General features: G+C 69.1%; 34 protein-coding genes. 25 read left to right on the forward strand and 9 right to left on the reverse strand.

Annotated elements, in window-relative coordinates; translation table 11 throughout:
• On the forward strand, positions 1-707 hold a 707-nt coding region (locus VGS97_RS20820; RefSeq protein ID WP_326855282.1), incomplete at its 5' end, for a hypothetical protein.
• 73 nt (positions 708-780) lie between these two features.
• On the opposite strand, the gene VGS97_RS20825 is transcribed toward VGS97_RS20820, so the two are convergent.
• The 3 genes from VGS97_RS20825 to hutH all read right to left on the reverse strand — a co-directional run bounded on the left by VGS97_RS20825 (position 781) and on the right by hutH (position 4,326).
• Positions 781-1,425: a hypothetical protein gene (locus VGS97_RS20825; protein WP_326855283.1), complete on the reverse strand. Its 645-nt coding sequence runs from the start codon at positions 1,423-1,425 to the stop codon at positions 781-783.
• Between the two features lie 182 nt (positions 1,426-1,607).
• Positions 1,608-2,456 carry a MurR/RpiR family transcriptional regulator gene (locus VGS97_RS20830; protein WP_326855284.1) on the reverse strand — a complete coding sequence of 283 codons (849 nt, stop codon included), beginning with the start codon at positions 2,454-2,456 and terminating at the stop codon, positions 1,608-1,610.
• A 280-nt stretch (positions 2,457-2,736) separates the two neighbouring features.
• Complete coding sequence (gene hutH / locus VGS97_RS20835) at positions 2,737-4,326, reverse strand: histidine ammonia-lyase (protein ID WP_326855285.1); 1,590 nt, start codon at positions 4,324-4,326, stop codon at positions 2,737-2,739.
• A gap of 187 nt (positions 4,327-4,513) precedes the next feature.
• Between hutH and hutU the strand changes: the two genes are divergently transcribed.
• From hutU to VGS97_RS20885, 10 genes are all read left to right on the forward strand, one after another.
• On the forward strand, positions 4,514-6,205 hold the full coding sequence (hutU, locus tag VGS97_RS20840; RefSeq protein WP_326855286.1) for a urocanate hydratase: 1,692 nt from the start codon (positions 4,514-4,516) through the stop codon (positions 6,203-6,205).
• Between the two features lie 17 nt (positions 6,206-6,222).
• Positions 6,223-7,485, forward strand: coding sequence for an allantoate amidohydrolase (locus VGS97_RS20845; RefSeq protein ID WP_326855287.1), 1,263 nt, complete (start codon positions 6,223-6,225; stop codon positions 7,483-7,485).
• A 10-nt stretch (positions 7,486-7,495) separates the two neighbouring features.
• Positions 7,496-8,890, forward strand: coding sequence for a formimidoylglutamate deiminase (locus VGS97_RS20850; RefSeq protein WP_326855288.1), 1,395 nt, complete (start codon positions 7,496-7,498; stop codon positions 8,888-8,890).
• The gene (hutI, locus tag VGS97_RS20855; RefSeq protein ID WP_349262201.1) at positions 8,883-10,127 is read left to right on the forward strand and encodes an imidazolonepropionase; all 1,245 of its coding nucleotides are present in this window, start codon (positions 8,883-8,885) and stop codon (positions 10,125-10,127) included. Before VGS97_RS20850 ends, hutI begins: the two co-directional genes overlap by 8 nt.
• 95 nt (positions 10,128-10,222) lie before the next feature.
• Positions 10,223-12,079 (forward strand): molecular chaperone DnaK, encoded by a 1,857-nt coding sequence (dnaK, locus tag VGS97_RS20860; RefSeq protein ID WP_326855290.1) that lies wholly within the window; start codon positions 10,223-10,225, stop codon positions 12,077-12,079.
• Positions 12,080-12,197: 118 nt separating this feature from the next.
• Entirely contained in the window at positions 12,198-12,848 is a 651-nt protein-coding gene (gene grpE / locus VGS97_RS20865) for a nucleotide exchange factor GrpE (RefSeq protein WP_326855291.1), read from the forward strand.
• 125 nt (positions 12,849-12,973) lie between these two features.
• On the forward strand, positions 12,974-14,125 hold the full coding sequence (dnaJ, locus tag VGS97_RS20870; protein ID WP_326855292.1) for a molecular chaperone DnaJ: 1,152 nt from the start codon (positions 12,974-12,976) through the stop codon (positions 14,123-14,125).
• 1 nt (position 14,126) lies between these two features.
• Entirely contained in the window at positions 14,127-14,612 is a 486-nt protein-coding gene (locus tag VGS97_RS20875; protein WP_326855293.1) for a heat shock protein transcriptional repressor HspR, read from the forward strand.
• A 114-nt stretch (positions 14,613-14,726) separates the two neighbouring features.
• Positions 14,727-17,312 carry an ATP-dependent chaperone ClpB gene (gene clpB / locus VGS97_RS20880; RefSeq protein ID WP_326855294.1) on the forward strand — a complete coding sequence of 862 codons (2,586 nt, stop codon included), beginning with the start codon at positions 14,727-14,729 and terminating at the stop codon, positions 17,310-17,312.
• Between the two features lie 83 nt (positions 17,313-17,395).
• The gene (locus tag VGS97_RS20885) at positions 17,396-17,698 is read left to right on the forward strand and encodes a hypothetical protein (protein WP_326855295.1); all 303 of its coding nucleotides are present in this window, start codon (positions 17,396-17,398) and stop codon (positions 17,696-17,698) included.
• Between the two features lie 19 nt (positions 17,699-17,717).
• Here the strand turns inward: VGS97_RS20885 and VGS97_RS20890 are convergent, their stop codons facing one another.
• Positions 17,718-18,890, reverse strand: coding sequence for a pyridoxal phosphate-dependent aminotransferase (locus tag VGS97_RS20890; RefSeq protein ID WP_326855296.1), 1,173 nt, complete (start codon positions 18,888-18,890; stop codon positions 17,718-17,720).
• Positions 18,891-19,074: 184 nt separating this feature from the next.
• Between VGS97_RS20890 and VGS97_RS20895 the strand changes: the two genes are divergently transcribed.
• The 9 genes from VGS97_RS20895 (at position 19,075) to VGS97_RS20935 (ending at position 29,232) form a co-directional block, all read left to right on the forward strand.
• A complete protein-coding gene (locus VGS97_RS20895) occupies positions 19,075-19,578 on the forward strand; it encodes a DUF2617 family protein (protein WP_326855297.1) in 504 nt (167 codons plus the stop codon).
• A gap of 153 nt (positions 19,579-19,731) precedes the next feature.
• Positions 19,732-20,685 carry a hypothetical protein gene (locus VGS97_RS20900; protein WP_326855298.1) on the forward strand — a complete coding sequence of 318 codons (954 nt, stop codon included), beginning with the start codon at positions 19,732-19,734 and terminating at the stop codon, positions 20,683-20,685.
• A 123-nt stretch (positions 20,686-20,808) separates the two neighbouring features.
• Positions 20,809-21,702, forward strand: a complete 894-nt coding sequence (locus VGS97_RS20905; protein WP_326855299.1) for a FadR/GntR family transcriptional regulator — start codon at positions 20,809-20,811, stop codon at positions 21,700-21,702.
• A gap of 145 nt (positions 21,703-21,847) precedes the next feature.
• Positions 21,848-22,423: an orotate phosphoribosyltransferase gene (gene pyrE / locus VGS97_RS20910; protein ID WP_326855300.1), complete on the forward strand. Its 576-nt coding sequence runs from the start codon at positions 21,848-21,850 to the stop codon at positions 22,421-22,423.
• Positions 22,424-22,486: 63 nt separating this feature from the next.
• Positions 22,487-23,218, forward strand: a complete 732-nt coding sequence (locus VGS97_RS20915) for a DedA family protein (RefSeq protein WP_326855301.1) — start codon at positions 22,487-22,489, stop codon at positions 23,216-23,218.
• Positions 23,219-23,518: 300 nt separating this feature from the next.
• Entirely contained in the window at positions 23,519-24,541 is a 1,023-nt protein-coding gene (fbaA, locus tag VGS97_RS20920; RefSeq protein ID WP_326855302.1) for a class II fructose-bisphosphate aldolase, read from the forward strand.
• A 170-nt stretch (positions 24,542-24,711) separates the two neighbouring features.
• The gene (locus VGS97_RS20925; RefSeq protein WP_326855303.1) at positions 24,712-25,995 is read left to right on the forward strand and encodes an adenylosuccinate synthase; all 1,284 of its coding nucleotides are present in this window, start codon (positions 24,712-24,714) and stop codon (positions 25,993-25,995) included.
• A gap of 245 nt (positions 25,996-26,240) precedes the next feature.
• Positions 26,241-27,635 carry an aspartate aminotransferase family protein gene (locus VGS97_RS20930; protein WP_326855304.1) on the forward strand — a complete coding sequence of 465 codons (1,395 nt, stop codon included), beginning with the start codon at positions 26,241-26,243 and terminating at the stop codon, positions 27,633-27,635.
• Between the two features lie 136 nt (positions 27,636-27,771).
• Positions 27,772-29,232, forward strand: a complete 1,461-nt coding sequence (locus VGS97_RS20935; RefSeq protein ID WP_326855305.1) for an MFS transporter — start codon at positions 27,772-27,774, stop codon at positions 29,230-29,232.
• On the opposite strand, the gene VGS97_RS20940 is transcribed toward VGS97_RS20935, so the two are convergent.
• Positions 29,174-30,667, reverse strand: a complete 1,494-nt coding sequence (locus VGS97_RS20940) for a CCA tRNA nucleotidyltransferase (protein WP_326855306.1) — start codon at positions 30,665-30,667, stop codon at positions 29,174-29,176. The two genes, VGS97_RS20935 and VGS97_RS20940, sit on opposite strands and share 59 nt — an antisense overlap.
• Before the next feature lie 74 nt (positions 30,668-30,741).
• Between VGS97_RS20940 and VGS97_RS20945 the strand changes: the two genes are divergently transcribed.
• From VGS97_RS20945 to VGS97_RS20965, 5 genes are all read left to right on the forward strand, one after another.
• Positions 30,742-32,919 carry a DUF6049 family protein gene (locus VGS97_RS20945; protein WP_326855307.1) on the forward strand — a complete coding sequence of 726 codons (2,178 nt, stop codon included), beginning with the start codon at positions 30,742-30,744 and terminating at the stop codon, positions 32,917-32,919.
• Between the two features lie 127 nt (positions 32,920-33,046).
• On the forward strand, positions 33,047-35,008 hold the full coding sequence (gene murJ, locus VGS97_RS20950; protein ID WP_326855308.1) for a murein biosynthesis integral membrane protein MurJ: 1,962 nt from the start codon (positions 33,047-33,049) through the stop codon (positions 35,006-35,008).
• Between the two features lie 276 nt (positions 35,009-35,284).
• Entirely contained in the window at positions 35,285-36,922 is a 1,638-nt protein-coding gene (locus tag VGS97_RS20955) for a protein kinase family protein (RefSeq protein ID WP_326855309.1), read from the forward strand.
• Between the two features lie 93 nt (positions 36,923-37,015).
• On the forward strand, positions 37,016-37,702 hold the full coding sequence (gene sigM / locus VGS97_RS20960; RefSeq protein WP_326855310.1) for an RNA polymerase sigma factor SigM: 687 nt from the start codon (positions 37,016-37,018) through the stop codon (positions 37,700-37,702).
• Positions 37,699-38,550 (forward strand): hypothetical protein, encoded by an 852-nt coding sequence (locus VGS97_RS20965; RefSeq protein ID WP_326855311.1) that lies wholly within the window; start codon positions 37,699-37,701, stop codon positions 38,548-38,550. Before sigM ends, VGS97_RS20965 begins: the two co-directional genes overlap by 4 nt.
• 110 nt (positions 38,551-38,660) lie before the next feature.
• Here VGS97_RS20965 and trxA read toward each other — a convergent pair whose 3' ends face one another.
• The 4 genes from trxA to VGS97_RS20985 form a co-directional block, all read right to left on the reverse strand.
• Positions 38,661-38,990: a thioredoxin gene (gene trxA, locus VGS97_RS20970; protein WP_326855312.1), complete on the reverse strand. Its 330-nt coding sequence runs from the start codon at positions 38,988-38,990 to the stop codon at positions 38,661-38,663.
• A 191-nt stretch (positions 38,991-39,181) separates the two neighbouring features.
• Complete coding sequence (trxB, locus tag VGS97_RS20975; RefSeq protein ID WP_326855313.1) at positions 39,182-40,174, reverse strand: thioredoxin-disulfide reductase; 993 nt, start codon at positions 40,172-40,174, stop codon at positions 39,182-39,184.
• 355 nt (positions 40,175-40,529) lie between these two features.
• Positions 40,530-41,609, reverse strand: coding sequence for a ParB/RepB/Spo0J family partition protein (locus VGS97_RS20980; protein WP_326855314.1), 1,080 nt, complete (start codon positions 41,607-41,609; stop codon positions 40,530-40,532).
• Entirely contained in the window at positions 41,606-42,631 is a 1,026-nt protein-coding gene (locus tag VGS97_RS20985; RefSeq protein ID WP_414641771.1) for a ParA family protein, read from the reverse strand. Before VGS97_RS20985 ends, VGS97_RS20980 begins: the two co-directional genes overlap by 4 nt.
• Between the last annotated feature and the right edge of the window lie 569 nt (positions 42,632-43,200).

Below are 43,200 nucleotides of genomic sequence, written 5' to 3' on the forward strand. Positions count from 1 at the left end.
GGTGGAATCCGATGCCGACCAGGGACGAACAGGACGTGCTGCACGTCGCGGACGGGGTGCGCTGGCACGGTCCGTTTCATCTCGACCCGAGCCTGACCGCGCAGACCGAGTTGCCGACTGGTTGGTCCGCCGGGTACGTGGCCGAGGCACCGCGGCGGCGGGTGCGGATCCCGGGCGGCCGCCACGCGGCTCACCGCCAGCGGCGGTATTCGCATGATGTTCCGACCGGACCGGAAGCGCTGGCGTGGTCGCTGGTGACGGGACTGGCCCGGCTGCTCGGCGGTGCTGCGCGGCTACCAGGTTGCCCACCGTACGTCGCAGAACCCGAGGACACCGTGTACTGCGTGTACGGGAACGAAGCACTGCCATGGCCGGTGCTGCGTTCGGTGCTCGGGTTGGCGATCCCAGACCTGGCCAGAAACGGGGCGTTGGCTGCGAACGACTACTGCCTGGACCGAACGGGTCAGCTGGAAATCAGAGTGCAGCCGTTCGGCGACGACGAGTTCATGCCGTACGCGTTGCGGGGGCGGGCCGACGACAGTTGGCCGCACACCGTCTATCGGTTCAGCTGCGACAGGCAGGCGGCACGAACGGAGACGGCCGCTTTGGTCGACCGGATGCGTAAGGCGGCTGTGCTGCTCGCGGAGGTCGTGGGCGGCGTGCTGCTTGATGCGGATGGGTTTCCGGTTGGTGAGGTGAGGGCTTAGCCCGGGGGGGATGGTTCAGCTCAGGCGATCGGTTAAGGGGCTGTCAGCTTGGGGGCTATCAGCTCGGAGGTAGTCAGCTCAGGGATGGTCCGGCTGGGACCTGGACTATGCAGACTGCCGGTACGCCGCAGTCGAGCGAGCCCGCGACCATGCCGGTCACCAGCGAAGTTGAGTTTGCGATGGTGACTTTGGCAGGCCATGCGGACAGATTGACCGGCCCACTCAGGTTCTTGACGGTGACGGTGGCGTCGTCCAGTCGCAATGCGTTACCGACGCGTATGTTGATGTTGGCGTCCGGGGATACGGAAAGGGCGAGACTCGCTGTGCAGAGCGAGTCGGGGCAACGCACCGCAACGAACAAGGTGCCGCCGATCACGCTGACAGCACGCTGCGGGTTGCCGAAGATGGTCGCGTTGTCGGATTCGTCGAGAGTGACCCGGTGATCAGTGCTCGGCGTGCCGGTGACAGCCACTGAACCGTCGCCGTCGACGATGACTTCAACCTGGTATATGTGCGGGTACGTCGCGGTCGAATGGCTTGTACGCGTGGTGCGATGCAGCGCAACGTCGCCCGCGTAGCCGAGCGCCACGAGAATCGCCAGCGTCAGCAGGATGATGAACAGCGCACGGATGAGGGCAGCGAACCACAGGCGCGCACCGTTCAGCCCAATGGCCGCTTCGGGCGCCGCGGTTTCAGGCGCTTGCGACTCGACCGACATTTGCCAGAACCTCCACGCGCGCCGGGGACTCTCAGGGCTTGAACTTGAAGCGTTTGGAGCCTAGCGAATCTGACGCGGTGTGACAGCGAGACGGGGGCGTTGATGCGTTGTGCGCGCCGCTGAGGCGTGAGACTTCTGTTTGCGCAGGCGTGCAGGGTGATCAAGCGGTTACTGCGAGGTGGTCAGGAGCGGTAGTAGCCCCTTGTCTCGCTGAGCGACTCGTGCGCTTCGAGCCGGGCCTGAGTGCGCTCGGGCGCCGCGTCGGCGATGGCCTGGATGAGTAGGGACGCGAGCACGATCGGCGCAGCGTGCGAGTCGAAGACCAGGCGGGAGCCCACGCCGGCCGGCAGCAGCACGTCCGCTGAACCGGCGAAGGGCACCAGCGGATTGTCCGTGATCAGCGCCACTTTGAAGCCGAGATCGCGCGCGTGCTCGATCGCGGTGAGCGCCTCCTCGGCGTAGCGCGGCATCAGGAAGGCGACCATCCACCGCGCCCCGGCTTGGCGGGCTTGCAGCAGCACGTCGTCCGCGGCCGACCCGCCGGTCGCGACGAGCCGCACGTCGGGGTGGATCCGCTGCGCGCTGTAGGCGAAGTAATGCGCGGCAGCGGCCGAAAGCCGCAGGCCGAGCACGACGAGCGGGACCGAGCCGGCCAGCAGCCTGCCCGTCTCGACCAGCCGGTCCGGCGTGGCGACGAGACGCTGCAAGGCTTCGAGGTTGGCCTGCTCGGCGGCGATGGCGGCCTGGAACTCGTTGCGGCGCACCTCCTCCGGAGATTCGCCGACCGAGCCGAGGACGATGCCCTTGAGCGCGTCGCGCAGCGCGGGGTAGCCGGAGAAACCTAGCGCGGTGGCGAAGCGGGTCACCGAGGGCTGGCTGACGCCGACCCGCTCGGCCAGGTCCACGCTGGACATGAAGACCACCTCGGCCAGGTGCTCGATCAGGAACTGGCCGATCCGGCGCTGTGCGGGTGAGAGGCGGCGGCCGTCGAGCAGGCTGAGCAGCTGCTCGGTGGAGCTGACTGAGACCATTGGTTCGGCATGCACGGTTGGTTCTGCGGGCACTGTTGGTTCGGCATGCACTGGGTCGGCATGCACGGTGTCGGTGTGCGCGGGGTCGGCATGCACAGGGGCGGCATGTACCGGATCGGACTTCATCGGCTCAGACGGCACGGGGTCGGCCCGTGCGTCGGCGAACCCGGTCGGATCTGGCATCACCGCCGCCACGTCCGTCACCTCCGTTCTGGGCTGCGTCGGCCAAAAGAGCTGGTCGATCAGGATAGGTCAAGACCACTCATGCAGACCTCCCGTTTTATCGCAGAGCACCGACAGCTTCTTCGACGGCCGCGAGGACCGATCCGTCGCGTACCGCGTCCTCGGCCGCACGCAGCTCGACCGACAGGTAGCGGTCCGGGCCGGGGCCGCCGACCGCACGTCGGCGCAGCGCCGCGACGGCGGCGGCCGTGCCCGGGGCGGGTTGCAGCGGGGCGCGCAGGTCAAGGGCTCGGGCCGCGGTCACCAGCTCGACGGTGAGGATGCGGGCGAGGTTGCCGAGCGAGGCGCGTAGCTTGCGCGCTGCGGACCAGCCCATCGAGACGTGATCCTCCTGCATCGCCGAGGAGGGGATCGAGTCCACGCTGGCCGGGTTCGCCAGGCGCTTGTTCTCGGACACCAGGGCGGCTTGGGTGTACTGAGCGATCATCAGACCGGAGTCCACACCGGGATCATCGGCCAGGAAGGGCGGCAGGCCGTGCGAGCGGGTCACGTCGAGCATCCGGTCGGTGCGGCGCTCCGCGATCGAGCCGACCTCGGCGGCGGCGATGGCCAGGAAGTCCAGCGCGAAGGCGACCGGCGCGCCGTGAAAGTTGCCGTTCGACTCGACCCTGTCCTCGCCGAGCAGCACGACCGGATTGTCGATGATCGAGTCGAGTTCACGCCTCGCGATGGTGGCGGCGTGTTCGAGCGTGTCACGGGCAGCGCCGGCGACCTGAGGCGCGCACCGCAGTGAATAGGCGTCCTGCACGCGGTTACACTCTGTTGGACTCCCTTGGGGTCCACGGTGCGAAGCCACGACGCCGGAGTCCTTGAGCAGTGCGAGCAGGTTCGCGGCGGATGCGGCCTGGCCCGGGTGCGGGCGGATGGCGTGCAGTTCGGGCAGGAAGACCCGGTCGGTACCGAGTTGCGCCTCGACGCTCATCGCGGCGGTCAGGTCGGCCACCTTGAGCAGCCGGCTGAAGTCGAGCAGCGCGAGGATCAGCATGCCGAGCATGCCGTCGGTGCCGTTGATCAGCGCGAGGCCCTCCTTCGGCTCAAGCACCAGCGGCGAGATGCCCTGCTCGATCAGGACGGCGGCGGTCTCGGTCGGCTTGCCATCCGCGCCGATGACCTCGCCTTCACCCATAAGCACCAGCGCCACGTGCGCGAGCGGGGCCAGATCACCCGAGCAGCCGAGCGAGCCGTACTCGCGCACGGCCGGGGTGATGCCGCTGTTGAGCAGCGCAGCCATGGTCTCGGCGACGATCGGGCGCACGCCGGTGTGCCCCGACGCGAGAGTCTTGAGCCGCAGCAGCATCAGCGCCCGGATCACCTCGGTCTCGACCAGCGGACCCATCCCGGCGGCGTGCGAGCGGATCAGCGAACGCTGGAGCGCCGCGCGCAGTTCGGGGTCGATGTGCCGGGTGGCCAGGGCGCCGAAGCCGGTTGAGATCCCGTAGGCGGGGGTCGGCGCGGCGGCGAGCCTGTCGACGGTCGCGCGGCCCCGGCCGAGCGCGGCCAGGGCGGCGGGCGTCAGCTCGACCCGGGCACCGTGCCGGGCGACCGCCTCGACCTCGGCGAAGGTCAGATCGTTATGACCGATCACACCCGGACCGAGCTGAACCGTCGTCGTGGTGACTGCGGTCATGGGCTGCTCCTTGTGGGGATTGTGCTGGGTGGCCAAGGTGAATGAAATCATGCGGTTGACCGGAGGGCTGAATGATTGCTTAACATACCTCGGGGTTCGGGGCCTTCCGCTCCGGGCACGACCACTGGGTGACACGCTTCGGGCGGCGTCCAGTCCGACGGATTTCTCCAGGAAGCGAGCAACGCGCATGAGCGGTCCGCGTATGGTGAGCGCCCCGCGCGGCACCAGCCTGAACACCCTCGGCTGGCCGCAGGAGGCGGCCTATCGGATGCTCCAGAACAACCTCGATCCCGAGGTGGCCGAGCACCCGGAGGAACTCGTCGTCTACGGCGGCACCGGAAAGGCGGCGCGCAACTGGGCCGCGTTCGACGCGCTGCTGCACACGCTGCGCACACTGCGCGGTGACGAGACGATGCTGGTGCAGTCGGGAAAGCCGGTCGGCGTGATGCGCACGCACGAGTGGGCGCCGCGGGTGATCCTGGCGAACTCGAACCTGGTCGGCGACTGGGCGAACTGGGAGGAGTTCCGCCGCCTCGACGCGCTCGGCCTGATCATGTACGGCCAGATGACCGCGGGCTCGTGGATCTACATCGGTACGCAGGGCATCTTGCAGGGAACGTATGAGACTTTCGCCGCGGTGGCCGCGAGCCGCTTCGGTGGATCGCTGGCCGGGACGATCACGCTCACCGCCGGCCTCGGCGGGATGGGCGGCGCGCAGCCGCTGGCCGTGACGATGAACGACGGCGTCGTGATCTGCATCGACTGCGACCCACGCGCGATCTCCCGGCGGATCGAGCACCGCTACCTGGACGTGCAGGCCGACTCACTCGACCACGCGCTCCAACTCGCCATCGATGCCCGTGACGCGCGCCGTCCGCTCTCGATCGGCGTGCTCGGCAACGCCGCCGAGTTGGTACCGGAACTGTTGGCGCGTAACGCACCGATCGACATCGTCACCGACCAGACCTCCGCGCACGACCCGCTCTCCTACCTGCCGCTGGGCGTCGACTTCTCGGACATGAAGAGTTTCGCCGCCAGCAAGCCGGAGGAGTTCACGACACGGGCCCGCGAGTCGATGGCCAGGCACGTCGAGGCGATGGTCGGCTTCCAGGACGCGGGCGCCGAGGTCTTCGACTACGGCAACTCGATCCGCGGCGAGGCGCGGCTGGCCGGATACGAGCGGGCCTTCGGCTTCGGCGGTTTCGTGCCGAAGTACATCCGGCCGCTGTTCTGCGAGGGCAAAGGCCCGTTCCGCTGGGCCGCGCTCTCCGGCGATCCGGCGGACATCGCGGCGACCGACCGCGCCGTGCTCGAACTGTTCCCGCAGAACGAGTCGCTGGCCCGCTGGATCAGGCTGGCCGGCGAGCGGGTGCGCTTCCAGGGCCTGCCGGCGCGCATCTGCTGGCTGGGCTACGGCGAGCGGAACCTGGCCGGCGTCCGGTTCAACGACATGGTCGCCTCGGGCGAGCTACGCGCCCCGATCGTGATCGGCCGCGACCACCTGGACACCGGCTCGGTGGCCTCGCCCTACCGGGAGACCGAGGCGATGCTGGACGGCTCGGACGCGATCGCCGACTGGCCGCTGCTCAACGCGATGGTCAACGTGGCCTCCGGCGCGTCGTGGGTGTCGATCCACCACGGCGGCGGGGTCGGCATGGGACGCTCCATCCACGCCGGGCAGGTCTCGGTCGCGGACGGCACGCCGCTGGCCGCCGAGAAACTGGAGCGGGTGCTGACGAACGATCCGGGCATGGGCGTCATCCGCCACGCGGACGCCGGCTACGACCGCGCCGTGGAGGTGGCCGAGCAGCACGGCGTGCACGTTCCCATGTTGAAGCACGGTCCGCTGCCGGAGCCCCAGATGCCGAAGTCGCCGTGACGGTTCCGGGAGTCGCAGTGAGCGAGGTCGCGGACGCGACCGGCTTCGCAGAGCTCTGGTCCTCGTTGGAGGGCATCGGGCGTGACGGGCGACGCGGCGGGTACCAGCGCTTCGCCTGGACGAGCGCCGATCTGGCGTGCCGGGACTGGTTCACGTCGCAGGCCGCTGATCGAGGCCTGACCGTGGAGACGGACCGCAACGGGAATCAGTGGGCTTGGTGGCTGCCGCGGGGCGGCGACCGGTCGGGCGCGCTGGCGGTCGGTTCGCACCTCGATTCGGTGCCGTGCGGCGGTGCGTACGACGGTCCGCTCGGCGTGATCAGCGCGCTTGCCGCCGTGGATCTGCTGCGCGCACGCGGTCTGCGGCCGTCGCGCCCCGTCGCGATCGCGAACTTCGCCGATGAGGAAGGCGCCCGGTTCGGAATCGCGTGTACTGGCTCCCGGCTGATGACGGGGCAGCTCGGCGCGGCGGCGGCGCGAGAACTGCGGGACGGCGACGGCGTACGGCTCGCCGACGCGATGGAAGCCGCGGGTCAGGACCCGGAATCGCTCGGGCCCGACGACGAGCGGCTGAGCGGCATCGCGCAGTTCGTCGAGCTGCACATAGAACAGGGCAGGTGGCTGGTCGACCACGATGCGCCGGTCGGCGTGGCGTCGTCGATCTGGCCGCACGGCCGCTGGCGCTTCGACTTCACCGGCGAGGCCAACCACGCGGGCACCACGGCGCTGAACGACCGGCGTGATCCGATGCTGACTTACGCGCACACCGTGCTGTCCGCCCGCAAGAAGGCTCGGCTCGGCGGCGCGCTCGCGACGTTCGGCAGGATTCGAGTGGAGCCGAACGGCACGAACGCGATTCCGTCGCGCGTGCAGGCTTGGCTCGACGGCAGGGCGCCGGACGAGGCGACGCTCAGCGCGGTCGTCGGGCAGATCATCGCCGCGGCGGACGAACGCGGCGAACGTGACGGAACACGCGTGGAGGTTGTCAACGAGTCCCGCACGGCTATCGTCGAGTTCGACGACGGTCTGCGCGACCGGATCTCGGAGACTTTGGCCGGGACCTTCGGGCGCGTTCCACAGCTGCCGACCGGAGCGGGGCACGACGCCGGCATTCTCGCGGCGCGGGTTCCGGCGGCGATGCTGTTCGTGCGCAATCCGAGCGGCCTTTCGCACGCGCCCGCCGAACACGCGGACACGGCGGACTGTCTCGCGGGTGTCGCGGCGCTGGCCGAGGTGATGGCGGATCTCGCGGGTGCCGGGCCGGAGGGGACCGGCGGATGAGGGGGCTGAGATGATGGCGGATACGGGGACGAAGACGGGGCTCTGGCATGCCGAGGCCGCGTACGTGGCCGGGATGGTGGAGACGGACGTTCTCATCGAGACGGCGGGCGACCGGATCAGGTCCGTGACGCCCGGCGTGCCGGCGCCTGCGGGAGCCGTGCGGCTGGCGGGGCTGACCCTACCGGGCCTGGCCAACGCGCACTCGCATGCGTTCCACCGCGCGCTGCGCGGACGTACGCAGGTCGGCGAGGGCACCTTCTGGACCTGGCGCGAGCAGATGTACGAGGCGATGGCCGGGCTGAATCCGGACTCGTACTTCGAGCTGGCGGTCGGGGTCTTCGCCGAGATGGCGCTGGCCGGCATCACCACGGTGGGCGAGTTCCACTACGCGCACCACGACAAGGGCGGAGCCCGCTACGCGGACCCGAACGCGATGGGGCACGCGCTGGTCCGGGCGGCGCGCACCGCGGGAATCAGGATCACGCTGCTCGACACCTGCTACCTGACCGGCGGCATCGATGCGGTCGCCAAGCGGTCGCGGCTCAACAGCACCCAGAGACGTTTCTCGGACGGCGACGCGGACGCGTGGGCCGAGCGTGTCGAGAACCTGCGCGGCGCGTATGCGGACGAATCAGACGTCATCATCGGCACAGCCATCCACTCGGTGCGTGCGGTGCCGAAGGAGCAGTTGGGTACCGTCGCCGCGGCCGCCGCGAAGTTCGAAGCGCCGCTGCACGTGCACCTGTCCGAGCAGCGCGCCGAGAACGACGCCTGCCTGGCCCGGTACCGGCTGACCCCGGCGCAACTGCTCGACGCGGCGGGGGCGCTCGGCCCGAAGACCACCGCCGTGCACGCCACCCACCTGTCGCAGGCCGACATCGACCTGCTCGGCGACTCGGGCACCTGCGTCTGCATGTGCCCGACCACGGAACGCGACCTGGCCGACGGGATCGGCGCGGCGCGCACCCTCTTTGAGTCCGGTTCGCCGATCTCGCTCGGCTCGGACAGTCAGGCGGTGATCGACCTGTTCGAGGAGGCGCGCGCGATGGAGTTGGACGAGCGGCTGCGCACCGAGCGGCGCGGCCACTGGCGCAGCACCGATCTGCTCGACGCCGCGACCCTGGCCGGGCAGCAGGCGCTCGGCCGGCCGGGCGCCGGGCGGCTGCACGCGGGCGCGCTCGCCGACTTCGTCACCGTCGGCCTCGACTCGATCCGGCTGACCGGCACGACCCTCGACGTGGCCGCCGAATCGGTGATCTACGCGGCGACCGCTGCGGACGTCCGGCACGTCGTGGTCGGCGGAGACACGATCGTACGCGACGGTATCCACAGGCTTGTGGACGAGCCCGCGCGGCGGTTGGGCGCGGCCATCAGTGCTCTGTACCGGAGAAATGTGCATGTCTGATTCAGTCCTTGTCACAGGAGTCGACGAATTAGCCACAGGTTCTCCACAGCCTGTGGAAAACGGTTCCGTGGACGAGGATGGTCTGTGTATCCTGCGCGGCGCGGCGCTGGTGGTGCAGGACGGGCGAGTCGCCTGGCTCGGCCCGGCGGACCGCGCACCGGCCGCCGACCGGTGCATTGACCTCGGCGGACGCGCGGTGGTCCCCGGGTTCGTGGACAGCCACGCGCATCTGGTGTTCGCCGGAGACCGCGCCGCAGAGTTCGAAGCCCGGATGACGGGCACGCCGTACGGCGCGGGCGGGATCCGCACGACGGTCGCGGCGACGCGCGCGGCGGACGACGAACTGTTACGTGGCAACGTCCGCAGACTCGTCGGCGAGATGGCACGTCAGGGCACGACGACCATCGAGTGCAAGACGGGGTACGGGCTCACCGTCGGCGACGAAGCGCGTGCGATCCGTATCGCGCATGAAGAGTGCGACGCAGCAACCTTCCTCGGCGCGCACGTGGTGCCCGCTGAATACGCCGACCGGCGCGACGCGTACGTGGATCTGGTACGCGGACCGATGCTAGCGGCCTGCGCGCCGTACGCGGACTACGTGGACGTGTTCTGTGAACACGGCGCGTTCGACGAGGATGAGACGCGCCTGATCCTCGACGCCGCAAAGGGACACGGCTTGGCCGTACGCCTGCACGCCAACCAGCTTGGGCACGGACCCGGCGTGCAACTCGCCGTCGAGTACGGTGCCGCTTCCGCCGATCACTGTACTTACCTGAGCGACGAGGACATCGCGGCGCTGGCTGGGGCGACCTCAGCTGGATCGACCACGGTGGCGACGCTGCTGCCCGGCGTCGAGTTCTCGACCCGCTCGCCTTACCCGGACGCGCGCCGCCTGATCGAAGCGGGCGCGACCGTGGCGATCGCGACTGACTGCAACCCCGGCTCCTGTTACACCTCCTCGATGCCCTTCTGCATCGCGCTCGCCGTCCGCGAGATGCGGATGTCCCCGGCGCAAGCACTGCTCGCCGCCACGCTCGGCGGTGCCCGCGCGCTCAGGCGTACCGACGTCGGCCACCTGACGGTCGGTGCGCGCGCCGACTTCGCCGTGCTGGACGCGCCGTCGTATCTGCACTTGGCCTATCGACCTGGCGTACCGCTGGTGACCAGCACGTTCAAGGCGGGAACAAAGGTGGGCAACGATGAAGTTGAGTCCAATGGCCTCAACCCCTATCGTTGAGCCGACTGGACTCAACCGGAGTGCCGGCGGGCGACCGCGCGGCCCCGAGCCCAGCAAAGGCAGAAGCAGCGACGAGCTAACTTAAGGAAGCCACGATGGCACGTCCGGTCGGCATCGACCTTGGAACGACCAACTCGGTCGTCTCCGTCCTCGAAGGTGGCGAGCCCACCGTCATCACCAACGCCGAGGGCGCCCGGACCACCCCGTCGGTGGTCGCGTTCGCCCGCAACGCCGAGGTGCTGGTCGGCGAGGTGGCCAAGCGGCAGGCGGTGACCAACGTCGACCGCACCATCCGCTCCGTCAAGCGGCACATGGGCACCGACTGGAAGATCCGGATCGACGACAAGCCCTTCACGGCCCAGCAGATCAGCGCCTTCATCCTGCAGAAGCTCAAGCGGGACGCCGAGTCCTACCTCGGCGAGAAGGTGACCGACGCGGTGATCACCGTCCCGGCCTACTTCTCCGACGCCGAGCGCCAGGCCACCAAGGAGGCCGGCGAGATCGCCGGCTTCAACGTGCTGCGCATCATCAACGAGCCCACCTCCGCCGCGCTGGCCTACGGCCTGGACAAGGGCGAGGGCGACCAGATGATCCTGGTTTTCGACCTCGGCGGCGGCACCTTCGACGTGTCCCTGCTTGAGGTCGGCAAGGACGAGGACGGCTTCTCCACCATCGAGGTGAAGGCCACCAACGGCGACAACCACCTCGGCGGCGACGACTGGGACCAGTCCGTGGTCAGCTTCCTGGTCAACCAGTTCAAGAACGCGCACGGGGTGGACCTGTCCAAGGACAAGATGGCCATGCAGCGGCTGCGCGAGGCCGCTGAGAAGGCCAAGATCGAGCTGTCCTCCTCCACCGAGACCAACGTCAACCTGCCCTACATCACCGCCTCCGCGGAGGGCCCGTTGCACCTGGACGAGCGCATCACCCGCGCCCAGTTCCAGCAGCTGACCGCGGACCTGCTGGAGCGCTGCAAGGCGCCGTTCCACAACGTGATCAAGGACGCGGGCATCTCGGTGCGCGACATCGACCACGTGGTGCTGGTCGGCGGCTCGACCCGGATGCCGGCGGTGGCCGACCTGGTGCGCGAGCTGACCGGCGGCAAGGAGCCGAACAAGGGCGTCAACCCGGACGAGGTCGTCGCGATCGGCGCCTCGTTGCAGGCCGGCGTGCTCAAGGGCGAGGTCAAGGACGTCCTGCTGCTCGACGTCACCCCGCTGTCCCTCGGCATCGAGACCAAGGGCGGCATCATGACCAAGCTGATCGAGCGCAACACCACGATCCCGACCAAGCGCTCGGAGATCTTCACCACCGCCGAGGACAACCAGCCCTCCGTGCAGATCCAGGTCTACCAGGGCGAGCGGGAGATCGCGGCGTACAACAAGCGGCTCGGCATGTTCGAGCTGACCGGCCTGCCACCGGCCCCGCGCGGCCTGCCGCAGATCGAGGTCACCTTCGACATCGACGCCAACGGCATCGTGAACGTTTCGGCGAAGGACCTGGGCACCGGCAAGGAGCAGTCGATGGTCATCACCGGCGGCTCGGCGCTGCCCAAGGACGACATCGACCGGATGATGCGCGAGGCGGAGCAGTACGCGGCCGAGGATCACCGCCGCCGCGAGGAGGCCGAGACCCGCAACCAGGCCGAGGGGCTGGTGTACCAGACCGAGAAGTTCATGCGGGACAACGCGGACAAGGTGCCGGCCGACGTCAAGAGCGACGTCGAGGCCGCGATCGCGGACACCAAGGCGGCGCTGGGCGGCTCCGACGTCGAGGCGATCAAGGCCTCCGCGGAGAAGCTGGCCACCACCAGCCAGAAGCTGGGCACCGCGCTCTACGAGCAGGCGCAGGCCTCGCAGGCCGGCGCCGGCGCGGGCGAGCCGCAGGACGCGGCGCCGCCGGAGGACGACGTGGTGGACGCCGAGATCGTCGACGAGGGCAAGAACGGCTGACCTGGCCGGTGCGCCGGGCCGGGGCGGCCGAACGTCCCCCGGTCCGGCGTGGTTCGACCAGCCCGATCCGACCCGAGCCCGCCCCCGATCGACTGACTCCAGGAGAAGAGAAGAAGACGTGAGCGACGACCTCTACCACCCCGGCCGCGAAGCCGACGATGAGGCCCGTCAGTACGGCGCCGACGACGGTTTCGACGCCGACCAGGAGGACGGCGACGAGGAGTTCGCCGAGCGGGTGAACGAGGCGATCGGCGGCGGCGAGCACGGCGACCCGGCCGCGAACCTCGCGGTCGCCGAACTGCTGGCGAAGCTGGCCGAGCGGACCAACGAGTTGCAGAGCGCGCAGGCGGAGCTCGGGGAGCGCACCGCCGACCTACAGCGGCTCCAGGCCGAGTACGTGAACTACCGGCGCCGGGTCGAGCGGGACCGGATCGCGGTGGCCGAGATGGCGCTCGGCAAGGTGCTCACCGGGCTGCTGCCGGTGCTCGACGACATCGGCCGGGCCCGTGACCACGGCGAGTTGGAGGGCGGGTTCCGCCGGGTGGCCGAGTCGCTGGAGAGCCAGATGGCCAAGCTCGGCCTCGAACAGTTCGGCACCGCCGGCGAGCTGTTCGACCCGAACGTGCACGAGGCGCTGATGCACACGGTCTCCCCGGACGTCGCGGAGGACACCTGCGTGGAGATCCTCCAGCCCGGGTACCGCCTCGGTGACAGGATCCTGCGGGTGGCCCGGGTGACCGTGGCCCAGCCCGGAGAACCCGACAAGTAGCCGCCGCGCCGGATGCCCGGCGACGGCGGCCCCGACGGCACGACCCGGCGCGGCCCGTGTCCGGCAGCACAGAGTTCTTCGAGCAGCGTCCTTCGAGCACCGCTAGGAGCAGAGGCGAACCTGAGATGAGCACCAAGGACTACGTGGAGAAGGACTACTACAAGGTGCTCGGCGTGCCCAAGGACGCTGCGGCGGCCGACATCAAGAAGGCCTACCGGAAGCTGGCCAGGCAGTACCACCCGGACGCCAACAAGGGGGACCCCGCCGCCGAGGAGAAGTTCAAGGAGATCTCCGAGGCCTACGACGTGCTGTCCGACGAGAAGCGGCGCAAGGAGTACGACGAGGCCCGCTCGCTCTTCGGCGGCGGGCTGCGCACCGGCGCGGGCGGCGGCTTCCCGTTCGACCTCGGCGACCTGCTGGGCAACAACACCGGCGGCGGAGCCGGCGGGATCGGCGACATCCTCGGCGGCATCTTCAACCGCGGCGGCCGGACCACGGCGCAGACCCCGGGCCGCCGCGGCACGGACGTGGAGACCGAGGCGACCATCACGTTCATGCAGTCGATAGACGGCGTGACCATCCCGCTGCGGATGACCAGCGAGCAGCCGTGCCGGACCTGTGCGGGGACCGGGGCGAAGGCGGGCACCACCCCGAGGGTGTGCCCGAACTGCTCCGGCACCGGGCAGGTGAGCCGGAACCAGGGCGGCTTCGCCTTCTCCGAGCCCTGCCGCGAGTGCAAGGGCCGCGGCCTGGTGGTCGACGAGCCGTGCGCCGTCTGCAACGGCTCCGGCCGCGCCGCCTCGACCCGCACGCTCCAGGCGCGCATCCCCTCGGGTGTGCGCGACGGCATGCGGATCAGACTCAAGGGCAAGGGGGCTCCAGGTGAACGCGGCGGACCGCCCGGCGATTTGTACGTGGTGGTTCACGTGAAACCACATCAGGTGTTCGGCCGGGACGCGGACAACCTGACCGTGACCGTGCCGGTGACCTACCCCGAGGCGGTGCTCGGCGCGGAGATCGCGGTGCCGGTGCTCGGCGGCATGCCGGTGACCGTGAAGCTGCCCGCGGGCAGCGCGAACGGCCGGACGCTGCGGGTGCGCGGCAAGGGCGCGCCGCGCAAGGACGGCACCCGGGGCGACCTGCTGGTCACCTTCGAGGTGGCGGTGCCCACCAGACTGAGCGAGGCCGCCAGCGCGGCCCTGGAGAAGTACCGCGAAGCGACCGCGGACCACGACGTGCGCGCCGACCTGCTGGCCGCAGCGAAGGGAGAGTCCTGAAATGTTGCCGAACGACGGGAACCGCGGCAAGCGCAAGCCGAACAGCGACGCCGCGACGTACGTGATCTCCGTGGCGGCGCAGCTGTCCGGACTTCATCCGCAGACCCTGCGCCAGTACGACCGGCTCGGCCTGGTCAGCCCCGGCCGCGCCCCCGGCCGCGGGCGGCGCTACTCGGCGCGGGACATCGAGCTGCTGCGCGAGGTGCAGCGGCTCTCCCAGGACGAGGGCGTGAACCTGGCCGGGATCAAGCGCATCCGGGAGCTCCAGGACGAGGTCGAGGCGCTGCGCGCGCGGGTGGCCGAACTGGAGGACGGCCTGGCGGTCGCCAGGGCCACCACCATCCCGATCGCCGTCCCGGCACAGCCCCGCGCCGAACTGCCCGAGCCGCCGATGAACCCGCTGTACCGGCCGGACCTGCTTCCGGCGATCCCGGCCTTCGGCACCTCCACGGCGCTGGTCGTGTGGAAGCCGCAGCAGCGCCACTGAGTCAGCCTCTGGCTCGGCGGCGGCGCTGAACCGGCCTTCGAACCGGCTGGCAGCGCTGAATCAACCGAATGCGAACTGAACAGCGGCGGGGGCACACGGGATGAGGAGCATGCGATGGAGCCGAGCAAGCTGACGACGCGTTCGCAGGAGGCGTTGTCGGTCGCGATCCGGTCGGCGGCGTCCGCGGGCAATCCACAGGTCGACACCGTGCATCTGCTCCTGGCCCTGCTCGCGCAGGCGGACGGCACCGCCCGGCCGTTGCTGGACGCGGTCGGCGCCGACCGGGTGCGGCTCGCCGCGGATGCCGAGCGCCTGGTCAAGGCGCTTCCCACGGCCTCCGGTTCGACGATCGGCGCGCCGGAGCTGGCCCGCGCCACACTCACCGCGCTGAACAAGGCGGGTGAGGAGGCGCGGCGGCTTGACGACGAGTATGTCTCGACCGAGCACATCCTCGTCGGCCTCGCGTCGGGCGACGACAAGACTGCGAACCTGTTGCGCAGCGCCGGGGCCACCCAGCAGGCGCTGCGCGCGGCGTTCACCAAGGTGCGCGGCAGCGCGCGGGTGACCTCGCCGGATCCCGAGGCCACCTTCCAGGCGCTGGAGAAGTACAGCGTCGATCTGACTTCGCTGGCCCGCGAGGGCCGGCTCGACCCGGTGATCGGCCGGGACACCGAGATCCGCCGGGTCGTGCAGGTGCTCTCCCGGCGGACGAAGAACAACCCGGTGCTGATCGGCGAGCCCGGGGTGGGCAAGACCGCCGTGGTCGAGGGCCTGGCGCAGCGGATCGTGGCCGGCGACGTGCCAGAGTCGCTGCGCGGCAAGCGGCTGGTCTCGCTGGACCTCAGCGCGATGGTGGCCGGGGCGAAGTACCGCGGCGAGTTCGAGGAGCGCCTGAAGGCGGTGCTCGGCGAGATCCGCGAGTCCGGCGGCCAGGTCGTCACCTTCATCGACGAGTTGCACACCGTGGTCGGCGCCGGCGCGACCGGCGAGTCGGCCATGGACGCCGGCAACATGCTCAAGCCCATGCTGGCCCGCGGCGAACTGCGGATGGTCGGCGCGACGACGCTGGATGAGTACCGCGAGCACATTGAGAAGGACGCGGCGCTGGAGCGGCGCTTCCAGCAGGTGCTGGTCGGCGAGCCATCGGCTGAGGACACAGTGGCGATCCTGCGCGGGCTCAAGGGCCGTTACGAGGCGCACCACAAGGTGCAGATCTCGGACGCCGCGCTGGTGGCCGCCGCCACCCTCTCGGACCGCTACATCACCGCGCGCTTCCTGCCGGACAAGGCGATCGACCTGGTCGACGAGGCGGCTTCACGGCTGCGCATGGAGATCGACTCGCGTCCGGTGGAGATCGACGAGCTTCAGCGCGCCGTCGACCGGCTCCGGATGGAGGAACTGGCGCTCGCTAAGGAGTCCGATGCAGCGTCGAAGGAACGCCTTGAGCGTATCCGCCACGAGTTGGCGGACCGTCAGGAACAGCTCAACGCGCTCAACGCTCGCTGGGACCGGGAGAAGTCGGGTCTGAACCGGGTCGGCGAGCTCAAGAAGCGGCTCGACGACCTGCACGGCCAGACCGATCGGGCACAGCGCGACGGCGACTTCGAGGCCGCCTCGCGGCTGATGTACGCGGACATCCCGGCCGCCGAGCGGGAGCTGGCTGATGCGTCGCAGGCCGCGAACACGCAGGAGAGCATGGTCAAGGAGGAGGTCGGCCCGGACGACGTGGCCGAGGTGGTGGCCGCGTGGACCGGCATCCCGGCCGGCCGGCTGCTTGAAGGCGAAACGGCAAAGCTGCTGCGGATGGAGGAGGAACTCGGCAAGCGCCTCGTCGGCCAGGTCGATGCGGTACGCGCGGTCTCCGACGCGGTACGCCGTGCTCGCGCCGGTATCTCCGACCCGGATCGGCCCACCGGCTCGTTCCTGTTCCTCGGCCCGACCGGTGTCGGCAAGACCGAGTTGGCCAAGTCGCTGGCGGACTTCCTGTTCGACGACGAACGCGCGATGGTCCGCATCGACATGTCCGAGTACGGCGAGAAGCACTCGGTGGCCCGGTTGGTCGGCGCTCCCCCGGGATACGTCGGCTACGAGGAGGGCGGCCAGCTGACCGAGGCGGTGCGTCGGCGCCCTTACACCGTCGTACTGCTGGACGAGGTGGAGAAGGCGCACCCTGAGGTCTTCGACCTCCTGCTCCAAGTGCTGGACGACGGGCGGCTCACCGACGGCCAGGGCCGCACGGTGGACTTCCGCAACACGATCCTGATTCTCACCTCGAACCTGGGCTCGCAGTTCCTGGTGGATCCCTCGCTCGAAGAGGACAAGAAGCGCGCCCTGGTGATGAACCTGGTGCGGGCGACCTTCAAGCCGGAGTTCCTCAACCGGCTCGACGACATCGTGCTCTTCGACGCCCTCGGCACCGCGGAACTCGGCCTGATCGTCGAGCAGCAGGTGGACCGGCTCCAGCGACGCCTGACCGACCGGCGGCTGACCCTCGACGTCACCGCCGCGGCGCGTGACTGGCTGGTACTGACCGGCTACGACCCGGCGTACGGCGCGCGTCCGCTGCGCCGCCTGGTCCAGTCGGCGATCGGCGACCAGTTGGCCAAGGCGATTCTGGCCGGTGAGGTGCGCGACGGGACGACGGTGCGCGTCGACGTTTCGGACACCGACGACGGTCTGTCTGTCACTGCGGCCAGGTAGGTGACGATTTCCTCGCGGCCCGGCTTCCGGCGGGGGATAGTTGCGGTATGGCCAAAGATGTCAAGTCGCGCGAGGGAGACGGTATGAAGCCCCGCGCGCTCGTCCTCACCGCGGTCGTCGCCGTTCTCGCGTTGGGAACTCTCGTCCAGCGGCGCAGGGGCTACAAGTTGGGCGGCAACACCATCGTGCGCTGCCGCGCCGGTCACCTGTTCACGACGATCTGGATTCCCGGGGGATCGCTCAAGGCGGTACGCCTGGGCATGGTCCGCTGGCAGCGCTGCCCTGTGGGCAAGCACTGGACGCTCGTCACCCCGGTACGTGAGGACGAGTTGACCGACGTGGATCGGCAACTCGCCGAGCAGTACCACGACGTGCGCATCCCCTGACGCGAAACGCACTGCGATCTCACGCGGGTTTTACCAGCACCGCGAGACGATCCAGCGCCTCGGAGAGCACCTCAGGCTTCTTGCAGAAGGTGAAGCGCACGAACGGCGCGCCGGCCTGCTTGTCGTCATAGAAGACTGCGTTTGGGATGGCCACCACGCCGCAACGCTCAGGCAGCGCACGGCAGAACGCGAGTCCGTCGTCCTCGCCGAGCGGCCGGATGTCGGTCGTGATGAAGTACGTGCCCTCAGTCGCTGAGACGCCGAAGCCGATGTCGGCCAAGCCAGCTGCCAGCAGGTCGCGGCGGGCGCGCAGGCTCTCGCGCAGATCGGCATAGTAGTCGCGGGGCAGCTTCAACGCATCGGCGACGGCGTACTGGAACGGTCCACCGCTGACATACGTGAGGAACTGCTTCGCGGTACGCACTGCCGAGACGAGTTCCGTCGGCGCGGTGACCCAACCGATCTTCCAGCCGGTGAAGCTGAACGTCTTGCCGGACGAGGAGATCGTCACCGTCCGGTCACGCATGCCCGGCAGCGTCGCGATCGGGATGTGCGAACCTTCGAAGACGAGGTGTTCGTAGACCTCGTCGGTGATCACGACGAGGTCGTTGCGCACGGCGAGATCGGCGAGCCGGTGCAGTTCGGCCTCGTCGAGGACCATGCCGGTCGGATTGTGCGGCGAGTTGAGCAGCAGCACGCGCGTGCGGTCCGTGATCGACGCTTCGAGGATGTCGAGATCGGGATGCCAGCGCGGCTGCTCAGGCGTCGGCGGACGCAGCGTCGCCGGGACGCGTATGCCGCCGGCCATGGCGATGCAGGCTGCGTACGAGTCGTAGTAGGGCTCGAACGCGATCACCTCATCCCCCGGATTGACCAGGGCCAGCAGCGCGGCGGCGATCGCCTCGGTCGCGCCCGCCGTGATCAGCACTTCGGTGTCCGGATCGAAGCGCAGGCCGTACCACGCGGCTTGGTGGCCCGCGACGGCGTGACGCAGTTCAGGGATGCCCGGTCCCGGCGGGTACTGGTTGCCCCGGCCCTCAAGGATCGCGCGCGCAGCCGCCGCGGCGACAGCGGCAGGACCGTCGCTGTCCGGGAATCCCTGGCCGAGGTTGATCGAGCCGGTGGCGGTGGCCAGCGCGGACATCTCGGCGAAGATCGTCGTGCCAAGGCCGTGCAGCCGGGTCGCCAACACCGGGCGGGGGCTTCCGGCGCGACTCGTACCGATCTCGTTGATCGGTAACGCTTTCGGGTGATCTGCCTCAGGCACGGCGTGATGACCCACGCGTCCTCCAGTCGTTGACCATGGCGGGCTGGTTGACAGACGAACACCTGCCAGCACCCGGTGGAAGCCTACGGCCTGGGAACGGTAGCGATCGATGCTCGTCGAATTGACCGCGGGGTACTACGAGACCAGCGCCGCGCAGCTCGGCTGGTCGATACGGCTCGGACCGTTGCGCGCACTGGCGAGCCGACGGCTGGAGCTGCCGCCGTTCCAGGCCGAGCTGCGGCTGCTCGGCGCGTCGCACCAGATCGCCGTCTGGCTCGCCAGCGCCGACCAGCCGGTGTGTCTCGAAACGGTCGCCTGCCTGCCCGAGCAAACCGCCCCGCTGCCCCAAGCGGCCGAGTGCGAGTTACGCGGCTGGCGGTACACGATCGAGTCCGACGTACGGACCTGCTCGGCCGCGGAGTTCGGCCAGCGGGTCGCCGCGATCGAGCGGTGCGCGGCGCAGGGGCTGGCCGGCCGTTACCCCGGGATACCGGGAGCGCTCACGGGTATCGTCATCCAGCCGTGGCGCGCGGGCCTGTGGTGGAGCACCTGGCACACCTATCCACAGGATCACCAGATCGCGACCACGCTGAGCTTCCTACGTGTGGACTGACTGTCTCTTGTTTGACCAGAGCACAGCTTTGACCGGAGCACAGCGCGGACGGAACGCGAGCGCGTCGCCGGGGAAAACCCTCGTGTGCGCCCTGCGCGATGCCCAGCGTGACGCGGCGGCGTACGCTGGCCGCGAGCACGGCGGTCAGTCGCCGTGGCGCAGCAGTCCGCAGCGAGGGTGTCGATGCCGTACGAGGCCACGGTCCCGGTCCACCGACGACTGCTGTGGCCCGCTGTCACCGACCCCGAACGGCTGCTCGGCGCGCTGCCGAACGTCTCGATCGACGCCTCCGGGGCGCAGGGCGTGGCGGGCAGGCTCCGGGTGCGCACCCGGGAGCAGGCCGTCACTTTCCGCGGGGTCGCCCGCATCGTCGAGGTGGTGCCCACCGCGCTGCGGGTCTCGATCGAGGTCGAAGCGGTCTTCGGCCGGGCCGGCGGCTCGGTCGAGGGGCTGGTCGAGATCGTGCTGCGCAAGTCCGGCTCGGGCACGCGCGTGGTCGTCGACGGACAGTTGGACGTCACACCCGGTGCCGCGCCACTGCCCGCCAAGTCCATGGACGCGGCGTTCAAGCGCGTGGTGCACCGCTGGTTCACCGTCCTGGCCGAGACTTCGCCGGCCGCGCGCCCGGAACGCACTGATGACCAACCAGCCGCGGAACCGCCGCGTGCTCCGGAACGAGCTTCATTGGCCGTCGTGCGCGACGTTGCGCGGGATGTGCCGGGCAGCTCCAGCACGGTGAGCACCGCGTCCGCACCGACGACGCAGCCCCCGGATCCGCAAGCAGAGGCCGATCCCTATACAGCCGTCGAGCCCGAAATCTCCGCGCCGACGCCGTTGCGCCTCGTGACACCGGAGCCGGACGAGCCGCCGGAAGAACCGGACGACGACGATGACGAGCTCGAACCGGAGCCCGGCGGCCTGGACAAGCCCGGGCCGGAGCCGGACGACATCTGGAGCCGGCTGCGCGACCGCAGCCTGCCGCCCTGGATCCCGTTCCTGATAGGGGCAGCGACCGCGACGCTCGCGGCGGTGGCCGTCCTGTTCGCGGCGCTGCGCCGGCTCCGGCACCGTGATTTCTCCAGAGAGCGCGATTTCTCCGGAGAGTGAGTCTTGTCATCGGATCGAGTGGTTGTCGGTTGAATCGGCGGCATCGTCCCGGGTCTGCTCCTACTGTGTGCATCACGTTCTGTGCGCAATCGGACGCGCACTGCAAGTCAGGAGCCGAAGCGTATGTACGTCGAAGGGTGGAACGTCCACCGGGTCGTCCGGCCCAGCCGCCTGGCCAACGCGGTGATCGAGCGGCTGCTGCTGCGGATACTGGACGGTGAGTTCCAGCCCGGCGGGGACCTGCCGCCCGAGGCCGCGCTGGCGCAGGAGTTCGCGGTCAGCCGGACGATCCTGCGCGAGGCGCTCAAGGCGCTGGAGGAGAAGCGGGTGCTGCGCATCCGGCACGGCCGCGGCACCACGGTGCGGCCGAAGCCGGACTGGAACATCCTCGACCCGCTGGTGCTCTCGGTGCTGCTGGAGTACGGCGGTTCGGCCACCCTCGCCGTCGAGCTCGACGAGGTGCGCACGGCGCTGCACCTGCTGATGGCAGACCTGGCCGCGCAGCGGATCGAGCCCGAGCAGCGCGACCGGCTCGACGTCGCGATGGGCCGCATGCGCGCGGCGCTGCCGAGCGACACCGCCGCAGGCGACGCGTCCGCCTACCGCGAAGCGGCGCACCAGTTCGGCAAGATCCTCGCCGAGGCCTCGGGTAACGAGGTTGCGCGCTGTGTGGTGGAGACGATCGACGTCCCAGCGCCTGATGCACTGGCGGACGAGGAGTTGGCCGCCATGACCAAGACCCAGGAGTTCGCCGAGCGGCTTTACGCACGCATCGTGCGCGGTAACGAGTCGGGCAACGGTATCGAGAGCCCGTCGGCACAGCAGAGTACGGATGCCATGCCGGCCAATTCGGGGTCAGCCGATTCAGCAGCAATCGATCCCCTGCCAGGCGATCCCGTACCGACCGTGCTGCCGAGCCAGGCGTCGTTACGCACGACCGCTCTGCGGCGCCATCCCGGTGTCGAAACCCGGCCGCCAATGGTCGGCGTCGGCAACGGTACGCGCTCGCTGCTTTGACCCACGCTTCTCTTACGACACAGCCCTCTACTGCACAGCCTTCGGGTTGGGGCGGGGCACGCCGCGGTCGACATGCACTGTGATCCCGTAATGCACGGTGATCCGTATCCTGTGTGCGACGCCCCGACCGGAAGGACGTTTTCCGATGCCTATCACCTTCGCCCCACAGAGCCCGGAGCGCGCCGAGTTGCTCGGCCAGATCAAGGCGAAAGCCGTGGTGCACGGCAGGGTGGTGCTCAGCTCGGGGCGTGAGGCGGACTTCTACATCGACCTGCGCCGGGTCGCGCTGGACGGCGCGGCAGCCCCGCTGGTCGGCCGGGTCATGCTCGAACTGGTGCGCGGCCTGGACTTCGACGCGGTCGGCGGACTGACCCTCGGCGCGGACCCGGTCGCCGGCGCGATGATGCACGCCGCGGCCGCGCACCCGGAACTGGTCGCCGGCCGCAAGCTGGACGCCTTCGTGGTGCGCAAGTCCGAGAAGGCGCACGGCATGCAGCGCCGGATCGAGGGGCCGGACATCGCGGGGCGCCGCGTCCTGATCGTCGAGGACACGTCGACCACCGGCAACTCGCCGCTCACTGCCGTGGAGGCGGTACGCGCCGCCGGGGCGGAGGTCGCCGCGGTGGCGGTGATCGTCGAACGTGGCGCGCAGCAAGCGATCGAGGCCGCCGCGCTGCCTTACTACGCCGCCTACAGTCTGAGCGATCTGGGACTTGCGTAGCGGGTAGGCAACAGTGCACGCGCATTCGGCCATCACGTACAAACCACCGTTACGCTAGTGCGCGTGACGCATTTGCTGGCCTTCAACCCGCTGAACGCCGAGGACTACATCACGGCGTTCGGCACCTACGCGATCCTCGGCGTGCTCCTGATCCTGTTCGCCGAGACCGGTCTGCTGATCGGTTTCTTCTTCCCCGGCGACTCGCTGATGTTCATCGCCGGCTTCCTGACGCTGCCGAACGCGGCGCACCACCTGTCGCTCGCGCCACTGCTGATCGGATCGCCGATCGCCGCCGTCCTCGGCGCCCAGCTCGGCCACTACCTCGGCGTCCGGTTCGGCCGGGGGCTGTTCGACAAGCCGGACTCCCGGTTCTTCAAGCAGGAGTACGTCGAGCGGGCCGAGTACTACTTCAACGACTACGGCGCCGCGAAGGCCATCATCCTGGCCCGCTTCATCCCCATCGTGCGCACCTTCATGAACCCGGTGGCGGGCGTGCTCGAAGTGCCGGCGCGCAAGTTCTTCGTCTACAACACGATCGGCGCGGTCGTCTGGACCGAGGGCGTACTGATCGCCGGGCACCTGGTCGGCAAGACCGTGCCGGCGTCGAAGGTCGACACCTATATCATCCCGATCACCCTGCTCATCGTGCTGCTCTCGGCGATCCCGCTGATCAAGGAGGTGCTCACGGCGCGCAAGGCGAAGCGCGACGGCGGCGGCGCCCCGGCCGGGTACGACCGGCAGGAGCAGCGGCACGAGACCGTGCCGGCGGCGGGAGCGGGCCGCCACAAGAAGTAACGAGCAGCGGCCGCCAACACGGCGGCAAAGCCGCAGATCGTGTCACCGAGCGGTCGCGACGACGGACTCACGTCCCACGTCGCGACCGCTTTGACGTTGTGCGGCGCCCGTCTGCGACACTGACGAAGGCCAAGCAACGAACGTGCCACTGAAACCGGCTCTTCGGGCTTGGCCGGGGCTTTGTGTGCGGCTGTAGGCCCGCCCGCCGCTGCGCGACGGCCGACCCCGCGCCGCAGCCCCGGCCGAGTTCGAAGAGCAGTGAAACCGTGTTGATGGAACACACCGCATCGAGGAGTCCACATGCCCATCGCAACCCCTGAGGTCTACGCGGAGATGATCGACCGGGCGAAAGCCGGCCACTTCGCGTACCCCGCCATCAACGTGACCTCGTCGCAGACGCTCAACGCCGCGCTGCGCGGCTTCGCCGAGGCGCAGAGCGACGGCATCGTCCAGGTCTCCACCGGCGGTGCCGAGTTCCTCGCCGGCAGCACCGTCAAGGACATGGTCACGGGCGCGAGCGCGCTCGCCGAGTACGCGCACGTGGTCGCGGCCAAGTACGACGTGAACATCGCGCTGCACACCGACCACTGCCCGAAGGACAAGCTCGACGGCTTCATGCGCCCGCTGGTGGCGATCTCGCTGGAGCGGGTCGCCAAGGGCCTCGAACCGCTGTTCCAGTCGCACATGTGGGACGGTTCGGCGGTGCCGCTCGGCGAGAACCTCCAGATCGCGGCCGAGTTGCTGGAGCAGACCACGAAGGCGCGCACCATCCTGGAGATCGAGATCGGCGTGGTCGGCGGCGAGGAGGACGGCGTCGCGAACGAGATCAACGAGAAGCTGTACACCACCCCCGAGGACGTGCTGAAGACCGCCGAAGCGCTGGGCATCGGCGAGAAGGGCCGCTACCTGCTGGCCGCCACCTTCGGCAACGTGCACGGCGTGTACAAGCCGGGCAACGTCAAGCTGCGCCCGTCGATCCTCAAGGAGATCCAGGACGCGGTCGGCGCCAAGTACGGCAAGGACAAGCCGTTCGACCTGGTCTTCCACGGCGGCTCCGGCTCGCTGCTCTCCGAGATCCGCGAGGCGCTGGACTACGGCGTGGTGAAGATGAACGTCGACACGGACACTCAGTACGCCTTCACCCGGCCGATCGTGGACCACATGTTCAAGAACTACGATGGGGTGCTCAAGATCGACGGCGAGGTCGGCAACAAGAAGGCCTACGACCCGCGCTCCTACGGCAAGTCCGCCGAGGCGGGCATGGCCCGGCGCGTGGTGACCGCCTGCCAGGACCTGCGCTCGGCCGGCACGAAGATCAAGTAGCCCGCGCCGCGGTCACGGCGGGGCGCCCGGAGTCGGTGAACAGGCCCCGAATACCGGTCGGCGTCCCGCCGAAGTGGCCACCGAGGTCAGGCTCAGGTAGTCTCTTGATGCAAGAGGCCCGGTCGCGCTTGCGCCGGGCCTTAACTATGTCCGGGAAGAGGTGTACCGGAATGCCAGCGCTAGTGCTCGTCGGCGCCCAGTGGGGCGACGAAGGGAAGGGCAAGGCCACCGACCTGCTCGGCAGCTCGGTGGACTACGTGGTCCGCTACCAGGGCGGCAACAACGCGGGCCACACCGTCGTGATCGGCGACCAGTCCTACGCACTGCATCTGCTGCCTTCCGGAATCCTCACGCCGGGCTGCGTACCGGTCATCGGCAACGGCGTGGTCATCGACCCGGCCGTGCTGTTGCAGGAGCTCGACGGCCTGAACGCGCGCGGGGTGGACACCTCCAGGCTGATCATCTCGGCCAACGCGCACCTGATCACGCCGTATCACCGGACGATCGACAAGGTCACCGAGCGGTTCCTCGGCAACAACCGGATCGGCACCACCGGCCGCGGCATCGGCCCGACCTACGCGGACAAGATCTCCCGCATCGGCATCCGGGTCCAGGATCTGTTCGACCCGGGGATCCTCGCCAAGAAGGTCGAGGCGGCGCTGCGTGACCGCAACCAGATGCTGGTCAAGCTGTACAACCGGCGGGCGATCTCGGTCAATGCGATCGTCGAGGAGTACCTCGGATACGCGCAGCGGCTGCGCCCTTACGTCATGGACACGTCGCTGTTGCTGAACAGGGCGCTTGACGAGGGCAAGGTAGTCCTTCTGGAAGGCTCTCAGGGCACCCTGCTTGATGTCGATCACGGTACCTATCCGTTCGTGACGTCCTCGAATCCGACGTCCGGCGGCGCCTGCGCGGGTTCGGGCATCGGCCCGACGAAGATCTCCCGCTCGATCGGCATCCTCAAGGCGTACACCACGCGGGTCGGCGCGGGCCCGTTCCCGACCGAGCTGTTCGACGCGGATGGCGACGCGCTGCGCACCAAGGGCCACGAGCGCGGCGTGACGACGGGACGCGACCGGCGGTGCGGCTGGTTCGACGCGGTGATCGCGCGCTACGCGACCCGAGTGAACGGACTGACCGACTTCTTCCTCACCAAGCTGGACATCCTGACCGGCTGGGAGCAGGTCCCGGTGTGCGTGGCATACGACGTGGACGGCGTGCGGTACGACGAGCTGCCGATGTCGCAGACCGACTTCCACCACGCCAAGCCGGTCTACGAGTTCCTGCCCGGCTGGGACGAGGACATCACGAAGGCCCGAGAGTTCTCCGACCTGCCGACAAACGCGCAGAGCTACGTACGCACGCTGGAGCAGATGTCCGGCGCGCCGATCTCCGCGATCGGAGTCGGCCCGGCCCGCGACGCGACGATCCAGCTGCGCAGCTTCCTGTAGGAGGCCGCTAGGAGACGGCAGCGAGCTCCCCGGAGCCTCGCACCGGACAACCTGCCCGGATCGGGCCGCCCCGTCGTACACACTCCTCGAAGTCGACCGGGGCAGCGGCGAAAGATCTCGGCGGGCAGAAGGGCGTCTGCCCGCCGACAGATCCACAGCCGCCATCACAACCCCGGCCAACTTCAAGGAGCCGTTTTACACAGTGCCGATGGAGCAGCACGATCGGCGTTTCCTACCCTTGGTGCATGACCGATTCCGCGCTCGCCGCTCACGCCGTCCCCGCGCCCGATCCGGACCAGGGGAAGGCGGTGTCCGAGCGCGACCGCGCGCACGTCTTCCACTCCTGGTCCGCGCAGGACCAGGTCGCCCCGCTGCCGATCGCCGGCGCCTCCGGCTCCCGCTTCTGGGACTACGAGGGCAACAACTACCTCGACTTCGCCAGCCAGCTGGTGTTCACCAACATCGGGCACCAGCACCCGAAGGTGGTCGCCGCGATCCAGGAGCAGGCCGCCCGGCTCTGCACGATCAGCCCCTCCTTTGCCAACGACAAGCGGTCCGAGGCGGCCGAGCTGATCACCTCCCACGCACCGGAGGGCCTGAACCGGGTGTTCTTCACCAACGCCGGCGCAGACGCGATCGAGAACGCGGTACGCATGGCGCGCGTCCACACCGGTCGGCCAAAGGTGCTGACGGCGTACCGGTCCTACCACGGCAACACGGCGACCGCGATCACCATGACCGGCGATCCGCGCCGTTGGGCGAACGAGATCGCCGGGCACCACGACAGCGCCGTCGGGCACTTCTTCGGCCCATACCTGTACCGCTCGCACTTCTACGCGACCACCGAGGCCGAGGAGACCGAGCGCGCCCTCGACCATCTGGAGCAGACCATCGTCTTCGAGGGCTCCGGCACCATCGCCGCGATCGTCCTGGAGACCGTGGTCGGCACCAACGGCATCCTCGTCCCGCCGCCCGGCTACCTGGCCGGAGTGCGCGCGCTGTGTGACAAGTACGGCATCGTCTACATCGCCGACGAGGTGATGGCGGGTTTCGGGCGCACCGGCGCCTGGTTCGCGATCGATCACTGGGACGTGACCCCCGACCTGATCACCTTCGCCAAGGGCGTCAACTCCGGCTACGTCCCGCTCGGCGGCGTGATCATCTCGGACGCGATCCACGACACCTTCCGCAACCGGGTCTTCCCCGGCGGCCTCACCTACTCGGGACACCCGCTGGCCTGCGCGGCGGCCGTGGCCACGATCACCGTGATGCGCGAGGAGCGGATCGTGGAGAACGCGGCGTGGCTGGGCGAGAACGTGTTCGCGCCGACGCTGCGCGAGTTCGCCGAGCGGCATCCGTCGGTGGGCGAGGCACGTGGCATCGGCGCGTTCTGGGCGCTGGACCTGGTGAAGAACCGCGACAGCCGCGAAATGCTCGTGCCCTACGGTGCGAGTGGCGCGGCGGCGGCACCGATGAACGCGGTGCTGGCCGAGTGCAAGAAGCACGGCACCTGGCCGTTCACGCACTTCAACCGGTTGCAGCTCACCCCGCCGCTGAACATGAGCGAGGCCGACGCGCGTAAGGGTCTGGCCGCGATCGACAAGGCACTGAGCGTCGCCGACCAGTACGTCGAAGCCTGACAATCGCCGCGAAACCCTCCACACGAGCAGCACGCACGAGACGTAGGTACCAGGGCGTACGTCGGGGCAGCTCGACGTACGCCGCCAAGCCGATGCGCAGCAGCTTGAATCCTTCTAGGCTTTTCAGGTGGCCTCGATGGCACCTGCCCCGAAGAATGGCGCTCCGGCTCCCGCAGCAGGTTCCGGGACCCTGTTGAGCGGGCTGCGCAGCGTGCTGACCGGGAAGCACCTGCGCGACTTCCGACTGCTGTTCGCCACGCGGCTCATCGGGCAGCTCGGCGACGGGACGTTCCAGGTCGCGCTGGCCTCCTACGTGATCTTCTCCCCCGAGAAGCAGGCGACCGCCGGGCAGGTCGCGCAGGCCTTCGCCGTGCTGCTGCTGCCCTTCACCCTCGTCGGCCCGTTCGCCGGGGTGTTCCTGGACCGCTGGCCGCGCCGCCAGGTGCTGGTCTGGGCGAACCTGCTGCGCGCCGTGCTCGTGGTGGTGGTCGCCGTACTGGTGGCGATGCGCGTGCCGAACGCGCTGCTTTACACGGCCGCGCTGGGCGTGTTGTCCGCGAACCGCTTCATACTGGCCGGCCTGTCCGCCGGACTGCCGCACACCGTCCCGGCCTCCCAGCTCGTCACGGCGAACTCCGCGCTGCCGACCGCCGGAACGCTGGCGGCCACGGCCGGCGGCGCGGTCGGCCTGGTGGTGCACGCGCTGCTGGGCAGTGGCGACAGCGGGACGGTCGGCGAACTGATCGTCGTCTCGGGGCTCTACGTCCTCGCGGCGACGTTCCCGATGCGCATCCCGCGCGCCGGGCTCGGCCCGACCGAGGTGCCGCAGGAGGCCGCCTGGGACGCGATGCGCAACGTCGCGCGGGGCGTGGCCGAGGGCGCCCGGCACATCGCTTCCCGGCCGGCCGCGGGCCGTGCGCTGGTGGCGGTGACCATCGCGCGGTTCTGCTACGCGACGGTCACGATCATGACCCTGTTGCTGTACCGCAACCTGTTCAACGATCCGGGCAACCCGGACCGCGGGCTGGCCGGATTCGCCCTCGCGCTCGGCATCTCGGGGCTCGGCTTCGGACTGAGCGCGGTGATCACCCCGCTGATCACCCGGCGGATACGCCTGGAGGCGTGGATCACCATCTGCCTGCTCGGCGCCGCGGTCACCGAGTTGCTCTTCGGCCTGCCCTTCGCGTCGACGCCGCTGCTGATCGGCGCGCTGCTGCTGGGAATCGTGTCGCAGGGACAGAAGATCTGCACCGACACGCTGGCGCAGCGAGCCGTGGACGACGAGTTCCGCGGCCGGGTCTTCGTGTTCTACGACATGGTCTACAACGGCGCGTTCGTGCTGGCCGCCGCGTTCGCCGCGGCCACTCTCCCGACGACCGGCAAGTCGTACGTCGTGCTCATCACCGTCGCGGCCTGCTACGCACTCGTGGGGCTCTGGTACGCACCCAAGTCGCTGCGCCGCGGCCGCATCGGCGACTCGCGGAGCTCGGCCTCCAACTCCGGTTCTGAATCGGGCTCCGACTCGGACCCCGCGGGAGCTACGCTTCCGGTTTCCGGCTCTCCGGCTGCTGCGCCCACCACTCCCGCAGCGCGCTGACCGCGGCCTCGTGCTCAAGCGGCCCCTGATCGAGACGCAGTTCCAGCAGGTGCTTGTAGGCACGGCCGACCACCGGCCCCGGAGACACGCCGAGCAGCTCCATGATCTGGTTGCCGTCCAGGTCGGGCCGGATCGCGTCGAGCTCTTCCTGCCCCCTGAGCCGTTCGATCCGCTCCTCAAGCGCGTCGTAGGCGGCGGCGAGTCCGGCGGCCTTGCGGCGGTTGCGCGTGGTGCAGTCGGAGCGGGTCAGCTTGTGCAGCCTCGGCAGCAGCGGCCCGGCATCGCGCACGTAGCGGCGCACCGCCGAGTCGGTCCACTCGCCCTCGCCGTACCCGTGGAAGCGCAGATGCAGCTCGACCAACCGGGACACGTCCTCCACCACGTCGTTCGGGTATTTCAGCTCACGTAGGCGCTTCTTGGTCATCTTCGCGCCGACCAGCTCGTGGTGATGGAAGGAGACCCCGCCGCCGGGCTCGAAGCGCCGGGTACGCGGCTTGCCGACGTCGTGCAGCAGCGCGGCCAGGCGCAGCACCAGATCCGGGCCGCCGTCTTCGAGCGCGATGGCTTGGTCGACGACGGTGAGCGTGTGCTCGTAGACGTCCTTGTGCCGGTGATGCTCGTCGATCTCCAAGCGCAGCTTCGGCAGCTCCGGCAGGACGTGCTCGGCCAGCCCGGTGTCGGTCAGCAGGCCGAGGCCGATGCGCGGATCGGGTGAAAGCAGCAGCTTGTTCAGCTCGTCGCGCACCCGCTCGGCCGACACGATCTTGATACGGTCCGCCATCTCCCGCATCGCGGCGACGACCTCCGGCGCCACGGTGAAGCCGAGCTGCGCGGCGAAACGCGCGGCGCGCAGCATCCGCAGCGGATCGTCCGAAAAGGACTCCTGCGGCGTGGCCGGAGTACGCAGCGTCCGCGCCGACAAGTCGCGCAGGCCGCCGAACAGGTCGACGAACTCGCGCTCCGGCAGACGCAGAGCCATCGCGTTGACGGTGAAGTCACGCCGCACGAGGTCGCCTTCGAGCGTGTCGCCGTAGGAGACGACGGGTTTGCGCGACGCGCGGTCGTACGCCTCGCTGCGGTACGTGGTGATCTCCAGCTTGTATCCGTCCTTTTGGCACCCGACAGTGCCAAAGGCGATGCCCACGTCCCATACCGCCTCGGCCCACCGCTTGACCACGTTGAGCACCTGCTCGGGCCGGGCATCGGTGGTGAAGTCCAGATCCTCTCCGAGGCGCCCGATCAGGCCGTCCCGCACGGAACCGCCGACCAGGGCGAGCGCGTGGCCGGCCTGGCTGAACCTGTCGGCGAGTTCGTCCGCCACCGGGGCGAGTTTCAGCAGCCGCCCGGCATTGGCAGCGGCATTGGCAACGGCCTCGCCGTCCGCGTCGGTAGTGGCGTTGTCGGGCAGGTCGGCATCCGGAGGAGAGGTAGACACGTCATCCAAGGGTACGGGCTCCGCCCGAGCGACCCGCACCCTCGACGCTCAGCAACGACACTAGGATTCCGCCCGTGAGTTCGCACCATGCCCCGCGGTCCGTGATCGTCAGCATGCTCGTGCTCGGCGCGCTCGTGGTGATGGACAGTCCGGTACCGTCAGCGGCTGCGAACTCCAACACTGCGTCATCCAACACCGTCACGGTCGCCATCTCCTCGCTGACCCCGGCCGTCGCAGTCAAGGACAGCACACTGAAGTTGAGCGGGAACGTGACCGCTGGATCGGCGGACCACTCGGACGTGACTATCCGCCTCGCCGTGGCCGACTTGCAGGTCAGGTCCGACATGGGCAGCAAAGCGGGCGTCGGCTCACAGCTCGTCTACGGCTACGGCGATCCGGTCGGGTCGCTCTCCGCCGGCTCGACGACCCAGTGGTCCCTGTCGATGCCGGTCTCCGCACTCTCGCCGATCAGTCAGAGCATCTACGCCCTCGACATCGGGGCGTACTCGGACGGAGAGCGGATCGGAGTCGTCCGCACTTATCTGCCCTACGCGATGGTCGGCGATTCAAGCTTCCATGCGACGCAGATGGTCGTCCTATGGCCGGTGACCGCAGCACCTGCGCTGGACGGAGCATCCGACAAGGACGTACACGAAGCCGCCAACGACAATCTGTCCCCGCAGTTCGGCCCCACCGGTCGGCTGGCCAAGATGCTCACCACCGCAGCTGCGGCGGAGAACGTCACGGTGTCGTGGGCGGTCGACCCCGATCTGCTGGCCACCGCCAACACCGAGAGCCACGGCTACTCGCTCTACCCGAACGGGACCCCGGGCACCGGAGCACAGAACGCGGCCGGCTGGCTCGCCGAGGCCAGGGCGGTATTCAGCGGCACCGGGCCGGGCGGCGCCGGACCGAACAGCACGCCGCCGAACAGCGCTGACGAACTCTGGCAGCTGCCGGCGGCCGACCCGGACCTCGGCTCGCTCGCCCGCGCGAACCCACTGCTGTCAAGCAACATGGTCACAAGCGCGGCCAAGCAAACCGGGACGACCATCACCGATCTGACGGGGCGTACCCCGAAGGGCACTCTGGCCTGGCCCGCAGACGGCCAAGTGGATTCCAGGACGCTGAACCTGGCTAAAGCGCTCAACCCGAGCGCCGTGATCGCGCGCTCGGACTCGGTCAATATGCACACTCCGCTGGAGAGCTACACGCCGACCGGCCGCGCGTCGGTGGACGGCGACCAACTCGCGGTCAGCGACGCGTCGCTCGACGCGATTTTCGCGGGCGACCCGGCGGACGCTGCGTCGAAGGGCTCCGACCAGTCGCTGCTCGGCTCGCAGCGGTTCCTCGCGGAAAGCGCGCTGATCGCGCTGGAGCGTCCCAATCTGCGCACGCCACGCACCGTGATGGTCACCGCGTCACGCACCGTCACACCTGATCCCCAGTTGCTCACGGCTCTTGGCGAGGCCAGTTGGGTGAAGACAGTCGGCCTTTCCACGCTGCTGGCCACCCGCCCGGACGCGCACGCGCAGGTCGGCACCATAGAGCGCGATTCGGCCGCCACACGCTCGGACCTGAGCACGGGTCAGCTGTTCACCACCGCCTCGATCAGCGCCTCGCTGCGGGCACTGTCCACGATCCTGACTCAACCCGACCCGGCGATCGACCTGTTCACTCCGGCGGTACTGCGCACGGTCTCCACCGCGTGGCGCTCCTCGGCGACCGCTCAGGCAGCCTTCGCAGGAGCCGTGCAAAGCAGGCTGAAGACCACGATGGACCTGGTCAGCCTGGTGCAGAAGTCGGACCTGACGCTCTCCGGCAAGAGCGGAGCCATTCCGTTCACCGTCGAGAACAGATTCAGCTACCCGGTCCGCGTGGGCATCAGGATCACCACGGACCATGCCGGCCTCACCGTCCAGTCCATCACGGTGCAGACCGTTCCGCAGGGCTCGACCACCGTCAACGTGCACGTGAGTTCCGCGGTCTCCGGCACCCGGGTCACAGTCACCGCGCAACTGGTCACGCCTGACGGCGCGAACTACGGTGAACCCCAGTCGTTGCAGGTGACGGTCTCCTCCATCGGCTCGATCACGCTGGTCATCTTCGGACTGTCGGCCGCGCTGCTGGTCGTGGCTGTAGGGTTGCGTATCTACCGGGGCAGACGGACCCGTGACCCGCAGGCAACGCACGATGCGATCGGCGCTTCCCCGGGTAACGCCGCCGCAGCAAAGGCGGAACGGGAACAATAAATGGGAACAATGACTAGCTGACAGCGGGGACAACCCCGCGACGACCGCTCAGCGAGTCGGGCGGGGCGGTGGCGAACCCCCGGCCGGCGGCGCTGGGCCTCGATAGAAGGTACCGAGGACCGGAGCGATGGCACGCTGGCCAGAGGATGACCGACCGCGCACCGCCCGGACTCAGCCACCGCAGCAGGACCTGTGGTACCCGGCCATACCGGAGGACGAGGCGCCGGCCGCGCGCGCGGCCCGCCGCGACGCGTACGCCGAGGCCGTCGACGCCACCCGGTTCAACCTGCCGGTGTTCGGAACCTCCTTCCTCGACCCCTCGGCGATCGAGCAGCTCATCCCGCCGCGCCGCAGCCAGGTCCAGGGCCCCGGAACACGGCCCGACGCGCTGGGCCCCTTCGAACCGTGGAGCCCGGCGCCCCTCCCGGACGGCGGCGCCGGCACCGCCGAGGAGGCGCGCGGGCGGCCCGCGGCCACCAGCGTCTCCCGGGCCAGCCGGATCATGGCGCTGGGCACCATCGTCTCCCGGGTCACCGGCATGGTCCGCCAGCTGCTGCTGGTCGCCGCGCTCGGCACGCTGGCCCTCGGTGCCGCGTTCAACATCGCCAACAACGTGCCGAACACCATCTACCTGCTGGTCATCGGCGGCGCGGTGAACTCGATCTTCGTGCCGCAGCTGGTGCGCGCGATGAAGGACGACCCCGACGGCGGCCAGGCGTTCATGGACCGGCTGCTCACGCTGACCATCATCGTCATGGCGGTGCTCACGCTGCTGTGCGTGCTGCTCGCCCCGCAGATCGTCACCTTCTTCTATCCGAAGGCGACCGGGGCGAACCGCGAGGTCACGATCATCTTCGCGCGCTACATGCTGCCGCAGATCTTCTTCTACGGCATGTTCGTGATGTTCGGTCAGATCCTCAACGCCAAGGACAAGTTCGGGCCGATGATGTGGACGCCGGTGCTGGCGAACGTCATCCAGATCGCCACGCTCGGCGCGTACCTGTGGATCGCCGGGTACGTGCAGACCACCGAGAACATCACCCCGAACGAACTGGCGCTGCTCGGCATCGGCACCACGCTCGGCATCGCGTTGCAGACCGTGAGCCTGATCCCCTACCTGCGGCAGGCCGGGATCAGCTTCCGGCCCAGGTTCGACTGGCGCGGCGTGGGCCTCGGCAAGTCGATGACGCTCGCCAAGTGGACCATGGGCATGGTGCTGGTCGGCCAAGTGGCCACCACGATCGTCACCCGGCTCAGCAGCGCGATGGACACCAGCGGCACGCACCAGACCGAGGGCGTCGGCTATGTCGCGTACTCGAACGCGCTGACCATCTGGATCCTGCCGCAGGCCATCATCACCGTCTCGATCATCACGGCCCTGCTGCCGCGGATGAGTCGCGCCGCGCATTCGGGCGACCGCACCGCGGTGCGCGACTCGATCTCGTACGGCCTGCGGGTGAGCGCGGTCGCGATCGTGCCGTGCGCGTTCGCGTTCGTCGCGTTCGGCCAGCAGATCTCGGCGATCCTGTTCCAGCACGGCGCGACCAACGCAACGATGGCCCGCAACCTCGGCTACATGCTCATGGCGTTCGGGTTGGGCCTTATCCCGTTCTCCGCGCAGTATCTGATGCTGCGTGGCTTTTACGCCTACGAGGACACCAAGACGCCGTTCGTCATCACGGCCTGGATCTCGGCGTTCAACGGCGGCTTCGCGTACGTCTCGTACGAGCTTCTGCACAACACGAAGTGGGCCGTCGCGGGCATGTGCGTGGGCTATGTCGTCGCCTACACGATCGGCATGGTGATGACGGGCGCGAGGCTGAGCCGCAAGCTGCGCGGCCTCGACACCGGACGCATCGTGCGCGCCCACGCCAAGCTCGGTGCGGCCTCGGCGCTGGCCGCGGTGATCGGCGGCCCGATCGGGTTCGAGATCACCAGCAAGCTGCACGGCGGGCTGACCGGCGCCGGGTCCGGCCTGCTGGTGGGCGGCGGACTGTTCCTCGGACTGTTCCTGGTGGCCTCGCGCCGGATGCGCATCGAAGAGGTCGACGCATTGATCGGCACGGTACGCTCGCGTTTCGGCCGTTGAATCGCATCCGAACGAGTGTGCCGGATCGGACACCGAGTCAAAATCGGGCACTGTGCCGAATCAGGGACCGCGCCGAAGCAGACGCTGTGCAATCAGGCACCGCGCAATCAGACAGTACGAATACAACCGAAGGCCCCCGCAATGCGTCATTTCTCCTGCACGGCGCGCGCCACGCCCGGTTCGACGGTTGAGAACCGGGCACTAGCATGAGTGCGAGCGCGCTGTCGTCTGGCGCGTGGAAGCCCGACGACGGAACGAAGCACAAGAGGGAGGGCCGTGGCTTCCCTGGCCGAAAAGCCCGCCGGTGACAGCGAGAACTTCGACCACGCCCGGTTCGACGACCAGGTCCGTGTCGGCGCGCGGCTGGCCGGCCGCTATCGGCTGGAGCGGGGGCTGCGGCGCTATCCGGGCGCAGGGCAGTCGCCGCAGACCTGGGTGGGCTTCGACGAGGTGCTCAACCGCGAGGTGGGCGTCGACCTGGTCGCTTCCGGCCATTCGCGTGCGCAGGCGGTCGAAGCGGCCGCGCGCAACGCGGCGATGGTTCCCGATGTGCGTTTCGTTCAAGTGCTCGACGTGGCGGACGAGAACGGCCTGGTTTACGTCATCACCGAATGGGTCGCCGACGCGACGGATCTGACGCACCGTCTCGCCGGCGGGCCGCTGTCGGTCGCGGTCGCGACGCGTATCGCACGCGAGTTGGCCGTGGCCATGACGGAGGCCCACTCATGGGACATGCCGCATGGTGCGCTCGATCCTGACAAGGTCCTGCTGACCAGCACGAACCAGGTGAAAATCCTGGGTCTCTGCCTGGAGACCGCGATGTCCGGCGGCGAGACCGGATCGGCCGCGGCGCTCGACGACGTCAAGGCGATCGGGGCGGTCTGGTACGCCGCGCTGACGGGCCGTTGGCCGGGCGAGGAGCCGGCGTTCGGGCTGCCCGCGGCGCCCCGGGCCCACGGGAAGCCGTTCACCCCGGCCCAGATCCGCGCGGCGATCCCGAAGACGGTCGATCAGCTCGTCGAGCAACTCCTCCAGCCCGCCGACGGCGAGAGCCCGGCGATCGACAACGCCAAGGCGCTCAGCGGCGCCATCGCCGGATTGCCGAAGCTGCGCGACGACGCGGACGTCACCGATGTCCTGCCGTATCCGGTACAGCAGCCTCGCTCCGCCCAGCAACGCCGCCCTCCGGTCTACCCGGTGGCCGCGTCCAGCGCGGTGCGCATGTCGTCCGCGCGAATGCCATCCGCGACCCAACGGATCGACGCGCCCGGCGGCGCCATCGGCCGGATGCCGCGCGGCCTGCTCGCCGTGATCCTCGGTGTGGTCGTCGTGATCGGCGCGGTGACCGCGTTCCAACTCGGCGGGCACAACAACTCCACGACCACGCCGCCGACCAACCCGAACTCCTCCTCGACGGCGTCGGCCCCATCCACGGCCCAGCAACTGGCGATCACGACGGCGTCGATATGGGACTCGGACAGCGGCAAGGACGACGCCGAGCGGCTTCAGCAGTCGTACAACGGCTCGTCGGAGGGCTGGGTCACCTCGACGTACAAGGACGGTCCCGACATAACGTCCTACCGCAAGGGCACCGGAGTCATCTTCGACCTCGGCGCCGCGCAGAAGATCGGCAAGGTGACCTTCACGGTCGGCGTTCCCGGGGCGACCGTCGAGGTGTGGACCGCCGGCACCTCGCTCAGCTCGCTACCGCAGGTCTCCAACTCGGCCCCGCCCGGGTTCGTCAAGCAGTCCACCAAGGCCGGCGTGGGCGGCGAGGTCGACGTCACGTTCCCGGCCACGGTGAACACCCGGTACGTGCTCGTCTGGTTCACCGCACTGCCGCACCAGGACGCGGGACCTTACGACATCGCGGGCTACCGCGACAGCCTGGCGAACGTCAAAATCTTCTCCTGACACGGCGTTTTTCCAAACGCGGCTTCACCCGGAGCCGCCGCGCACGGAAACGAGGCGGCCAGAACGTCTGACGAAGCACGGGGGGAGGAGCGGATGCGGCCACGGCGCAGCGACGCGCAGCGGGCGCTGGATGACGCGGCCGACCGCGAACTGCTGGCCCGTCACGTCGAGGGCGACCCCGAGGCTTTCAGCGAGCTGTTCAATCGGCACCGCGACCGGCTGTGGGCGGTGGCGCTGCGCACGACGAGCGATCCCGAGGACGCTGCGGACGCCCTACAGGACGCGGCGGTCTCGGCGTTCCGCGCGGCCGCGAACTTCCGGTCGGAGTCGGCGGTGGGGACGTGGCTGTACCGCATCGTGGTCAACGCCTGTCTGGACCGCGTCCGGCGCCAAGCGGCGCGCCCCACCGTCCGCTATCCCGACGAACAGTCCGCCACCTGGCAGCGCGCCGTGCGCGACCCGGCCGACATGGCCGAGAACCGCGAACTGCGGATCATGCTGGAGAACGCGCTGGCCAGCCTGCCGCTCGACCAGCGCGCGGCCGTCGTCGCGGTGGACCTGGAAGGACTGTCGGTGCAGGAGGCGGCGGAGGCTCTCGGCGTGCCGCCGGGCACGGTCAAGAGCAGGTGCGCGCGAGGCCGGGCGAAACTGGCGGTACTGCTCACCGATCTGCGGAACCGCCCACAGTCCCCGCCCGTCCAATCGCAGACGCCGACTCGTGACGGCCCCGGGACCGGCGTTGGCGACAGCCCGGAACCGATGGAACGAGGTGTGCGGTGACAACGGCACACGAGCCCCGTAGAGGACCGGGCACCCATCTGTCGACTGAAGACCTGTCGGCGCTGGCCGAAGGCGCGCAGCCGAGCGCTGCGGGCGCAGCCGAGCACCTTCTGGAGTGCGCCGCCTGCCGGGGCGAAGTCGACGCGATCTCGGAGCTGTTGGCACAGTTCGAGATGTGGGACGCGCCGGCTATCCCGCAGGAAGTGGCCATCCGGATCGACGCCGCGCTGGCACGCGAGTCGGCCGCTCGTGCCGAGGCAGCAACTTCCGGCATCGGCGAGAAGGCCGACCGTGCGAGAGCCTCCACAAGCCCGGCCGAGGCGCTCGTGCCATCCAGAACCACCACCAACGTACGCCGCCGACGCCGGTTCCCCGTGCAGGGCCTCGGCTGGGCGCTCGCTTCGCTCGTGGTGATAGCGGGTGGCTTGGGGCTCATCCTCAAGGTCGCCTCGTCGAGCTCGCAATCCGAGGACGCCTCGACTGCTTCGGGATCAACGGCGCAACGCAACGCCGCCCCATACAACGCGAACCCGGGGCTGGGAGGTGCTGAGACCGCTCCGACCATGGTCGCGTCGAGTTCGTTGCTCGCGACGTGGACCACGCAGGCTCTGTCGAGTCACCGATCGGCCTACGGCGAATCGGCCGGCTCACTCTGCGGGTCCGCTGACCCCGCATACGCCAACCACCAGCTTCTGGCTATGACCACGGGTCCGTACGAGGGCACACCGTCGATACTGGTCGTCTACGCAAACCCAAACGATCCCTCGACCGTGCTCGCGGTGGTTTACGCGACACCGTGCACCGCCGCGAACTACCGCGTGCTGGCCTCCGGCCTGGTAGCCAAGTAGACCGCGGCACTTCCTCGTTCACCAGAAAGCACAGTTCGCCGAAAAGCACGATTCACCAATAAGTACAGGGGCCGCCCCGATGGAGGCGGCCCCTGTACTATTGCTCGGGCTCAGGCGGAGATGAACTCATCCAGGTCCTTGAGCAGCGCGCGCTTCGGCTTGGCGCCGACGATCGTCTTGGCGACCTTGCCGTTGACGTAGACGTTGAGCATCGGGATGTTCAGCACCCCGTAGGTCGCGGCGATCTCGGGGTTCTCGTCGACGTTGACCTTCACGATCTCGATCGAGTCGGCGTACTCGACCGCGATCTGGTCCAGGATCGGCTCGATCATCCGGCACGGGGCGCACCACTCCGCCCAGAAGTCCACCAGGACCGGCTGGTCGTTCTCCAGCACGTCCTTCTCGAAGGACGCGTCGGTTGCGTGCTTGAGGGCTGACATGGTTCCTCGTCTCCCAGGGTTCACTGCTTCGTTCGTGCTGACGGTCGCAGGGGGCGTTCGTCTGAAACGGCGCGACCGGCCCGTTCATTCCGGCTGTGTTCGGTCCAACAGTGCCCAGTCCAGCAGTGCCCAGTTCAACGCTGTGCTCAGTTCAACACTGTTCAGTCTGACCGCGCCCAGCCGGAGCATGCTCACTGCGACGGGACGCTGTCCTCGTTCGAGTCACCGTCGGCCAGCGCGGCGAGGTACTTCTCCGCATCCAGTGCAGCGGCGCAACCCGTGCCCGCCGCGGTGATCGCCTGCCGGTATACGTGGTCCACAACATCACCGCTCGCGAACACGCCAGGCAGGTTCGTCCTGGTGCTCGGCGCTTCGACGCGGATATAGCCCTCGTCGTCGATGTCGACCTGGCCGCGGAACAGGTCGCTGCGCGGCTCGTGCCCGATCGCGATGAACAGTCCACTCGCGGCGAGCATGCGCTCCTCGCCGGTCACCGTGTCGCGCAGCCGGACCGCGGTCACCCGGTCCTCCCCCTCGATCCCGGCGACTTCACTGTTCCAGGCGAACGAGATCTTCGGGTTGGCGACGGCCCGGTTCTGCATGATTTTGCTCGCGCGCAGCTGGTCGCGTCGGTGCACCACCGTCACCGTGCGGGCGAAGCGGGTCAGGAAGGTGGCCTCCTCCATCGCGGTGTCGCCGCCGCCGACCACCACGATGTCCTGCTCGCGGAAGAAGAAGCCGTCACAGGTGGCGCACCACGAGACGCCGTGGCCGGACAGCCGCTTCTCATCGGGCAGGCCGAGCTCGCGATAGCCCGAGCCGGTCGCGATGATGACCGTGCGCGCCAGGTGCGTGTCGCCTGCGCCGTCGACCACCCGCTTCACCTCGCCGGTCAGCTCGACCTCGGTGACATCGTCCGGCACGAGTTCGGCGCCGAACCGCTCGGCCTGCTTGCGCAGGCTGTCCATCAGGTCCGGGCCCATGACGCCGTCGGGGAAACCGGGGAAGTTCTCCACGTCGGTGGTGTTCATCAGCGCGCCGCCCGCGGTCACCGACCCCTCGAAGACGAGCGGCTTGAGCCCGGCGCGGGCGGCGTAGATGGCCGCGGTGTAACCCGCCGGGCCCGAACCGATGACGATGACGTCGCGGACCTCGCTGGTTCGCCCCTCTTGGCTTTCCGGCACAGTTTGGCTCTGCGGCACGGCTGGCTGACCCTCTCTCGTGCTGCGCTCGACATCGAGCGTGGTCCCTGGGTGTGGTTTGGCATGCAGTCGAACAGCTGCCGGGGTGTGGCTATTCCGGCCGTCCCGGCCACGCGACGGCCCCCATGTTTCACGTGGAACACGGAGGCCGTCGCGATGGATCTCTGGATCTCTCAAGCAGGTTCACGTTTGTACGCGCCTCGGTGGCACGGCGCCGTGTTCAACTTAAGGCACGTGTTCAACATGAGGCACGCATTCGACGTGAGGCACGCGTTCGACGTGAGCGGCGTGCCCGCCGCAGCGGCGTGTTTCACGTGAAACCGTGTTCCAGGTGAAACTACGCGGCCTCGTCCACGCCGCCGCCACCGGAGCGTGCACGCACCCACTCGCCGGGAACCAGCGTGCCGATGATGCGCTCCAGATCCTCCAGCGATGCGAACTCGACCACGATCTTTCCGCGCCGCGCGCCGAGGTCCACCCTGACTCGGGTCTCAAGCCGGTCGGAGAGCCGCCCGGCCAACTCGGAGAGCTCCGGAGCGACGCGCCCGCCCGCGCGCACCTTGCGCGGCGTCCGCGTCCGGCCGTTCTCGGGATCGCCCACCGCCACGATCTCCTCGACCGTGCGCACCGAGAGCCCCTCGGCAATGATGCGTTCGGCCAGGTGCTGCTGCTCCTCGGTGGTGTCCAGGCCGAGCAACGCCCTGGCATGACCGGCGCTGAGCAGACCGCTCGCGACACGCAGCTGCACCTTCGGCGGCAGCTTCAGCAGGCGCAGCGTGTTCGACACCTGCGGCCTGGAGCGTCCGATCCGGTCGGCCAGTTCCTCATGCGTGCACGAGAAGTCCTTCAGCAACTGGTCGTAGGCGGCGGCCTCTTCCAGCGGGTTCAGCTGAGAGCGGTGCAGGTTCTCCAACAACGCGTCGAGCAGCATCCGCTCGTCGTCGGTATCCCGCACGATCGCGGGGATCCGCTCAAGGCCGGCCCGCTGGGCGGCGCGCCACCGGCGCTCACCCATGATGAGCTCGTACTTGCCGGTGCCGGACGGACCCTCCGGGCGCACCACGATCGGCTGGAGCAGGCCCACCTCGCGGATCGAGTGGACCAGTTCGTCCATCGCGGTCTCTTCGAAGAAGTCGCGAGGCTGCTTGGAGTTGGGCACGATCGAGTCCAGCGGCAGCTCGGCGAAGTGCGCGCCCGGCACCTCGTCCGCGACGATCGAGGCCGCGACGAACACCGGGCCGGACGGCTCCGGCTCCTCCTCGGCGTCCGCCCGGTAGATCTCGCCGAGCGGCAGCCGCCGCTGTGGCACGGCCGGCGCCGGCGCGGTCAGCGCCGAGGTGCCCTCGGTCCCGTCGGCGGGCATCGTCGGGATCAGGGCCCCGAGCCCGCGGCCGAGTCCCCGTCGGCGGTCGTTCATCGCTTCACCTCAGCGTTGATCCCCATGTCGGTTCTGTTGTCATCCTGCTGCACGGGGATGCGCGCGACCGTTTCCCGCGCCGCCCATCGATCGGCCATCTCCCGCGCCGCATCCCGATAAGCCAGCGCTCCAGTCGATGCGGGGTCGTACGTCATGACCGTCTGCATGTAGCTCGGTGCCTCGGAGATGCGGACCGAGCGGGGGATCGCGGTGCGCAGCACCTGCTCCGGGAAATGCGTGCGCACTTCATCGGCCACCTGTGAGGCCAGCCGGGTGCGCGCGTCGTACATCGTCAGCACGATCGTCGAGACATGCAGATTCGGGTTCAGGTGCGCCCGGACCAGTTCGATGTTCCGCAGCAGCTGACCCAGACCCTCAAGCGCGTAGTACTCGCACTGGATCGGGATGAGCACCTCGTCGCCGGCCACCATCGCGTTGACCGTGAGCAGCCCGAGCGACGGCGGGCAGTCGATCAGGATGTAGTCCATCGAGCTGTGATAGCCCGCCAGCGCCCGCTGGAGCCGGCTCTCGCGCGCCACCATCGACACCAGCTCGATCTCGGCGCCCGCCAGATCGATGGTGGCCGGAGCGCAGTAGAGCCCTTCGATGTCCGAGACCGGCTGGACGATCTCCTCCATCGAGTACCGCTCGATCAGCACGTCGTAGATCGAGGGGATCTCGGAATGGTGATCCACGTTCAACGCGGTCGACGCGTTGCCCTGCGGATCGAGGTCCACGACGAGCACCTTCGCTCCACCCTGAGCGAGCGACGCTGCGATGTTCACCGTCGTGGTCGTCTTGCCGACCCCGCCCTTCTGGTTGGCCACCACGAAGGTCCGGGTCCGGTTCGGTCTCGGGAACGCAATGGTGCGCGACAGCGCGGCCAGTGCGGCCTCGGCCTCGCGGGCGATCGGAGTGTCGTCAGAACGTCCGCGACCGCCGTGCAGCCGATCGGTGTCCACCTCGGGATGCACCGATTCGGTATTCGATCGTCCCGCTGTCGGCGGTTGGTCGTAGGGCATCGGCCAACTCTCTTTCTCCGTCGCCGAGACGACGGCTCGTTCGGCGTCCGCGGCCCGCGGGTCGAGCTGCCAGGACCAACTGAAGCCGTCGGGCGGCGACGGCAGTTCCCGAGACTCGTCGAGCCGCCATCCGCGCGGAAGCGGCTCCCCGGCCGGCTCCGCGTGACCTGTCTGCGAAGGCGAATCCTCGTGGTCGGGATCGCCCTCCGCATAAGCACTGTACTGACCGTGCGCGACCATCATGTCCCCTCGCCGCCTCGGTCGGAGAATCAAAGGAGTCAGTCGCGGCGCGTTTCCCAGGAAACTCACTCATCGGGATTACGTTTCACGTGAAACCCTCGGTCTGTTTCCCTTGGGGCGATGGTTCGCCCTAGGGCAGAGCGGTTCACCTGACACGTGCGCGCAGAGAGGCGGTGTCACATTTAACCACGTGCGCCACGCCGGGAGCGTCGCTCGGGTCGGACCGTCCTGAATCCGGTGGACCCGAGGTCGATCCGGATGACTCGGGTCGCCGCGTCCCCCAGCAGTTCGCCGACCTCTACCACGTCCCACACCGCCGCGCCGAGCTT

This window comes from Actinocrinis sp., assembly GCF_035946395.1.
Lineage (GTDB): Bacteria > Actinomycetota > Actinomycetes > Streptomycetales > Catenulisporaceae > Actinocrinis.

Excerpts from the sequence above, each read along its gene's own strand:
- VGS97_RS20930 (WP_326855304.1), top strand. The coding sequence starts at position 26,241 with ATGACCGATTCCGCGCTCGCCGCTCACGCCGTCCCCGCGCCCGATCCG.
- murJ (WP_326855308.1), top strand. The coding sequence starts at position 33,047 with ATGGCACGCTGGCCAGAGGATGACCGACCGCGCACCGCCCGGACTCAG.
- dnaJ (WP_326855292.1), top strand. The coding sequence starts at position 12,974 with ATGAGCACCAAGGACTACGTGGAGAAGGACTACTACAAGGTGCTCGGC.
- VGS97_RS20905 (WP_326855299.1), top strand. The coding sequence starts at position 20,809 with ATGTACGTCGAAGGGTGGAACGTCCACCGGGTCGTCCGGCCCAGCCGC.
- VGS97_RS20935 (WP_326855305.1), top strand. The coding sequence starts at position 27,772 with ATGGCACCTGCCCCGAAGAATGGCGCTCCGGCTCCCGCAGCAGGTTCC.
- pyrE (WP_326855300.1), top strand. The coding sequence starts at position 21,848 with ATGCCTATCACCTTCGCCCCACAGAGCCCGGAGCGCGCCGAGTTGCTC.
- VGS97_RS20850 (WP_326855288.1), top strand. The coding sequence starts at position 7,496 with ATGATGGCGGATACGGGGACGAAGACGGGGCTCTGGCATGCCGAGGCC.
- hutH (WP_326855285.1), bottom strand. The coding sequence starts at position 4,326 with ATGACCGCAGTCACCACGACGACGGTTCAGCTCGGTCCGGGTGTGATC.
- VGS97_RS20875 (WP_326855293.1), top strand. The coding sequence starts at position 14,127 with ATGTTGCCGAACGACGGGAACCGCGGCAAGCGCAAGCCGAACAGCGAC.
- hutU (WP_326855286.1), top strand. The coding sequence starts at position 4,514 with ATGAGCGGTCCGCGTATGGTGAGCGCCCCGCGCGGCACCAGCCTGAAC.
- fbaA (WP_326855302.1), top strand. The coding sequence starts at position 23,519 with ATGCCCATCGCAACCCCTGAGGTCTACGCGGAGATGATCGACCGGGCG.
- VGS97_RS20825 (WP_326855283.1), bottom strand. The coding sequence starts at position 1,425 with ATGTCGGTCGAGTCGCAAGCGCCTGAAACCGCGGCGCCCGAAGCGGCC.
- VGS97_RS20985 (WP_414641771.1), bottom strand. The coding sequence starts at position 42,631 with ATGCCCTACGACCAACCGCCGACAGCGGGACGATCGAATACCGAATCG.
- VGS97_RS20925 (WP_326855303.1), top strand. The coding sequence starts at position 24,712 with ATGCCAGCGCTAGTGCTCGTCGGCGCCCAGTGGGGCGACGAAGGGAAG.
- VGS97_RS20830 (WP_326855284.1), bottom strand. The coding sequence starts at position 2,456 with ATGGTCTCAGTCAGCTCCACCGAGCAGCTGCTCAGCCTGCTCGACGGC.
- VGS97_RS20980 (WP_326855314.1), bottom strand. The coding sequence starts at position 41,609 with ATGAACGACCGCCGACGGGGACTCGGCCGCGGGCTCGGGGCCCTGATC.
- clpB (WP_326855294.1), top strand. The coding sequence starts at position 14,727 with ATGGAGCCGAGCAAGCTGACGACGCGTTCGCAGGAGGCGTTGTCGGTC.
- trxA (WP_326855312.1), bottom strand. The coding sequence starts at position 38,990 with ATGTCAGCCCTCAAGCACGCAACCGACGCGTCCTTCGAGAAGGACGTG.
- VGS97_RS20885 (WP_326855295.1), top strand. The coding sequence starts at position 17,396 with ATGAAGCCCCGCGCGCTCGTCCTCACCGCGGTCGTCGCCGTTCTCGCG.
- hutI (WP_349262201.1), top strand. The coding sequence starts at position 8,883 with ATGTCTGATTCAGTCCTTGTCACAGGAGTCGACGAATTAGCCACAGGT.
- VGS97_RS20895 (WP_326855297.1), top strand. The coding sequence starts at position 19,075 with ATGCTCGTCGAATTGACCGCGGGGTACTACGAGACCAGCGCCGCGCAG.
- dnaK (WP_326855290.1), top strand. The coding sequence starts at position 10,223 with ATGGCACGTCCGGTCGGCATCGACCTTGGAACGACCAACTCGGTCGTC.
- sigM (WP_326855310.1), top strand. The coding sequence starts at position 37,016 with ATGCGGCCACGGCGCAGCGACGCGCAGCGGGCGCTGGATGACGCGGCC.